The organism is Rheinheimera texasensis (assembly GCF_964031785.1).
GTDB lineage: Bacteria > Pseudomonadota > Gammaproteobacteria > Enterobacterales > Alteromonadaceae > Pararheinheimera > Pararheinheimera texasensis_A.
Genome location: NZ_CAXIRE010000016.1, coordinates 57,672 through 115,342, shown reverse-complemented (window position 1 = coordinate 115,342; position 57,671 = coordinate 57,672). Strand labels below are relative to the sequence as shown.

The 57,671-nt window shown below is 53.8% G+C and carries 50 protein-coding genes and 1 pseudogene (1 of these 51 only partly in view); 26 read left to right on the top strand and 25 right to left on the bottom strand.

Annotated features, from left to right (window positions below):
• From ABNT34_RS06495 to ABNT34_RS06470, 6 genes are all read left to right on the top strand, one after another.
• Positions 1-659, top strand: the 3' portion of a protein-coding gene (locus tag ABNT34_RS06495; protein WP_348729882.1) for an MFS transporter. 595 nt of this gene lie to the left of the window's left edge; 659 of the gene's 1,254 nt are visible here — the last part of the coding sequence; the start codon falls outside the window, past its left edge; the stop codon is at positions 657-659.
• 59 nt (positions 660-718) lie between these two features.
• Positions 719-1,264 carry a GNAT family protein gene (locus ABNT34_RS06490; RefSeq protein WP_348729881.1) on the top strand — a complete coding sequence of 182 codons (546 nt, stop codon included), beginning with the start codon at positions 719-721 and terminating at the stop codon, positions 1,262-1,264.
• A 151-nt stretch (positions 1,265-1,415) separates the two neighbouring features.
• Complete coding sequence (locus ABNT34_RS06485) at positions 1,416-2,303, top strand: helix-turn-helix domain-containing protein (protein WP_348729879.1); 888 nt, start codon at positions 1,416-1,418, stop codon at positions 2,301-2,303.
• Between the two features lie 117 nt (positions 2,304-2,420).
• Positions 2,421-4,484, top strand: a complete 2,064-nt coding sequence (locus ABNT34_RS06480) for a hypothetical protein (protein ID WP_348729877.1) — start codon at positions 2,421-2,423, stop codon at positions 4,482-4,484.
• Positions 4,485-5,058: 574 nt separating this feature from the next.
• The gene (locus ABNT34_RS06475; RefSeq protein ID WP_290621529.1) at positions 5,059-5,451 is read left to right on the top strand and encodes an ankyrin repeat domain-containing protein; all 393 of its coding nucleotides are present in this window, start codon (positions 5,059-5,061) and stop codon (positions 5,449-5,451) included.
• Between the two features lie 92 nt (positions 5,452-5,543).
• A complete protein-coding gene (locus ABNT34_RS06470; RefSeq protein ID WP_348729874.1) occupies positions 5,544-6,053 on the top strand; it encodes a hypothetical protein in 510 nt (169 codons plus the stop codon).
• A 382-nt stretch (positions 6,054-6,435) separates the two neighbouring features.
• On the opposite strand, the gene ABNT34_RS06465 is transcribed toward ABNT34_RS06470, so the two are convergent.
• The 3 genes from ABNT34_RS06465 to galE form a co-directional block, all read right to left on the bottom strand.
• Positions 6,436-8,439 carry a glycoside hydrolase family 97 protein gene (locus ABNT34_RS06465; RefSeq protein ID WP_348729872.1) on the bottom strand — a complete coding sequence of 668 codons (2,004 nt, stop codon included), beginning with the start codon at positions 8,437-8,439 and terminating at the stop codon, positions 6,436-6,438.
• A 100-nt stretch (positions 8,440-8,539) separates the two neighbouring features.
• Positions 8,540-9,661 (bottom strand): UDP-glucose--hexose-1-phosphate uridylyltransferase, encoded by a 1,122-nt coding sequence (locus ABNT34_RS06460; RefSeq protein WP_348729870.1) that lies wholly within the window; start codon positions 9,659-9,661, stop codon positions 8,540-8,542.
• Positions 9,648-10,703, bottom strand: coding sequence for a UDP-glucose 4-epimerase GalE (gene galE / locus ABNT34_RS06455; protein ID WP_348729892.1), 1,056 nt, complete (start codon positions 10,701-10,703; stop codon positions 9,648-9,650). The genes ABNT34_RS06460 and galE overlap by 14 nt, the downstream gene beginning before the upstream one ends.
• A gap of 376 nt (positions 10,704-11,079) precedes the next feature.
• Here galE and ABNT34_RS06450 point away from each other — a divergent pair, with 376 nt between their 5' ends.
• From ABNT34_RS06450 to ABNT34_RS06430, 5 genes are all read left to right on the top strand, one after another.
• Positions 11,080-13,881 carry a TonB-dependent receptor gene (locus ABNT34_RS06450; protein ID WP_348729868.1) on the top strand — a complete coding sequence of 934 codons (2,802 nt, stop codon included), beginning with the start codon at positions 11,080-11,082 and terminating at the stop codon, positions 13,879-13,881.
• A 134-nt stretch (positions 13,882-14,015) separates the two neighbouring features.
• Positions 14,016-15,266, top strand: coding sequence for a cation:proton antiporter (locus ABNT34_RS06445; protein ID WP_348729866.1), 1,251 nt, complete (start codon positions 14,016-14,018; stop codon positions 15,264-15,266).
• An 82-nt stretch (positions 15,267-15,348) separates the two neighbouring features.
• Positions 15,349-17,202, top strand: a complete 1,854-nt coding sequence (locus ABNT34_RS06440; protein WP_348729864.1) for a PAS domain S-box protein — start codon at positions 15,349-15,351, stop codon at positions 17,200-17,202.
• A complete protein-coding gene (locus ABNT34_RS06435; RefSeq protein WP_348729862.1) occupies positions 17,199-19,607 on the top strand; it encodes an EAL domain-containing protein in 2,409 nt (802 codons plus the stop codon). The genes ABNT34_RS06440 and ABNT34_RS06435 overlap by 4 nt, the downstream gene beginning before the upstream one ends.
• A 34-nt stretch (positions 19,608-19,641) precedes the next feature.
• A complete protein-coding gene (locus ABNT34_RS06430) occupies positions 19,642-20,475 on the top strand; it encodes a transporter substrate-binding domain-containing protein (RefSeq protein ID WP_348729860.1) in 834 nt (277 codons plus the stop codon).
• A 46-nt stretch (positions 20,476-20,521) separates the two neighbouring features.
• Here the strand turns inward: ABNT34_RS06430 and ABNT34_RS06425 are convergent, their stop codons facing one another.
• The 9 genes from ABNT34_RS06425 to ABNT34_RS06385 form a co-directional block, all read right to left on the bottom strand.
• Positions 20,522-22,183: a S8 family serine peptidase gene (locus ABNT34_RS06425; RefSeq protein WP_348729858.1), complete on the bottom strand. Its 1,662-nt coding sequence runs from the start codon at positions 22,181-22,183 to the stop codon at positions 20,522-20,524.
• A gap of 406 nt (positions 22,184-22,589) precedes the next feature.
• Positions 22,590-23,423 carry a transporter substrate-binding domain-containing protein gene (locus ABNT34_RS06420; RefSeq protein ID WP_348729856.1) on the bottom strand — a complete coding sequence of 278 codons (834 nt, stop codon included), beginning with the start codon at positions 23,421-23,423 and terminating at the stop codon, positions 22,590-22,592.
• Positions 23,420-24,193 (bottom strand): amino acid ABC transporter ATP-binding protein, encoded by a 774-nt coding sequence (locus tag ABNT34_RS06415; protein ID WP_348729854.1) that lies wholly within the window; start codon positions 24,191-24,193, stop codon positions 23,420-23,422. Before ABNT34_RS06415 ends, ABNT34_RS06420 begins: the two co-directional genes overlap by 4 nt.
• Positions 24,190-24,822: an ABC transporter permease subunit gene (locus ABNT34_RS06410; RefSeq protein ID WP_348729852.1), complete on the bottom strand. Its 633-nt coding sequence runs from the start codon at positions 24,820-24,822 to the stop codon at positions 24,190-24,192. The genes ABNT34_RS06415 and ABNT34_RS06410 overlap by 4 nt, the downstream gene beginning before the upstream one ends.
• Positions 24,819-25,469, bottom strand: coding sequence for an ABC transporter permease subunit (locus ABNT34_RS06405; protein ID WP_348729850.1), 651 nt, complete (start codon positions 25,467-25,469; stop codon positions 24,819-24,821). Before ABNT34_RS06405 ends, ABNT34_RS06410 begins: the two co-directional genes overlap by 4 nt.
• A gap of 24 nt (positions 25,470-25,493) precedes the next feature.
• Positions 25,494-26,852, bottom strand: a complete 1,359-nt coding sequence (locus ABNT34_RS06400; RefSeq protein ID WP_348729848.1) for a dicarboxylate/amino acid:cation symporter — start codon at positions 26,850-26,852, stop codon at positions 25,494-25,496.
• Between the two features lie 629 nt (positions 26,853-27,481).
• Positions 27,482-28,516, bottom strand: coding sequence for a hypothetical protein (locus ABNT34_RS06395; RefSeq protein WP_348729846.1), 1,035 nt, complete (start codon positions 28,514-28,516; stop codon positions 27,482-27,484).
• Entirely contained in the window at positions 28,513-29,382 is an 870-nt protein-coding gene (locus ABNT34_RS06390) for a hypothetical protein (RefSeq protein WP_348729844.1), read from the bottom strand. The genes ABNT34_RS06395 and ABNT34_RS06390 overlap by 4 nt, the downstream gene beginning before the upstream one ends.
• A complete protein-coding gene (locus ABNT34_RS06385) occupies positions 29,379-29,864 on the bottom strand; it encodes a DUF6152 family protein (RefSeq protein ID WP_348729842.1) in 486 nt (161 codons plus the stop codon). Before ABNT34_RS06385 ends, ABNT34_RS06390 begins: the two co-directional genes overlap by 4 nt.
• A gap of 445 nt (positions 29,865-30,309) precedes the next feature.
• Here ABNT34_RS06385 and ABNT34_RS06380 point away from each other — a divergent pair, with 445 nt between their 5' ends.
• The 3 genes from ABNT34_RS06380 to ABNT34_RS06370 all read left to right on the top strand — a co-directional run bounded on the left by ABNT34_RS06380 (position 30,310) and on the right by ABNT34_RS06370 (position 32,234).
• Entirely contained in the window at positions 30,310-30,834 is a 525-nt protein-coding gene (locus tag ABNT34_RS06380) for a heme-binding protein (RefSeq protein ID WP_348729840.1), read from the top strand.
• 280 nt (positions 30,835-31,114) lie between these two features.
• Positions 31,115-31,720: a tyrosine-type recombinase/integrase gene (locus ABNT34_RS06375; protein ID WP_348729838.1), complete on the top strand. Its 606-nt coding sequence runs from the start codon at positions 31,115-31,117 to the stop codon at positions 31,718-31,720.
• A gap of 10 nt (positions 31,721-31,730) precedes the next feature.
• Positions 31,731-32,234 (top strand): hypothetical protein, encoded by a 504-nt coding sequence (locus tag ABNT34_RS06370; protein ID WP_348729836.1) that lies wholly within the window; start codon positions 31,731-31,733, stop codon positions 32,232-32,234.
• A gap of 233 nt (positions 32,235-32,467) precedes the next feature.
• On the opposite strand, the pseudogene ABNT34_RS06365 reads toward ABNT34_RS06370, so the two are convergent.
• The 3 genes and pseudogenes from ABNT34_RS06365 to ABNT34_RS06355 all read right to left on the bottom strand — a co-directional run.
• Positions 32,468-33,100, bottom strand: a pseudogene (locus tag ABNT34_RS06365) (IS5 family transposase); the annotation flags it as partial.
• 181 nt (positions 33,101-33,281) lie between these two features.
• The gene (locus tag ABNT34_RS06360) at positions 33,282-34,490 is read right to left on the bottom strand and encodes a HAMP domain-containing methyl-accepting chemotaxis protein (RefSeq protein WP_348729834.1); all 1,209 of its coding nucleotides are present in this window, start codon (positions 34,488-34,490) and stop codon (positions 33,282-33,284) included.
• Between the two features lie 13 nt (positions 34,491-34,503).
• The gene (locus ABNT34_RS06355; RefSeq protein ID WP_348729832.1) at positions 34,504-35,241 is read right to left on the bottom strand and encodes a DUF4158 domain-containing protein; all 738 of its coding nucleotides are present in this window, start codon (positions 35,239-35,241) and stop codon (positions 34,504-34,506) included.
• A 520-nt stretch (positions 35,242-35,761) separates the two neighbouring features.
• On the opposite strand from ABNT34_RS06355, the gene cadR reads away from it, so the two are divergent.
• The 8 genes from cadR (at position 35,762) to ABNT34_RS06315 (ending at position 44,330) form a co-directional block, all read left to right on the top strand.
• A complete protein-coding gene (gene cadR, locus ABNT34_RS06350) occupies positions 35,762-36,181 on the top strand; it encodes a Cd(II)/Pb(II)-responsive transcriptional regulator (protein WP_348729830.1) in 420 nt (139 codons plus the stop codon).
• Between the two features lie 176 nt (positions 36,182-36,357).
• Entirely contained in the window at positions 36,358-37,134 is a 777-nt protein-coding gene (locus ABNT34_RS06345; RefSeq protein WP_348729828.1) for a cation transporter, read from the top strand.
• Positions 37,135-37,181: 47 nt separating this feature from the next.
• Positions 37,182-37,496, top strand: coding sequence for a hypothetical protein (locus ABNT34_RS06340; protein ID WP_233080762.1), 315 nt, complete (start codon positions 37,182-37,184; stop codon positions 37,494-37,496).
• Positions 37,497-37,547: 51 nt separating this feature from the next.
• Positions 37,548-38,825, top strand: coding sequence for a TolC family protein (locus tag ABNT34_RS06335; RefSeq protein ID WP_147904819.1), 1,278 nt, complete (start codon positions 37,548-37,550; stop codon positions 38,823-38,825).
• A 4-nt stretch (positions 38,826-38,829) separates the two neighbouring features.
• Positions 38,830-40,074: an efflux RND transporter periplasmic adaptor subunit gene (locus tag ABNT34_RS06330; RefSeq protein ID WP_288739434.1), complete on the top strand. Its 1,245-nt coding sequence runs from the start codon at positions 38,830-38,832 to the stop codon at positions 40,072-40,074.
• Positions 40,075-40,083: 9 nt separating this feature from the next.
• Complete coding sequence (locus ABNT34_RS06325) at positions 40,084-43,200, top strand: CusA/CzcA family heavy metal efflux RND transporter (RefSeq protein ID WP_147904817.1); 3,117 nt, start codon at positions 40,084-40,086, stop codon at positions 43,198-43,200.
• A gap of 47 nt (positions 43,201-43,247) precedes the next feature.
• Positions 43,248-43,601, top strand: a complete 354-nt coding sequence (locus tag ABNT34_RS06320) for a copper resistance protein CopC (RefSeq protein ID WP_348729824.1) — start codon at positions 43,248-43,250, stop codon at positions 43,599-43,601.
• A 114-nt stretch (positions 43,602-43,715) separates the two neighbouring features.
• A complete protein-coding gene (locus ABNT34_RS06315) occupies positions 43,716-44,330 on the top strand; it encodes a recombinase family protein (protein WP_000904941.1) in 615 nt (204 codons plus the stop codon).
• Positions 44,331-44,382: 52 nt separating this feature from the next.
• On the opposite strand, the gene merE is transcribed toward ABNT34_RS06315, so the two are convergent.
• The 6 genes from merE to merT are packed head-to-tail and all read right to left on the bottom strand — an operon-like array spanning position 44,383 to position 47,530.
• Positions 44,383-44,619 (bottom strand): broad-spectrum mercury transporter MerE, encoded by a 237-nt coding sequence (gene merE / locus ABNT34_RS06310; RefSeq protein ID WP_001087809.1) that lies wholly within the window; start codon positions 44,617-44,619, stop codon positions 44,383-44,385.
• On the bottom strand, positions 44,616-44,981 hold the full coding sequence (merD, locus tag ABNT34_RS06305; RefSeq protein WP_348729821.1) for a mercury resistance co-regulator MerD: 366 nt from the start codon (positions 44,979-44,981) through the stop codon (positions 44,616-44,618). Before merD ends, merE begins: the two co-directional genes overlap by 4 nt.
• A gap of 16 nt (positions 44,982-44,997) precedes the next feature.
• Positions 44,998-46,644 (bottom strand): mercury(II) reductase, encoded by a 1,647-nt coding sequence (merA, locus tag ABNT34_RS06300; protein ID WP_000136268.1) that lies wholly within the window; start codon positions 46,642-46,644, stop codon positions 44,998-45,000.
• Positions 46,641-46,886 carry a mercury resistance system transport protein MerF gene (merF, locus tag ABNT34_RS06295; RefSeq protein WP_000654684.1) on the bottom strand — a complete coding sequence of 82 codons (246 nt, stop codon included), beginning with the start codon at positions 46,884-46,886 and terminating at the stop codon, positions 46,641-46,643. Before merF ends, merA begins: the two co-directional genes overlap by 4 nt.
• A gap of 2 nt (positions 46,887-46,888) precedes the next feature.
• A complete protein-coding gene (gene merP / locus ABNT34_RS06290; RefSeq protein WP_000735441.1) occupies positions 46,889-47,164 on the bottom strand; it encodes a mercury resistance system periplasmic binding protein MerP in 276 nt (91 codons plus the stop codon).
• A 15-nt stretch (positions 47,165-47,179) separates the two neighbouring features.
• A complete protein-coding gene (gene merT / locus ABNT34_RS06285; protein WP_001294667.1) occupies positions 47,180-47,530 on the bottom strand; it encodes a mercuric ion transporter MerT in 351 nt (116 codons plus the stop codon).
• A gap of 71 nt (positions 47,531-47,601) precedes the next feature.
• Between merT and merR the strand changes: the two genes are divergently transcribed.
• The 4 genes from merR (at position 47,602) to ABNT34_RS06265 (ending at position 49,780) form a co-directional block, all read left to right on the top strand.
• Positions 47,602-48,036: an Hg(II)-responsive transcriptional regulator gene (gene merR, locus ABNT34_RS06280; protein ID WP_000429838.1), complete on the top strand. Its 435-nt coding sequence runs from the start codon at positions 47,602-47,604 to the stop codon at positions 48,034-48,036.
• 227 nt (positions 48,037-48,263) lie between these two features.
• On the top strand, positions 48,264-48,854 hold the full coding sequence (locus tag ABNT34_RS06275) for a recombinase family protein (RefSeq protein WP_296297451.1): 591 nt from the start codon (positions 48,264-48,266) through the stop codon (positions 48,852-48,854).
• Positions 48,855-48,858: 4 nt separating this feature from the next.
• Positions 48,859-49,518 (top strand): hypothetical protein, encoded by a 660-nt coding sequence (locus ABNT34_RS06270; protein WP_348729815.1) that lies wholly within the window; start codon positions 48,859-48,861, stop codon positions 49,516-49,518.
• Entirely contained in the window at positions 49,505-49,780 is a 276-nt protein-coding gene (locus tag ABNT34_RS06265; protein WP_323755151.1) for a hypothetical protein, read from the top strand. The genes ABNT34_RS06270 and ABNT34_RS06265 overlap by 14 nt, the downstream gene beginning before the upstream one ends.
• Positions 49,781-50,342: 562 nt before the next feature.
• Here ABNT34_RS06265 and ABNT34_RS06260 read toward each other — a convergent pair.
• The 4 genes from ABNT34_RS06260 to ABNT34_RS06245 are packed head-to-tail and all read right to left on the bottom strand — an operon-like array spanning position 50,343 to position 56,656.
• Positions 50,343-50,714 (bottom strand): hypothetical protein, encoded by a 372-nt coding sequence (locus ABNT34_RS06260; RefSeq protein ID WP_348729812.1) that lies wholly within the window; start codon positions 50,712-50,714, stop codon positions 50,343-50,345.
• A gap of 54 nt (positions 50,715-50,768) precedes the next feature.
• Positions 50,769-54,203: an efflux RND transporter permease subunit gene (locus ABNT34_RS06255; RefSeq protein ID WP_348729810.1), complete on the bottom strand. Its 3,435-nt coding sequence runs from the start codon at positions 54,201-54,203 to the stop codon at positions 50,769-50,771.
• Positions 54,204-55,424: an efflux RND transporter periplasmic adaptor subunit gene (locus tag ABNT34_RS06250; protein WP_348729808.1), complete on the bottom strand. Its 1,221-nt coding sequence runs from the start codon at positions 55,422-55,424 to the stop codon at positions 54,204-54,206.
• Positions 55,421-56,656, bottom strand: a complete 1,236-nt coding sequence (locus tag ABNT34_RS06245; RefSeq protein ID WP_348729806.1) for a TolC family protein — start codon at positions 56,654-56,656, stop codon at positions 55,421-55,423. The genes ABNT34_RS06250 and ABNT34_RS06245 overlap by 4 nt, the downstream gene beginning before the upstream one ends.
• Between the last annotated feature and the right edge of the window lie 1,015 nt (positions 56,657-57,671).

Sequence of the window (57,671 nt, the reverse complement as noted above, 5' to 3'; positions counted from 1 at the left end):
TGATTGCCAAATTCACCGGTGGCAACGCCGCACCGGTCAAACATGACAATGACAAAGGTATGCGCCATGCCATCGGCGAAGCGCTTGGCGATCGCAGTTACGCTTTATTAAGTTTTGGTTTTTTTACCTGCGGTTTTCACATCGCTTTTTTGGTGACGCATTTACCCGGTGAAGTCAGTTTATGTGGCCTGCCAGCCGATGTGGCGAGCTGGTCGTTAGCCATTATTGGCCTGGCCAATATTGCCGGCAGCTTATACGCCGGCGCTTGTGTGGCGAAATACCGCAGCAAATCGGTGCTGGCGGCGATGTATGGCAGCCGCGCTTTGTTGATTGCGGTGTATCTGTTGTTGCCCAAAACCGAATGGACCTTCTACATTTTTGCCGCTGGCCTCGGCTTCACCTGGCTCGCGACGGTGCCGCCGACCGCGGCGATAGTTGGCAAGTTATTTGGCACCCGTTATCTTGCCACTTTGTTTGGCATTGCGTTATTTGCTCATCAGATTGGCGGCTTTTTTGGCGCCTGGCTTGGCGGCATCGCGCTGACAGTGCAGGGTGATTACAGCTGGATGTGGTATGCCGACATGGCGCTGGCAGCGCTCGCTGCCGTGGCTAATCTGCCAATTCGCGAAGCGCCGGTGGCAGCACCAGCGCTGCGTTGAGTGTCGTCGCACACTGATAACACAGATCTGAGCTTTTTTTATTTCAACAGGGCCATGTTATGGAGCACTTTCTCGAATTGACCAGTGCCAGATTGCAGCTGCGGACCATGCGTCCCGGCGACTGGCCATTGTTTTTGCAATTACATCAGGATGGATCGGTGCGGCGTTATGTCTGCGATGAACTCAGTGAAGCGCAAATCCGCGCCCGCTTTGACAGCCGCCTGCAGCCCTGGACAGTGCACCGCCCCGACATGATGGCGCTGGTGATAGAAAGGCGGGATAACTCAGACCCGGTTGGCGTGATTGGTCTGCGCAGTGACTGGGCCAACCGGCAGGCCGAAGTAGGCTTTTTACTGTTGCCGGCGCAGCAAGGGCAGGGTTTTGCCGGTGAAGCACTGCAAACCTTGTTGCAGTTTGCGGTGCAAAACTGTGGTTATCACAAGCTCGTCGCCACTGTCACCGCCGGCAATGAACCCAGTTTAAAACTGCTGCAAAAACATGGCTTTGTGCAGGAAGGGCTGCTGCGCGAGCACTATTTCCTTGGCGGCCGTTTTGTTGACGACCTGAAACTGGGCCTGTTGGCGCGTGACTGGTCACCGCTTTAATCGACGGCATCTTCATGCAATAAGCCGGGCTGTTGGTACAGCGGCCCGGACCTTCCCGTTTTCCATCATGATCTTCCGGTTTTCTCACCTTTAGCTTGTGAATATTGTATACAGTATTTAATCTCTGCTGGGTCAACACCGGAGGATAGTCATGCAAGAGTGGCTCAACCGCATCATTTTTGATTACAGCAGCCCGCTGACCCGGCAGGGTAATGAACACAAATTTGGCTTTCGCGTGCATAAACCTGATGTGATGCCGCACAGCCACTGGCACGGCCATATCGAAATTAATTTTCTGTTTAACTGTTCGGCGGTTTATCTGATGAATGGCCGCTCGGTGCAGATCCCGCCGGACCGCATGGTGTTGTTCTGGGCGTCGGTGCCGCATCAGCTGACCAGCAGCAGCGGCGATGGCAATCTGGTCAACATTTATGTTCCGTTGCAGGCGTTTCAGCAGTGGAAGTTGCCAAGCGAATTTATCGGCGCTTTGCTGCGTGGTGAAGTGCTGGTGGCCGACCAGAGCCATGCCTGCGACCAGGTATTAACCCGCTTATGGGAGCAGGACCTGGCGCAGAAAAACGAAGCCTTAACGGCGCAGGTGATCAGCGAGATCCGTGGCCGCATCCGCCGCATGGCGCTGGAGAGTTACCAGTGCCTGGGCACTGCGGCGACAGCCCCGCGCAAAGCGCAGAAAAACCCGGTCACAGGCCTGTCGCATATTGACACCATGCTGCGTTATATCGCCGACCATTATGACCAGAAAGTGACGATTAGCGACGTCGCCACTGCCACAGGTCTGCATCCGAATTATGCGATGAAGCTGTTCCATCGCGTGATGAAAATCTCGATAAAACAATATATTAACCGGCTGCGGTTGCTGCATGCTCAGGCGCTGTTGGTCGACACCGAAAAAGGTGTGTTAACCATTGCGATTGAGGCCGGTTTTGGTTCGATCAGCCGCTTTTACGACATTTTTCAGCAGGAACTGCAGATGACGCCACAACAATATCGCGACAAAACCCTGAAGATCCGTGCCTGAAGCGTTGCAGGTGATTTTTCCGGAAGGGTTTTGCCGTTTGGCATAAGCCAGCGGCCGCTGCCTTGTTGTGCAATCAGCAATCCGGCCGTTCTGGTCTTTTTAATAGGAGTTTCCCTGATGACGCGAATTCCCCTGCTGATTAGTTGTAGTTTAATGCTGCTGGCCTGTACCCGGCAAAACCCGCAGCCAGCACTGACGCATGCAACTGCGCCTGCTTTAGCACCAGCAGCTGAAATCAACAGTCTGGCCAACACGTTGCAGGACCGCTGGCAGCTGCAAGGCGAAGGCATTCGCTGGCAAGTGCGGGATGCACATCAGGACCAGCTGGAATTCAGCGGCGAACAGGTGTCGGCAATCATCACTTATGGCGCCGATTCGTCAGGCCAGCTGTTGCTGCAGCGTAAAGTGGTGTGGCCGGGGCTTCGCACTATTCCTAACGACACTCATGCCAGCCTGATCCACAGTTTTGAGCTGAAAGTGTCACCGCAGATTGAACAGGCCGGCAGCGTATTGCAGGACGAGCGGCCGGAGCTGATTGAGTATGACGGATTGCTGCGCATCCAAAGCCGGCTTGGCGCCGATTTACAGCTGACGCGCACGCTGGCGCCCAGCCCGACCGGTGCTTTTATTATTGAACAATACAGGCTGACCAACCTGAGTAACAAGCCACAGACGCTGCAGATCCAGCCACTGCAATATCAGCAGCGGACCGATGCCGCCAAAGGTGTTGCCGGTAGTTATTTGATCAAAGCGCAGAGTGATTTTGCCGGAGAGTTGACGCTTGCGCCCGGCACCTCAAAAAGCTGGCAGCTCAGTTTCAGCGCTGCGCCGGCGGATGTGGACAATGACATCAGCCCGGAAACCGCCGCCATGACTTTGGTGCAGCGCCAGCAGTATGTGCGCGGTTTGCAGCAAAAATTGCAGCTGGAAACGCCGGACCCGGTGCTGAACCAGATGTTTGCTTTTGCCAAATTGCGCGCGGCGGAAAGTATCTTCCGCACTAAAGGCGGCTTGTTACACGGCCCTGGCGGCGGGCGTTATTATGCGGCGATCTGGGCCAATGACCAGGCCGAATACGTCAATCCGTTTTTCCCGTTTTTGGGCGATGCTAATGGCAACGAGTCGGCCCGCAACAGCTTTGGTCACTTCGCCCGCTTTATCAACGCCGAATTTAAGCCGTTGCCATCGTCGATCATCGCCGAAGGCCTGGATATCTGGAACGGCGCCGGTGACCGCGGTGATTGCGCTATGGTGGCCTATGGTGCCAGCCGTTTTGCATTAGCCAGCGGCGACCCGGCGCAGGCGCGTAGCCTGTTGCCATTGATTAACTGGTGTCTGGCCTATAACCGGCGCCAGCTCACGACCGACGGCGTCATCGCCTCTGACAGTGACGAGCTGGAAAACCGCTTCCCGGCCGGCAAAGTTAACTTAAGCACCAATGTGCTGGCATTTGGCGCGCTGCAGTCTTCGGCACTGCTGTATCAGGCGCTGGGCGATACCGGCCAGGCGAAACTGTTCCAGCAAGAAGCGGCGATTCTACGCGTGGCGATGCTGCGGTATTTTGCCGCCACTGTGGAAGGTTATGACACCTGGCGTTATTACGACGGCAACAGCAAACTGCGCGCCTGGATTGCCTTGCCGTTAGTGATGGGGTTTGACGAGCAAAAAACCGGTACGCTGGCGGCTTTGTTGTCGCCGCAGCTGTGGAGTGAAAACGGCATTTATACCGAATCCGGCGCCAAAACCTTCTGGGATCGTGCCACTTTATACGCCTTTCGCGGCATCTTTAACGCCGGCGAAACCGACACGGCAATGAAATACCTGAAGTACTACAGCCGCAAACGCCTGCTCGGCGAGCACGTGCCTTTTGCCGTCGAAGCCTGGCCGGAAGGCGACCAGCGCCATCTGTCAGCCGAAAGCGGTTTATATGCCCGTGTTATCACCGAAGGTTTGTTTGGCATAGAACCAACCGGCTTTGACCGCTTCCGCGTCGCACCACGCCTGCCCAGCGGCTGGAACAGCATGTGCCTGCGGCAAATCCGCGCCTTCGCCAGCAATTTTGACCTGTGCGTACAACGTGAGGCTGCTGGAGCGGCTTATCAGATTGAGCTAAGTGTCAGCGGCAAGCCGGCACGACAGTTCAGCTGGGATGGTGAGTCAGAGTTGGAGTTGACGCTCTGAGCGCTTTGGATTAAAAGCGAGCATTTGACGCACCGTAGGGGTAGGGCTCGTCCCTACCCGCAGACCCATTTCTGCAATTCACTCACTGCGGACATCCATCGAAGCCGTGTTAGCGGAAGTCCTGCCAGTCTGATTTAAAACCGGCGATAGGCCTGCCAGAAATTCCTTTACCCGCCGTTACGGTGTTTCGGGGTATAGCAGGCCAACATTCGTTCAGTCGGCAGCAAGTCAGATCACTAACTTGCCGGGATCCCGCCTTCACCCTGCCGCAGAGGACAGCTAAGGTTGTCGACCGGCCGTTTTGAAAGTTCATTTGAATCATCACCTATGCCAAAAGCGGTCTTTGACAAATGCACTACATCAGACAACCCGCTGGCAGAATGTAAATTTTGTGTTTCTTAGCAGATCAAGTGCACCGCGCACGCTTTTGCATTTTACAAAGCGTGCAAAAGCGGCAAAGGCTTGAGATATGTATCTTTTTTAGGTAGCGTTAACGGATGTTAAAAAACATCAAAGGCACAGCGCAGGCTTAAAAACGGGCGTTTTGCATTTGATTAATATGTTAGGGCTACTCATGAATATCGACAAAGATGGTCGCTCAGAACTTCATTATGCAGCCTTAGAAGGAAATGCAGAAAAGGTTCGAGCACTAATTCAGTCAGGTGCGCTGGTTAATCTTCAATGCAAACAAGGCTGGGCAGCCTTGCATTGTGCTGCTCAAGCAAATTGCTCTGTAACGGCTTCATTGCTTGTAGAGGCTGGAGCGGATTTAGAATTAAAGGATGTATTTGGTAACACCCCACTTTGGAGGGCAACCATGGCATCCAAGGGTAACGGCAGTGTTATAAAGTTTCTTTTGGGCGCAGGAGCCAACCCAAATGCTGAAAATAAGTCAGGTGTAAGCCCAGTGTCATTGGCTAACACTATTGGCAACTACAACGTGGCTCAGTTTTATGAAAAGCCCTAACAAGGCGCTGTTGTCGCCACTATCGTGGCTGGGACGGCTTACGCTGCGCTCCAGCCGCTCCAAAGCTTTGCGTTATACATCAAGGAATCATCGTGCATAGAACCAAAATTTTTGCGATTGTCTGTACCATATTCATTTCAATTGCAACTAACGCAGAGACCCTGCTTAAACTTGATAATAAAATGATTGATTCTATTAACGATCATATCGCGGATGCTTCAAGTCGGTGTGATTTTAAAGATTCCACAAAATACTATTTTGAAAGAACTAAATTCTTTAATTACAGCGTTGTTGATGGTAAAGAGGTTGTTGAAGAACAAAGTTTCGATGAAGCAATGTCTATTTTTAAGGGTGCAATGGATGCATGCTATGTGACTCTTGCTAAAGAGAAAATAATATCTGAGGAAATTGAAATATCTAAAACTGGGCAAGATGCAGTTTTCACGTCTGAAGCGTTTCATTACTTAAAGTCGACTGATGGAAAGATCTTTGAAAGCCATAATAAAGGTAAAGTGATTTTCAGTGTTGTTGATGGCGAAGTTAAGATAACGGAATCTCATTACTTTGGGTTAGCCTTTCAAGAAATTGAAAAGTTGCCATAGATGTATAACAAGCGCCTTAAACATCGCGGCCTTCGGCCGCTGGACTCGCAACAAGTTGCTCGCCGTTTAGGCGATAGTTAACTTGACCCTCATAGCCTCTTCCCAAACCCAAACAATGCCAGCATCGGCAGCCGCGGAGTGAGCGATCAAGAGTGAGCGCGGGAGGCGCGAACGGGCGAACGCAGTGGTGGCGATGTTGGCTTTGCCGCGATAATCAGCGTAACTCACTCCAGATCCCGAGTTGCACCCGGTATGCGATACCCGGTATGCGATACCCGGTATGCAGCGCTTAGTTTGGCATACTAAGTGTCACACACCGGATGTCGATCACCCTACGGACGTTTATCCGTAGGGTGTGCAGGCAACATATGCTAAAACCAGATTACAACGGCGTCAAAATAGCCGCAAATCCGCCGCCACCAACCATTGGGATCTCCAGGCTTTCGCCGGCTTTGACCAGGCGTTTTTCCAGTTTGTAATCTTCGGCGTGGCGGTCGGCGTTGATGCCGTCTTTCATCAGCTGCAGCTGATATGAACCGGCGCTGAGGAAATCCAGCTTGATTGGCAGCGTGCGGGCCTGTTCGTTGGTCATGCCGCCGATGTACCAGCTGTTACCGCGTTGGCGGGCCAGCACCAGGTATTCGCCGATGCTGGCGTGCAGCACGCGGAAATTGTCCCATACCGTTGGGATTTGGCTGATAAAAGTCGGGATCTCCGGCTCGGCTTCGTAGCTGGTTGGCGTATCGGCCAGCATTTGCAGCGGGCTTTCGTATAACACAAACATCGCCAGCTGATGGGCGCGGGTGCCGAGGCTCATCGGCCGTGAAAACACTGCGTTAAAGTCTTTGCGGTGGGCGTTACGCATCGCGCCCGGCGTGTAATCCATTGGGCCTGCGATCATACGAATAAACGGCAGATGCAGGTTGTGGGTTGGCGTGATGGCGTCCGACCATTTATGGTTTTCCAGGCCTTTGACGCCTTCGCGCGTCAGCACATTGGGGTAAGTGCGGTGAATGCCGGCTGGTTTGTATGAGCCGTGAAAATTCACCATCAGCTGGTATTTGGCGGCCATCGCGGCGGCGCGCCAGTAGAAATTCACCATCGACTGACTGTCGCTGTTCATAAAATCGATTTTTAAACCGGCCACACCCCATTTTTTATACAACGCCATGGCTGCTTCCATGTTTTTATCCAGGCCAGTCCAGGGCACCCACAGCTGCACCGCCACGCCTTTGGCTTTGGCGTGTTTAATCACCGCCTGCACATCAATATTCGGCAGCACTGTTAACACGTCGTCATGCGTCGACCAGCCATCGTCAATCAGGATATTTTCGATACCAAAACGGGCGGCGAAATCGGCGTAATATTGATAAGTGGCAGTGTTAATACCGGCTTTAAAATCAACGCCTTTGAAGTTGTTTTCGTTATACCAGTCCCAGGCGATTTGACCGGGTTTGACCCAATCCGGCTTGCCGATGCGCGACGGTTCAGCCAGCAGATAACTGAGCTGGATGTTGAGTAGCTCTGCGTCGCTGCGCGCCACGCCAATAATGCGCCAGGGGAAAGTGCGCGCACGCTCTACATTGGCAATACTGTTGGTGAACTCGCCGGTTTGTTCCGGGTTTTGCGGGTTCTGTTTGGTCAGATCCAGGTTTTTTGGATGCACACCATAGATGCGGCCATCGCCGTGGCCTTGTAACCACAGCCCCGGATAATCCTGTAAATCGGTTTCTGTCAGTAGCAGATTGACGCCGTTGCTGACAAACAACGCCGGCAGGCTGCCAAGTTCAGCACCATCGATACTTTTGGCCGGCACTGGCGTGAAACTCGGCTGAGTGGCGGTGCGGAAGTTTTTCTCAAAGGGGAAATAACTGTAGGTGCCGGCGCTGAAGTGAAAGCTGGCGGTCTCGCCGGTTAGTTCTGCGCGGCTGGATTTACCGGCAGATTTACGCCCCTCAAAACGCCAGGCGATGCCTTCGTTATAGGCGCGCACTCTGAGCACAAAAGGCTGGTCAAACTCCAGCGCCAGTTCGTTGTACTGGTCACGGATAGTGGCGGTGCGCACCGGCACCTCCGGCCGCACCTGCTGGTTTTCGCTGCGCCGGCTGTGCTTTTGCACTGTACCGGCCGGGCCGTACTGGACGCCGTCGGCAAATTGCAGGCTGATAGGCGAAGGTTCAAGCACGGTTTTGCCGTCGACCTGCAGCTGATATTGCAGCTGCGCGCCGGTTTCCAGGCTTATTGCAATGTGGCCATCCGGCGATTTCAGCTGAAACTGTTCAGCCAGCGCGGCGGGTGAAAGCAGCCAAAGCCAGAGCAGCGCATAACGCGCGCGGCGCTGCTGTGGGCTTTGCGCTGTTGTGATAGGGGTGGAAAGGACAAACATAACCAAAGCTCCGTCGGTGAATTAACAGGATCCAGTGAACCAAGGATTTGCCGCCTCGCGCGCATGCAAATCCGCCAATTTTGTCCTGAAAAATAAGCCTTTAGCTTGTTGCCGGCGCAGTTTGTAAATAATGCACCGCGCTTTGTGCGCGCAGCAGCGCAGCGGCTTGTTCCGGCGTTAAATCACGCTGCGTTTCGGCCAGCATTTCATAACCGACCATAAATTTTTTGATGCTTTGCGAGCGCAGCAGCGGCGGATAAAAATGTGCGTGTAGTTGCCAGTGTGCGCAGTCATCCGCCTCGCCTTTGGCAGGATAGGGCGCACCATGCCAGCCCATCGAATGAGGAAAGGCGCACTGAAACAAGTTGTCGTAGCGAATGGTCAGTTGCTGCAGGATGGCCGCCAACGTGCTTTGTTGCGCCGCCGTCAGCTGCTCCATCCGCTGCACCGGAAATAGCGGCAACAGCAGAGTTTCAAAAGGCCAGGCCGCCCAGTAGGGTACGACCACCAGCCAGTACTCATTTTTTAGCACCACGCGTTCGGCATAATTCTGTTCAGCTTGGGCATAGCGCAGTTCAGCTTGAGCATAATGCAGCAGCAAGTTACGGCCATGTTGCTGAAAATAAGCGCGCTGCATCGCATCAGCTTTGGCCGGCAGGCTGGGGATAAAGTCTGACGCCCAAATCTGGCCATGCGGATGCGGGTTCGAGCAGCCGTTCACCGCGCCTTTATTTTCAAACACCTGCACCCAGCGATACTGCTGCGACAATTCCCGATACTGCGCTATCCAACAGGTAATCACAGCGCCGATCTGCGCCAGAGTAAGCTCTGGCATGGTTTTGCTGTGGTCGGCGGAATAACAAATTACCCGGCTGGTGCCCTGCGCTGCCTGTAACTGAAACAACGCATCGGGTGTCGCAGGCGCGCGCGGTACTGTTGGCATCAAAGCGGCAAAATCATTGGTAAAAACAAAAGGTTGTATGTACTCAGGGTTGCGTTCGCCGCTGATGCGCAAGTTGCCGGCACAGAGATAACAGGCCGGGTCATAAGCTGGTAACTGCGCAGCAGCCACGCTTTCGAGCTGGCCTTGCCAGGGGCGCAATGCGCGTTGTGGCGACACCAGCACCCAGTCGCCGGTCAGCGGATTAAAGCGCCGGTGCGGATGTAAATTGCGGTCGAAGGCGGTAGCAGATTCGCCAACGGGCTGCTCAAACGGCTTCATCTGTTGCCTCCGTGGCTGTTTCGGCTTGCCATTGTTGTTGCCAGCGCCAGGCATCATCGGTCATCTGCTGTAAGTCGCGGCGCGCAACAAAACCAAGCTGGCGGCGCGCTTTATCGACACAAGCGACTGAACTGGTTGCATCGCCGGGCCGCCGACCGGTGATCTGCCGGGCCAGCGTGCGGCCGCAGGAGCGCTGAAACGCCGCAATCACCTGCAGCACTGAATAACCATGGCCACGGCCAAGATTATACAAATGCAGGCCTGGTGTTTGCGCATGGTGCTGCAGCGCCAGCAGATGGCCTTCGGCCAAATCTTCGATATGGATGTAATCACGCACACCGGTGCCATCAGCGGTCGGATAATCAGCGCCAAACACCTGCACGGCGCTGCGCTGACCGCTCGCCACCTGAGCGACAAAAGGCAACAAGTTGTTAGGGATGCCGTTTGGCGCTTCGCCGAGCAGGCCACTGTGATGGGCGCCGGCCGGATTAAAATACCGCAGCAGTACCAGGCTCAGCTGTGGGTGCGCCTGCGCCCAGTCTTGCAGTATTTGCTCCACCATATATTTGCTGCGGCCGTAGGGGTTTTGCGGTGCACAAGGGCTGTGTTCAGTAAAAGGCTGCTCCTGCGCATTAGAAGGCGGCGCCGCATACACAGTGGCGGACGAGCTAAACAGCAGGCAATAAACCTGATATTGCTGCATCAGCCGCAGCAGATGTAGGGTGCCTGCCACATTGGTCTGGTAATACGCCAGCGGCAGCTGCCAGGATTCACCAACGGCTTTTAAGCCGGCACAATGCAGCACCGCATCAAAGCGCTGGCTGGCGAAAACTTCTGTAAGCGCTGCAGCGTCATTCAGATCGGCCAACACAAACTGCAGTTGGTCTGCCTGTAACGGATAAAGCCGGCGCAGTTTAGTCACCACAGCACTGCTGCTGTTACTTAAGTTATCCAGCAGAGTCACCCGGTAGCCAGCCTGTAGTAACAGCGCCGCACAATGCGACCCGACATAACCGGTACCGCCGGTCAGCAAAATATTCATCCCTTTATTCATCAAGAGCCCTCTGCATTTGGCCTGTGAGTCAGGCCGGGATAGTGGTGGCGCAGAAGGTAGCGCCGGCGCTTTTCGGCCGTCAACGCCGGCAAGCGCAAAGGTGAGAAAGCGGGAACATTCAGTCGGAAAACCACAGCGGCTGCGCCCTGCAGCGCTACGACTGCACAATTTCCTGCTGCAGGAACAGCAACCGCCGACATTGTTTCATTGCTTATTTTTCAGGACACAGCCCTTGGAATTAAGGACGCGGCCCGGTGCGCAAAAGGCGGATTAATAGCAGCGTCCCGGCGGACACCGGCAACAGGATCAGGCCGGCTGTGACTCCCGCAGCCGGCCTGAGTTCATAACAAGAAGAGGCATAGTGATGAAACAAACATATCTGGCGGTGCTGATTGGCGCCGTGCTCGCAGGGCCCGCAGCGGCCAACGACACGCCGCAGCAAGAGAATAACGACAACAGTAAAAAAGCCAAAACCGTGGCGAAAAAAAACAAAGCCGCCACCGACAGCGTCGAAGTGATCAAAGTCACCGGCATTCGCAGCAGCTTAAAAGAAAGCCAGGAGATTAAAAAACTGGCGGACAACGTCATCGACGCCATAGTCGCCGAAGATATCGGCAAGTTCCCCGACGAAAACGTTGCCGAAGCGTTGCAGCGTATTCCCGGCGTCAGTGTGACCCGGGTCAATGGTGAAGGCCAGACCGTGACAGTACGGGGCCTGACCGGCGACTACAACATCACGACGCTAAACGGCCGCAAGCTGGCGTCCGACAACCCGTCGCGCGATTTTAACTATGACGTGATTGCCTCGGAACTGATTAGCGCTGTGCAGGTGCATAAAACGCCACAAGGCCATTTGCCGGAAGGTGGTATCGGCGCTGTGGTTAATGTGCAGACGGCGCGGCCTTTGGATATCGGTAAATTTGTCTTGTCCGGCTCGCTGAACAATACCTACAACGAAAGGGCGGAAAGTAACGACCCACGTGGCTCGTTGTTTATCAGCGATGTCAGCAAAGACCAGACTTTTGGTGCGCTGGCGTCTATCACGCATTCTAATTACACCAACCGGCACGACAGTTATCAGGCCTGGTCATTCAGCGAAAGACCGGTGGATATTGGCCGCGACGGCGTGGTCGAACACAAAGCGGTGCGGTTTCCGGGTTATGCCCAGTTGACGTCTTATCAGGATGAGCGTACCCGCACCGGCGGCACCGTGGCGCTGCAATGGCAGCCAAATGACAATATCGATGTTAACTTTGATGCGCTCTACAGCGTCTATGACATTGATTCAAATGGCCGGCAGCTGTCGGTGGTGACGTATTCTGAATCCTGGTTGCCGGCGAAAAACGGTGTGTATACCAGTGTTGATGTTGGCGCAGACGGCTGGGCCAAACAGCTGGCGTGGAAAGGGCCGGCGCTGATGGATGTGGTCGACACCCGGGCACCGCGTCGCAACACCACTTATCAATATGGTCTGAACCTGAACTGGGTGACCGACGCGCTGGTTTACAACTTCGACCTTGCCACATCGGCCGCTGAAAACAAAAATAACGGCGATAACAAATATGTGGTGGCGCGCTCCGGCGTGGAATCGGCCAGCATCAACTGGAATAATGGCCAGGCTATTCCGGATATTGTGTTATCGGAAGAAGTCACGCCCAACAGTGTGTTTGGCGCCTGGTATACCAACACCGACGGCACCGGCGTGAAAGATGCCACCGACAACGCTGCCTTCAGTGGCACCTGGGAAAACGACGGCCTCATCAGCAAAGTGATGTTTGGTGCAGGTTATGACCGGCAGGAAAAAGAACGTATCACGCACCGCTCGAAAAACGCCTCAATTTTTGCCGGCGAAAACCTGGCGAAAATCAACGCGCCTAAATCAGCGCTGGTGAATTTTTATGGTCACGAATGGTGGCGTTTACCAGCCAGTGCGCTCGATGCCGGCAATATCAGTAACTTTATGGGCAGCACCAAAGCCAATATTCCGGCCAACTGGGCGACGGTTAATATGACCAACCTGTATAAGTTCCTCGGTGAGCTGGACCCGGCCGCAGCGGCTTTGCTGCAAACCGAAATTTCCAAGTCGCAGTCCTATATTATCGAAGAAGAAATTTCGCATGCTTTTGTTGAGATGAATCTGGAAGACACCTGGCTCGACATGCCGTATTTACTGAATCTGGGCCTGCGTTATACCCACACCAATGTGGCGTCCAGTGGCCATTCGCAGAATATTCATAACCTGCGGTTTGGTGCCGACGGCAAACCGGTCGACGACAGCTGGAAAGAGGTACAACCGGTCAGCGAAGAATCGGCGTACGACGATGTGCTGCCAAGCCTGAACCTGAAACTGGAACTGACCGACGACTTAGTGCTGCGTCTTGCGGCGTCGCAGGTGATTTCGCGGCCGTCGCTGGCGGAACTGGCGCCTTATACCTATATCGACGTCAAACCGAACGAGCAGGGCGTGCGGTATTACGAGGCGCGCACACCGGGCCTGAAACCTTATACCGCCGACCAGTTTGATACCGCGCTGGAATGGTATTACCACGACAGCGGCACTTTAACGCTGGCGAGCTTTTACAAAGAAGTCGCCAGTTTTATCAAGTGGGATAAAAGCACTGAAACTATCGACGGCCAGCCGTTTGAAGTGTGGAAACCTTATAACGACGCCAGCAAATCGGCGCGCATTCGTGGCTACGAACTGGCCTGGCTGCAAACCTTTGACGAGCTGCTGCCAGCTTATTTAGCCGGTTTTGGTCTGCAGGCCAACTACACCTGGAACGACAGTGTGTCTGGTGAAACCGATGATGCCGGCAAAGCCAAACCGTTTCGTGGTTTGTCAAAAAGCCAGCTGAATCTGGTCGGTTTTTACGAGCACAACAAATTTGAAGCACGGATTGCCTACAACCAACGCTCCGGTTTTTACGCCTGGGACAACTGGTCGACGATTGGCGGCAAATCAGTGGCCGAGCCGTTGATGAACAACAGCACCAGCTGGATGGATGTCAGTGTCAGTTATGACCTGACTGACCAATTAACCTTGCGGGCCGATGTTGCTAACCTGCAGGATAAAATCGATACGCGTTATTTAGGCTCGGCCGAGCATATTCAGTATGCCGCCACTTATGGCCGGCGTTTTACGGTCGGGGTGCGCGCCAGCTTCTAAATGCGGTTTTGCCCGGATCTTTGCTTTGTGTTTGTTCCGGCAGCGGGCCTGTTTCACCACAGGCCCGCTTTTTTCTTTGGCCTGTCACACTGGCATCGCTACAATGCCGTGTCTTTTTTTAGCCGGGGTGTGCTGTGGAACAACTGCCAGCAGGTGTCAGTCTTTTTTTCATTCAGTTATTGGTGATCCTGGCGGTGGCCCGGTTAGTTGGCGCGCTGGCGTTAAAACTTGGCCAGCCGCGGGTGGTCGGCGAGATGATCGCCGGTATTTTGCTGGGGCCAACTTTGTTTGGCGCCTTAGCGCCGCAGCTGCAGGCGCAACTTTTTGCCGCTGATTACCGGCCTGTGCTGAACCTCGGCGCGCAAATTGGCATCGGCCTTTACATGTTTCTGGTCGGGCTCGAATTTGATACCTCAATGTTTAAGGCCAAGGCCCGCAGCGCTGTGGCAATTTCACTGTCCGGCATTCTGATGCCTTTTGTGATGGCCTGTGTGCTGGCGACCTGGCTGGTGGGTCAGGGCGGTCTGTTTGCTGACAATATCAGCTGGAACCAGGCCATGTTGTTTCTTGGCGCTTCGATTGGCATCACGGCATTTCCGATGCTGGCGCGGGTCATTCAGGAGCAGGGGCTGGCCAACAGTAAACTCGGCACGCTGGTGCTGGCGGCCGGCGCTATTGATGATGTCGCTGCCTGGTGTCTGATGGCGTTATTGTTAGCCAGTTTCAGCGGCGACGACAGCCTGTTTATCCGCGCAGTGCTGGGCGCGGTGATTTTCGCCGGCCTGATGCTGACGCTGGTGCGTAAACATGCAACACAGCTGGAACACTGGTATCAGCGCGAAACCCGGCTGACGCCGCGCTTATTGCTGGTGATTTTGCTGCTGTGGGTGTTTGCGGTCACCACCACTGAATGGATTGGCCTGCATGCGGTGTTTGGTGGTTTTGTGCTCGGCGTCGTGATGCCACGTGGTTTGCTGGCCGAACATCTGGTGAAACGGCTGCAGCCGGTGGTGCTGGTGGCGCTGGTGCCGCTGTTTTTCACAGTGTCTGGCCTTAAAACCGATTTGTCGCTGCTGGCCGAGGGTACTTTGTGGCAAGTGGCGCTGGCGGTGATCGCCGCGTCGATTTTCGCCAAAGCGGTGGCCTGTTATCTGGCAGCGCGGCTTTGTGGTGAAAATCATCCGATGGCGTTATCGGTCGGCATCCTGATGAATGCACGTGGCATGATGGAGCTGATTTTGCTGAATATCGCGCTGCAAAACGGCGTGATTAAAGCGGACCTGTTTTCAGTGCTGGTGCTGATGACCATTGTCACCACAATGATGGCAACGCCGCTGTTTAATTTCCTGCAGCGCCGGCCGTCATTTCGCGGCAGATTACAATAAGATGAAGCCAGAGGCCGGAGCTTGCTGAAACAGGGACAGACAACTAACCTTTAGATCCGACAAGTCTGAACGGATAGGGTAGATGGAACAGGATGTCCTGTTAAAGGCGCAGGCCTTTGATTTATTAATGGCGCAGCTGCCGGTCGGACTGGCCGTGCTGGACCAGCAGCAGCGTTATCTGGCGATTAATGACCGCCTGGCGCACTTTCATGGCATCCCCGCCGCTGACCACCTCGGGCATTCGGTCGCGACCATGTTGCCCGAGTTATACCCGTCTATCGCGCCTATGCTGGTGCAGGTGCTGGAATCCGGCCAGCCGCTGCTGAATTTTGATATCAGCAACAATCCCACTATCGACAACCCCGGCTGCGATGCGACTGAACATTGGTTTGGCTCCTATTTGCCGCTCTGTGATGCGGCAGCGCAGGTGCAGGGCGTGCTGGTCATCGCGCTGAACAAGACGATGGAGTGGGGGATGCAGCAACGCAGGCAGCAGGATTTAGACAAACTGCGTCAGGTGCTGGATAACATGTTTGCATTTGTTGGTATTCTGGCTCCGGACGGCACAGTACAGGATGCCAACCGGCCACCGCTGGAAATGGCCGGTCTGACCCTGGCAGATGTACAACATAAAAAATTCTGGGATTGTTTCTGGTGGAGCCATGACCCGGCAGTTGCAGAGCAAATTCGTCATGCGATACATCAGGCGCAACAGGGGTTTACCAGTCGCTTCGATGTTCGCGCCAGGATGCAGCACGGTATTATCGATGTTGATTTTATGCTGGCGCCTATGTATGACGCGGAAGGCAATATCTGCAATCTGATCCCATCCGGCATTGAAATCACCGACCGCAAATCCTCCGAGCAGCAACTGATCGACAGCGAGCTGCGTTTTCGCCGGGTGTTTGACAGCGTGGCAGACGGCCTCATTTCGGTCGACCGACATGGTCATATTTCGCTGGTGAATAAAAGGGCACTGGAGATGTTCGGTTATCAGCAGCATGAAATGATCGGCCAGCCGATTGAAATGCTGGTGCCGCAGGACAAAATCAGCGGGCATCATCATAGCCGGCAGCAATATCTGCAAAACCCCTCGACCCGGCCTATGGCCGAGCTGAAAGAATTATTTGCCAGGCGCCGCGACGGCAGCCTGTTTCCGGTCGAAATTGGCCTGACTTATCTTGAAGGTGACAGCAAAGTGTCGGTGCTGGCGACAGTCACTGATGTCACCGATGCCAAAGCGGTGCAGCGCGACCTGCAGCAAATAGTCCATGACAAATCCACTTTATTGGCTGAACGCACGGCACTGCTGAACGAAGTGCATCACCGGGTGAAAAACAATCTGCAGGTGATGTCGAGTCTGCTCAGCCTGCAATCGCGCAACGCCCCGGCTGAACTGAAACAAGCCTTTGCCGAGAGCCAGATGCGGGTGCGCACTATGGCGCTGACCCACCAGCTGCTGTACGAAAACCGCAATTTCAGTTCAGTGCCGCTGGCGGTTTATCTGGAGCAGTTATGCCGGCTGATTCAGCAAACGCTGGCACCAACCAGCCAAATTCGCTTTAGCTACAGCGGGCTGGATCAGGCGTTATTACTGGAGCTGGAGCTAACTATTCCCTGTGGCCTGTTGGTCAATGAAGTGGTAACCAACAGTCTGAAACATGCTTTTGTGCCGCAAGTCGGCGCAGATGGCAGCATGCAGGTGCGCGGTCAGGTCAGTCTGGCCCTGCAGGCATTGGCGGACGGGCGTTATCAGCTCGAAATCAGCGACGACGGCATCGGCATGCCCGGCACAGTGCAGCTTGGCAGTGGCGCGTCGATGGGGATGCAGCTGATCCCGGCCTTTATCGCCCAGCTTAACGCTGAATTGCAATTGCAACGCCAGCCCGGCACTTGTTACCGCATCAGTTTTTACCCGCAGAAGGAGGCGCGATGAACAGTAGTGTGCTGATAGTGGAAGACGAATTTGTCGTGTCGCTGGATTTAAAAAACATGCTGGAGGACCTCGGTCATCAGGTGGTGGCGACAGTGTCACGCGGCGAAGATGTGGTGCCTACAGCACTGCGGCAAAGACCGGACCTGGTGCTGATGGATATCCGCCTGGCCGGCGTGATGACCGGCACTGAGGCGGCAGTGTTGCTGAAACAGCAGTTGGATGTGCCTATTGTGTTTCTGACCGCCTATTGTGACGAAACTGTGTTGCAAGAAGCGGAGCGCAGTTATCCGCATGGTTATCTGGTCAAACCGTTTGACCGGCGTGAGCTGGCCGCCACACTGCGCATGGCGGCGAATAAACACAAAGCCGAACAGAGTTGCCGTCGCTCTGAGCAACGACTGAAACTGGCGATGGCGGCGGCCCGGCTCAGTTATTTTGAGCTGGATCTTGGCAGTGGTGAGATGGAACTGCATGGCCCGTTAGAAACGATGGCGATGGTGCAGCCGCTGACGCTGCACAGCATGCTGGCGCGCTCTGAACAGGACCGGCTCGACAAACTGCTGCTATCCGGCAAAGCCTTCAGCGGGGTGTTTCAGGCCCGTAGCGGCGACGCACTGCGCTTTGTGCAAATCCATGCCCAGCCGCAAATTCTGACCGACCGCAGCAACCCGGTGTTACTGGGTGTGATGGAAGATGTGTCGCGTCAGCAGCAACATGAATTACAGCTGCGCCAGGCGCAGGCGGTGTTCAGTACCACGGCTGAAGCCATTCTGGTGCTTGATGATCAGGGCGCTGTGGTGCTGGCCAATCCGGCGTTCAGCCGCATCAGTGGCTTTAGCCTCAGCAGTATCCGCGGTCTGTTGCCACAGCAGTTTTTGTATCCGCCTGCCTCGTCTGGGCTGGCTATTCCACAGCTGCATGAACTCAGCGCCACGCACTGGAGTGGTGAAGTGATTTGCCAGCGCCAGGACGGTTCAGTCTTTCCGGCCTGGCAGCACTTATGTAAAGTGCGGGCGCCGATGACCCGTGGCCGGCGTAATCATTATGTGCTGATGTTCTCTGACATCAGCGCGCTGCGCCGGGCCGAGGAGCATCTGGTCACGCTGGTGAATCTGGATCATCTGACCGGGCTTGGCAACAGGCGTAAGCTGGAAACGGTATTAAAAACTGAAATCGAACGCGCCCACCGCGCCGGCACTATGCTGGGTATCCTGTATCTGGACCTGGATGGTTTTAAGCTGGTCAATGATACGCTGGGCCATCATGTCGGCGATTTATTGCTGCAGGAAGTCGCCAGCCGGATTTTGCTCTGTACCAGAGCCGGTGATGTGGCGGTGCGGGTCGGCGGCGATGAATTTGTGCTGATAACCCCGGATATCCGCGGGCCGATGGACTGTTATGCCGTGGCGGAAAAACTGCTGAGCAGCATTTCGGCCGATCTGCAGCTGGGCGATACCCAGGTCAGTATTTCTGCCAGTATCGGTATTGCCTGTTATCCCAACGACGCGCTGGACTATACCGGCTTATTAAAATGTGCCGATCTGGCGATGTTTGCCGCCAAAGATGCCGGTCGCGACCGGTATATGTTTTTTAACCCGTATTTGTCGGAAAAAGCTCACCTGCGGGTGCGGCTGGAGCGGGATTTAAAACTGGCGTTGCAGGCGCCGGCATCACAACCGCAGCTGGCGGTGCATTATCAGCCGATTGTCGATGCCGTCACTTTACAAATTTGCGGCGTCGAAGCGCTGATGCGCTGGCAGCATCCGCAGCTTGGCGCCATAGCGCCGGACCGCTTTATTAAACTGGCGGAGCAATGCAACCTGATTCAGGAATTGTCCGACTGGCTCTGCACGCAGGTATTAAAGGATGTCGCCCTGCTGCAAGAGCTTACCTCACCACAATTTTATCTGGCGCTGAATCTGTCGGTACGTCAGTTTGACGATGGGCTACTAGTGGAACGGCTGCAACGCTTTTTTACACCACAAGGCATGTGGCCGCGCTTGCAATTTGAACTGACCGAAACCGCCTTTATGCAGTCAGAACGGTTGGAAGCTTGCCTGCAGCAGTTACAGAGGCTCGGGTCTTCCATTGCGCTGGATGATTTTGGCACCGGTTATTCGTCATTAAGCCGGTTAAAAGAATTACCGCTGGATTGCCTGAAAATCGACCGGGCTTTTGTCGCGCATATGAACAATGACAGCCGCAGCGCGCAAATTGTTCAGGCCATTTGTGCACTGGCGCATGCGCTGGACCTGGTTCTGGTGGCCGAAGGCGTGGAGACGCGTGAGCAGCTGGCTGCGCTGCAACAAATGGGCTGCCAGCGAATTCAGGGTTATCTGATTGCCAAACCGCTGCCGTTGGACCAGCTACGGATATTGCTGCAGCATGGCGTACAGCTACACTGAACGACCGCGCTGTCTGGCAAATAGGGGGAAACCGATGCGCAACTGGTTCGCCGGTTTTTGTTTGCTGTGTTGTGCTGGCGCACATGCGGCTGAGCTGATGCTGCTGTCTGCAGTGCCGGTCGAATTATTTGAACGTTCCACCCCAGGTTATGCGCCGGTGGCGATGGTGCAGCAAGTGCTGAAGTATTATCCGGCGCCGTATAAAATCGAATCGGTCAGCCTAAACCGGGCTTTTGCTGAATTAAACAGCAGACCCGGCGCCTGCGTGGTCGGAGTGCGCAAAACGCCACAGCGGCAACGTGATTATTTGTTTAGCCTGCCTTATATCATCGCGCCGGATATCCGCTTAATGGTGAAAACCGGTTCGCCCTGGGTCGGGCGCTTAAAAGCCTTGCAGGACAAAGACGGGCGGGTCAGCCTGCAGCAGCTGCTGGCGCTGGCGGAGCCGCCGGTGCTGGTCACTGAGGATGGCCGCAGTTATGGGGCGGCGATGGACCCCGCTCTGGCCGGCTACCGGCAACAGCACCCGGCTTATGTCAAAACTGCCAAAGTGTCGCGTTTTGGCGATACGATTCCAATGCTGCAAAAAGGTTATGCCGATCTGGTGCTGGAATATCCGGCGGCGCTGAATACCACTGAACTGGCGGTGCTGCAAAGTTTCCGGCTCAAAGAGGCCGACCCTTATGCACTGGCTTATTTTGCCTGTAAACGCGACGCAGAGACGGCCGCTCTGCTGCAACAACTGGACAGCGCGATAGCGCAATTTCGCCAGCAACCGGAATTTAAGACGTTGTTGCTGGATATTTATGCCCCGGCCGAGCGAGAGCACGTCTGGCAGGTCTGGCAGCAGCTGAGCAGCCAGGATTAAACGCAGCAACAGGGCCCGGAGGCCCTGCGTCTGTGAACGGTACTAGCTACTGACAGCTGCCGTTATTTTTCCACACATCCCACTGGCCGGATTTTTGTGCCGGATTCTCGCCCTGCGTCCACCACTTCGCCGTGTATTTCACACCCTGATGCGCCACGCTGTTGCCGGCAACATAGATACCGCTGGCGGACCAGGTCGGCAGACCGGTACAGCCGGTATTAGTGCCGCCGGACACTGTCAGCGTCTGACTGCTGCTGTGGCTTAAGCCTTCAGCATCTTTCACCGTCAGCGTCACAGTGTAACTGCCGTCCGCCGCGTAAGTATGGCTTGGTGCAGTGGCCGTAGAGCTGTTGCCATCACCCAAATTCCAGCTGCTGGAAATCACTGCTTTGTCGTCGGTCGACTGGTTGCTCAGTGTCACAGTGCGACCGTTGATTGCGGCGCTGAACTTGGCCACTGGCGCCTGATTCTGACCAGTGCCACCCCCGTCGCAACCGCCGGCCAGATAGTCATAAGCCGCTTTGGCGTTGATAATGCCAAAACCAAAATTGACGTCGCGGCCGGCGCTGCCTTTATCGACCGCAGTTTTATTCAGTGCGTTGCGGATTTGTGCGTTACTGCACTGCGGATAATGGCTCCACACTAGTGCGGCTACACCAGAAACATGCGGGGTCGCCATCGAAGTGCCGCTGATTGATTTATACCCGCCATCGCGCCAGGTCGAATTTACCCCGACGCCAGGCGCGGCAATTTCAACCTGATTGTTATATTGCGAGAAACTGGCTTTGGCACCGCTGCTGTCTACGGCGGCGACAGACACGACCGCGTCATAAGAGGCCGGATACGACAAAGTGCTGTTACCGGCGTTGCCGGCTGCGGCGATATGCAGCATGCCGGCGGCATAACTTTGTTCAAAGGCGCTGCGCTCAGCGGTCGACTGGCCACTGCCACCGAGGCTCATGCTGGTGACGTTGGCGCCCGCCGCTTTACATTGATTGATGGCGGCAATCAGATCTGAGCCATAGGCCCAGTTGCCGGCGTTATTAAACACTTTGACGATATGCAGCTTCAGCTGGCCGTTGCGGTTCACGCCAACCACGCCCTGATTGTTGCCGCCTACTGCAGCAATAGTGCCGGCGACGTGGGTGCCGTGGCCATTGCCGTCTTCGTACCAGTTGCCGGTGTCGTTACTGCCATAACCATCGTCGCCGGTGACGCCACTGTTAATCAGGTCCGGGTGATTCAGCGTGTAACCGGTGTCCAGAATACAGACCTTGCGGTTGCTGACCAGATTGTCCGGCACTTGCAGTGCTTTGACCATGTCGATGCCATAAGGGGTGGATTCGGCCAGCAGATAACGGATAGGGTCCTCTTCGACCAGCGTCACCTGCGGATTGGCTTTGACTTTTTGCAGTTGCTCCGGCGTCAGCTCGACGCTGATAAGGTTTTGCTCCGGCACTGTTTGCAGCGGCTCCAGCTGTAAGGTGCTGGCAAACTGCTGCAACTGTTGTTCTGCCCGCAGATAAGCCTGCTGTGTGGATGCTGCACTCGCATGGGCGCCATCAAGTTTGGCACCGGCTTTGAGTACGACGATATAGCGGTTGGCTGATTCCGCGGCAGTTAAGCCTGAAGCGACAGATAAGGCCAGAGCGCTGAGTGCGAGAGTCCAGCCGCGTTGGCGGGTCTTGTACTGAGATAAAACGTGCATGGTGGTGTTTCCTGTTGTTTTGACATCTTTTATGTTTTGACGTCTTTTATTGTTAACGTCTTCGGATGTGCAACCCGGACAGCCACGCAGAGCTCTGAAATGACAACGCTGTCGGTGCGCTGTTAAAGCAACAAAACTGTCACGCAGCGGCTTGATATCAGTGCGATAAATTCTGGATAAATGCTGGATTTAGTGAGGGGTAAATTAGTGAATTTGCTAAGTTGATGAATGTAATGAGGGTTGCCTGGGTGCGGTCTGATGAGCTCTTGTAGATACAGCAAACGCAGTGTCGCCGTACATAACCTGCCCCCAAGCTCAGGCACCGGCCATCGTGTGACGACCATCGTGTGACGACCATCGTGTGACGACCACAGTGCCCGTAAAGATCATCACAGATGATATGGCGCTACCAGCGGCCGCCTTCAACAATCACGGTTTCCGGCTTAGTGTCTGCCGCAAGGCCTGGCGCCAGATAAGTCTGATACAGCTGATGCAGGAATTTCTCTTCACCAAGCGCCGCCAGTTCGGCATTGACCCAGTTGCGTAGGCTGTCGTTGCCTTTTTGTACCGCTGGCGCTATCGGTGCGTCCGCTTCTAACTTTTCCGGCAGCAGGCGAAAATCCGGATGATCTTTGCGAAAGGTCAGAAGGATGAGGTTGTCCTGCGCATAAGCATCAGCGCGGCCATCCTGTAAGGCCTGCAGCGCTTCAGTGTTTTTCTCAAATTTCAGCAGCTTGGTACTGCGGTAATTGCGGCTTAAGTAAATATCCGCGGTGGTGCCTTTGGTGACGATCACGGTTTTGCCGGCTAAATCCTGAATGCTTTTGACCGGACTGTCGGCTTTGACCAGCACCTGAGTCGCGACCCGCAGGTTCGGGTTGGTGAAATCAACGACGCGGGCGCGCTCTGGCGTGACCGTCATATTGGCCATGATGATGTCGACTTTACCGCTTTGTAAAAACGGCACGCGGCTGGCGGCTTCCACCACGACAAACTCGATTTTGCTGGCGTCGCCGAGTAAATCTTTGGCAAAGCGTTTGGCTAAATCGGTATCAAAACCAACGTATTGGCCTTTGGTATCCACAAAACCAAACGGTGGTTTGTCAGTAAAAATCCCTACTTTGAGCACGCCACGTTGTTTGATTTCATCAAGGCTGGCGGCCTGCGCCACGCCACTCAGGCTCAGCAAGGTGCTTACAGTGATGGCGAGTGCCAACAGTGGTTTGAAAAAACGCTTCATTTGGTTTTCCTTTTCATTTGTTGCAGTTGCTGAAAATGACTTAAAAATTGTTGCGCACGCGCCGTTTGCGGCTGGTGGAAAAACTGGGCTGGCGGCGCACTTTCGACGATGCGGCCGGCGTCCATAAAGATGATGCGATCAGCGATGGCTTCGGCAAAACTCAGTTCATGCGTTACCAGCAGCATGGTCATGCCGTCGTCGGCTAAATCCCGCAGCACCTGCAGCACTTCCAGCACCATCTCAGGGTCGAGTGCGGCGGTGATTTCATCAAATAACATCAATTGCGGCTGCATACACAAAGCGCGGGCGATAGCGACCCGTTGTTGCTGTCCACCCGACAGTTGACGCGGCAAGGCCTGGGCTTTGTCGGCCAGGCCAACTTTGCCCAGTAGTTGCAGGGCACGCGTACTTACGATATCGCGCGCTTCGCCTTTGGCCACTACCGGCGCCAGACAAAGATTTTCCAGCACATTCAAGTGTGGAAACAACTGGTAGTGCTGAAACACCATGCCGATGCTGCGGCGCAGTTCAGTCCACTCACTGCCGGCATGCAGCTGCTGACCGGCAAAAGTCAGGCTGCCAGCTGATAATGGCTCCAGGCCATTGATACAGCGCAGCAAGGTGCTTTTACCGCAGCCGCTTGGGCCCAAAATCACCACCACTTCACCGGTCTGTACTTCAAGGTTGATCTGCTGCAGGATGGCGTGCTGAGCTTTGTGATGGCTAATGGCGTTGAGACTTAATAAAACCGGGGATGTGTGCAGGCTCATGCCAGACTCCAGCGTTGTTCCAGGCGACGGGCCGCCAGGCTTAACGGAAAACAAATGGCAAAATAGCCAAGTAATAACAGGCCGTAGACCAACAGCGCATTGTCTTCGCGCTCAATGATTTGCTGACCGGCTTTGGTGAGCTCGGTGACGCCAATCAATACCGTTAACGAGCTGGTTTTCACCAGCCGCGTTGCGACGTTCATCAACGGCGGCAGCGATAAACGCAGTAACATCGGGCCCAGCAGATAACGCCAGCGTTGACGGTGATTGAGCCCGAGGCTGATACCGGCTTCCACCTGTGCGACAGGAATGGCGCGCCAGGCACCACGGAATACTTCGCCGGCTTCGGTACTGCCCCACAGCACAAAGACTAAAAGCGCACTGCCAAGGCCGCCGAAATCAACGCCGGTCCACAGCGGCAAACCAAAAAACAATAAAAACAGCCAGACCAGCAGCGGAATAGTGCGAAACAGCTCCAGCCAAAAACGCGCCAGCAGACTGAATTTACTTTGCGCCAGCAGCACATAGAAAAACCCACCGGGTAAGCTCAATAACAGACTGAGGCTGGTCAGTAATAATGTCTGGCCGAGGCCGGGCAGCAGTTGCTGCAGAATGTCGACGATGCTCATACGAAACGGGTCTCTAATTTTCGCAGGCCAAAGCTCAGCGGCACAAACAGCAGCAAACAACACAGCGTCATTAGCAGCAGGAATTCATAGGTCAGGTAATACAGCGCAATACCGTTGGTGGTGGTGTACATGATTTCCGCCACGGCAATGGCCGACAGCACTGTGGTTTCGCGCAGTAAAAAGCAACCGGTTGCCGCCGCAGCTGGTAACTGGCGCTGCCAGACCTGTGGCCACAACACCAGGCGCAGCAATTGAAAGTGGGAAAGCCCCAGCGCGCGGGCCGCCTGGCTTTGTTCGGGCGGAATGCCGGCAAAACCGGCGCGATACACTTCAGTAAAATAGGCACCACCTAAAAAGGTCAGCGCCAGCACACCACAGGCTTCGGCGCTTAATAAAATGCCCAGTTTCGGCAAACCAAAATACAGCAGGAATAGTTGAATTAATAACGGTGTGTTGCGGCCGAGCTCAACATAAGCGCCAATCAAATAACGCACCTTTGCCAAAGGACCGCTGGCGAAATGCCATAAAATGGCATTGCCGATGCCGAGCAGCGCACTGAGGATCACGGCCACGCCACCTAAACACGCAGTGGTCAGCAACGCCCGGCCGTATTCGGGTAGCTGCGAGACGATAAAGGTCCAGTCCAAAATATACAGTGCTCCGGTTATATATCACTTACCAAGTCGTGTCGTAGGGATAGCACAAAGATCCTGACCTTGTGCCAAGGCGGCTGCAAATGCGGCGTCGCCGTCAGTGGTGGCAAAAACAGGTGCTGTTTGCGGACTGAGTTGCTGCTTGGTTGTCACTGTGCGGTCAGTTGACTCAATCAGGCCTTCTGACTCAGCCACCACCAAGGCCACCGCCATATCACCGCTGACATTAGTCGTGGTGCGGATCATATCGACAATCCGGTCCACCGCGGCAATAAAGGCGATGCCTTCGAGCGGTAAACCGACCACAGTTAAAGTCACCGTCAGCATCACCAGTGCGGTGCCGGGCACGCCGGCCGTGCCGAGTGACGCCACAGTCGCGGTACCGGCGATCAACAGATAATCCAGTGCGTCGAGGTCAATACCATACAGTTTGGCAATAAAAATTGCTGCGATGGCAGGATAGATACCGCCACAACCATCCATGTTGATGGTCGATCCCAGCGGCAACACAAAGCTGGCGTAAGAGCGCGACACTTTGAGTTTTTCCGTGACCACTTTATAGGTCACCGGCAAAGTGCCGTAACTGCTGGCGGTCGAAAACGCCACCAGCTGCGCCGGCAGAATGGCGCGGAAATAGTCACGCAGGGACATGCGGCTGCCCAGTTTGACCAAAGCGCCATAGATGCCAAAGATATGCAGCAAACAGCCGACATAGACCGCAACGATAAAGCTGCCAAGCGGCAATAATACAGCGAGGCCATACTGGCCGACAGTCGCAGCGATGAGGCCAAACACGCCAACAGGGGTGAATTTTAGCACCAGCTGCGTCAGTGCAAACATCAGGCTGCTACCTGCCGTGACAAACTGACGGATGGGCGCCACAGCCTCACCGGCGTTATTCAGCGCCAGACCGGTCAAAATCGCCAGCACAATAATTTGCAGTACATTGCCGCCAACAAAAGGAGCGAGGAAGTTTGACGGTACCAAATCAACCAGTACCTGGCTAAAAGGCGGGATGACTTTTTCCGCAAGCACGGTTTTACTCAGCGCCGGATTGGCCTCAAAACCAGCCAGTGTGCCGACCAACAAACCCAAGGCGCTGGCAAGCAGGGCGGTGAATAAAAACAATCCCACTGTTTTTGCCGCAAGCCGGCCGAGTTGTTGCTGGCCTTGCAGCGATAAAATGCCGCTGACCAGCGCAAAGAAAATCAGCGGTGCGACCAACAGCTTAATGGCGTTTAAAAAGATGCTGCCAAGAGGTTTAAATAACTGCGCCTGCTCGGCCAGCACAGAACCGGCCAGCGCCCCCAACAGCAACGCCAGCAACACCTGCAGAGACAAATTCTGTTGAATCGATTGAAATATTTGACGTGCCATGTGAGTTTCCTGCCAAAAGTCAGGCTGCCGATTATAGGCACATCAGGACAGGTAACAATTCAGCTTTGGACTTAGATATAGCCAAATCAGAGGTAGGTAGTACGCAGATTTCCCGAAAATATGATATTCCATAAATGAATAGATGATCATGTTGATGTTATTTAATGGAATATATAAAGTAACTCCATCGACTGAAGTTTGCCCTTCAGCCGTGATGTCAAACCCGAGATGGAAATCGTAGTCGTCAGGTTCAGGATGAACCCTCCCAATGACGCATTCCTCGTCCTGTTGTGAATTTGTCTGTTTTGATTCGGCCCTGATGTTTATCAGGGCCTTTTTTTATTCGTAGCATTCAGAATAGGGCGGCATACTGCAAACAGAAGTATTTGAAACCCAGAGCAATTTCCTGTCGATGCCGTAGTCTGCTTTCTTGGTTTTTATCCATAAAAAAACGCCGCAGTATGTTACAACTGCGGCGTTTGTTATTGGGCTCTCAGGATATATACCCAAAATCATTGAAGATTCGGGTAGGTGGCAACTGAGCGGATCCCTAGGAGCATAGTTTCCTATGTGACCAGGGTGAGTGAAGGCAGCCAACACCGCCGAATCTTCAAGGATGACGGGGATAGCTACTTCGGATTGGCTGCACCAATCACAGCGCCACCGCCAAAACCGCCGTTGTTTTCGGCACAGATTTGTTCCAGCGGTTCCAATATCAGTTCAGACCCGGCGTGATTCGCTACGCCCAGCTGATTATTCCAGCCGTCTTCACGGAAGTTTTCCACCCGCCGGGCTGGAATTTCCAGCGTCCAGGGCCGGCTGAATACAGTCGGGTCTTCATAGGTTGCCTGATACAGGTAACGCTGATTGCCGTTTTCGAAAATAAACTTCTCGGTGACCACAGTTTCAGTGCCGGAGAACTCACCGGTGCGGCCAAAACGCGATTTGGAGTTATTGTTTTTCACCACGACATGCAGCGTATTGCCTTCCCAGTGCCCACGCGAGTCGCCATTCCATAAACGGATCTTCGGGTCCAGATGCGGTTTGTCATCGAGATGGATTAACCGTGAACCCGAATCAAATAAAAACAGCACATAACCCGGGAACTGACGGATCTCATAACCATGCCACATAAAGGATTTGGATGGGCCACCCGGTGCACAGCGTGCCAGCGGTTCGACATATTCTGGTTTGACCGGATCAGCAAAGTTGGCGCGGTATTCCTGTTGCAGCTCGCGGGCCCATGGCAGAAATGGCACCTGGCCATCGGCCGGGTCTATCACCCGGCTGGGGGCTCTTTCGCTGCGGGGTTGGTTGTCACTGCGCGAGCGTTCACCCGGCACGCCACCTTGTGGATCTGTCAGGTTAGTGTGGTTGGCAATGGTGTTGGACCATTGGCCCTGCACATCCGGCTGGCCGTCGCTAAGCCGCGGCCCGGTCCATTCGCCGGACGCCACTTTATACACGGTTTTTTCCCGGTCGAATTTTGGTAATTCGCTGCGCTGCGCCTGGTGCTGCTGATATTGTTGCCAGCGCGCCGCGTCGACGCCCGCTGGGGCCGGCGCTATTTCTTGCTGTGGCGCTTGCTTAACTTCTTGTGCCACTGCTTGCAGCGACAAAGCCAGCGTTAGTGCGGATAAGGTGAATAGCTGAAGGCGTTTCATTGCAGGTCTCCTTTGCTGGTTGGGGCTGCTGCCGGTTCAGTCTCGGTTGTGTTGCCAGCTGCCGGGGCGCGTTCTGCCGGGTAGGGGTAGTACTGGCCGTAATCGAGGGTGTAGCGATAGTCCTCTACCAATTGGAAGCCAGGTTCGCGATGGCGGTGCAGGTAGACAGTCAGCGACCAGGGCCGGCTATAGACGTTGATGTCGGACAGCGTGGCTTTGTATTCAATGGTGTTGGCATCCAGCAAGCGCCAGCGTTCTTCCACCTGTAACGCGTCGCTATGAAAATTACCGCTGCTGTCGAGCCAGGTTTCATCGTTAAAATGCTTCACACTGACCACCAGCGTATCGCCATCCCAGCGCGCGCGCGAATCGCCGAGCCACCAGTCATTGGGTTCGAGCGGGTGGTCGGTATTGTTGGTGTGAATAGTGCGTACCGAGTGGCCAAACTGCGGCAACAGGGTGAAATCGCGCTCCCGCTGCAGGATTTGAAAAGGCGCCGGGTAATAAATACCGCGTGGCACACCGAGGGTAAAACCTTTGCGCGCCGGGTCGGCCGTAAAGCGGTTGGCAAAATTCTGCGCGCGTTGTTCAAGCGCCTCAGGCAAATAAGGAATAGCACCGCCTTCGACGACTCCAGGCCCTGGTGGTGCGTCGGCTCTGTGATGATGCGGTTCCAAGTCAGCATCAGCGGCGCTGGTGGTTTGCCAGATGCCGGAAAAATCTGGTTTGCCGTTACTGAGGCGTGGAATATCAGCTGAAGGCTGCTGCAAAGCGAAAGTGGCGCCGACACTGACGGCCGCACCCAACAGCAGACCACCGAGCAACCAGCCGAAGCGGCTGATGGTGGTTTGTTGCGGTTGACTCATGACCGGCCTCCCTGCTCAGCATTAGTTTTTGCCGTGGTGGGCGCTGCCGGTGTGGCCGGACGGGTCGGTGCATCTTGTGCGCCGCCGGTCTGGAATACCCGGCCATCCGGTAATTCGATACTGGTGGAATAGCCAAAATTCTGGCCGTCTTTAGCCAGATAACCTTTGACTTTGACCAGGGTGCCGACCGGCAGTGTCGCTTTGGTCAGGCCTTTTTGCTTGAGCGCAAAAGGCGAGCCGAATTCAAAGCCCCAGTTGGTGATTTTGCCGTCTTTGTCTTTCACATCCAGATAGACCCAGCTGTGTGGGTTGACCCATTTGCCTTTGGTGACAGTTCCGCTTAATTCAAAGGGCTTCTGCGCATCAAATTCGGCGGAAAACGCGTGATGGGCATCACTTCTGGCACTGTGCAGTCCGATGACCACTAGCAGCAATACAGAAGCCAGTTTAAAGACCCGGCGATCCTGATTGATCTCACTCATGTCGACACTCCTTGCAGTTTTTATATATCGTTTTAAACGTTAAATACTGGGTTAACTAAGTTAAACGGAATAAAGCAACAACTGCGCCAGTGCGGGTAACTGTAAATTTATATCGGTGAATAATATTTAATAACTAATAAAAACAGATAGATATGTTCAGTTTCAGCGGGGCGGACCAGATGGGCTGAGCTGAAAACCTTGCCTGTTGCCACGGAGCGCGTCGGCCGAGGTTGCAAAAACAGCATGACTGTTGAAATTGCTACAGCAGATTGTTGTTACAGCAGCAGAGACTGCCGGATGGCTGTTTGGTGAGGGGGGACGTCATCACGTAGTACCCCGCCACGCCCGTATTCTGACTGGGGCAAGCCAGCTAAGCGGTACCGGCATAGCTTTTGCTGAAGCAAGGCCGCCGGCACTCTGGCCGGCGCTTAAAAGGAATCATCTGATGCAAAGCTTTGGTTTTTCTCTGCGCCCGCTGGCGCTTGTTGTGGCCGGTCTGTTGCTCGTCCCTGTGACACAGGCCCAACAAGCCGCGACAACACCGCCAGTGCGCCAACCGGCAGCCCCTGGGCCCGCCACAGATTTGGTGTTAGAAGCGGCACAAATTGCTATCAACGCCTGTAAAGCCGATGGTGGTCAGCGCATTGCAGTTAGTGTGGTCGACAGTAAAGGTGTGCTGAAGCTGTTATTAGCCGCCGATGGTGCCTCGCCACGCGGTGTCAGCTCCAGCACCGCCAAAGCCATTACTGCACTGAAGTATCAGCAGGCGACCCAGCAACTGCATCAGGATAAAAACCTGGCCGCCGAAATCGCCAAAGACAGCAACCTGAATGCCAGACCAGGCGGCGTGTTGCTGCAGGCGAACGGCGAAATCATCGGTGCGCTCGGCATTGGCGGCGGCAAAACCGACCATGCCTGCGCAGAAGCTGGCGTTGCTGCTATTCAGGGCCGGCTGAAAAAAGTGGGGTAGTCGCATTGATCAGTAAGACAGCCAGCGCAAGCTGGCTGATCCGCGACAATTCTAAAGTTTGCGAATATCAACGCTGCGTTTAGGTTTGGGTCGAAGGTGACTTTGTGCCAATTGCTGACATTGCAGTTTTTCACAACGAACGTCCGCTTTCGGATGCAGAGCGGAATTCACTGAAAAAGCCTTCCTCATTTTGTGTGTTTTTTGAGCTTTATTTTCGAGAGCTTTGCATCTATACCAAGTGACTTCACCCTGTGGTTTCTCAAAAAATCGGGAGGTCATCATGGAAAAACGTGTTGCATGGAATAAGGGCCGGATCATCGGTCAGAAGGCTCCATTGAAGCAGCAAGAGATCTGGGCTATTCGAACCAGGCTTGAAATTGCAAAGAACACTCGTGAATTGGCGTTACTGAATTTAGCGATAGATTCCAAGTTACGCGGCTGCGATTTGGTATCGCTCAAAGTGTCTGATGTGATGCGATCAGGGGAGGTCTTGGCCAGAACCAGTATTGTGCAGCACAAGACTGGCACACCAGTCCAGTTCGAGCTCACACCTCAGACACGTAAAACCGTCAAAGCCTGGGTCGAATCGAAGACGTTGAAGTTCGATGATTTTCTATTTCCATCGAGAAAACACAGTATTCCTCACATGACGACTCGTGCTTATGATCGAATAGTCCATAAATGGGTCGAATCGATCGGATTAGATTCAAGTCTCTATGGTACGCATTCCTTGCGAAGAACCAAAGTATCCATCCTCTACAAACGCGATAAAAACATCCGAGCAATTCAGCTGTTGCTTGGTCACAAGAAAATCGAAAGTACGGTCCGGTACTTGGGAATTGACGTTCAGGATGCTCTTGAGGCATCAGAAAACTTAGATATCTGAGGTGATGGCAATGAAACAAACCGAAAAAAAGGAAATTTTGAATTTTATCCAAGCGACACTGGCAGATGGCCACCCGAAGACTGGCACTCAATTAATGGAGTTGTTTGCGGAGCATGCTGGATTACAAGAGTACAATCGTAAAAATCTAAAGCAGGTTTTTCATCGGGTGAGTTTGAGTCTGGCTGATGAAGGCGAGATAGTTGTCACCCGGCAACTTGGCACAGCGCCGTTGCTATTTTCAATCCCTACAGATAATGCCCAGCAGGACCAGCAATCTGCGCCAGAAAGCCCACCATTAACGACTGAACCGAATGCCATCATCACTCAAAAGCTAGAGCAGCTCATTGACCAAGAGGCCATGCTAGCTGGCAGAGAAAATGGCCTGCAAATTTTATTAGAGTTATCGCCTCAGAAGGAAAGCTATATTCGTGAAGAATTGAGGAAGCTACGTTACGAGCGTTTGGCACTTCAATCTTGTAGGCAAGTGCTTAGTGAATTTGGCTTCAGCAATTAGGTAAATTGACAGGTAATTAACGCGGCAAAATTGAATTATTTTGCCGCTTTCAAAAATAATTTAGAACAATCTGGATCTATGCTTTGCCTTATTTGCAGACGTTCGTTTTTTCGTGATCCCAGAGTATTAACTCTTATCAGGTGGCCAAATTCAGTGTGCAACTAAAGACAGGACAAGCACTATAATTTGAAGCGGTGGAGTAAGGCATTCAGTTCTTCAGCCAATCGAGCTAATTCACCGTGCAGCAGTTTTTCGACCTGGCTGATATCCGCCACGTTGGCTGCCGTGCCGACCACGCTGTGTACCAGCCCCGACTCATCATCCACGCCGATGTGCGCCTTCATGCCGAAGTAGTACTGGTTGCCCTTCTTGGTCTGGTGCATCTCCGGGTCGCGCTTGCCGTCCTGTTCTTGGTCGAACTGGGCGCGTGGATCAGCGTGGCATCGACGATAGTGCCCTGGCGCAGCGACAGGCCGCGATCCCCCAGGTAGCCATTGATTACGCCGAGGATGCCGGCTGCCAGCTCATGTTTCTCCAGCAAGCGACGGAAGTTGAGGATGGTGGTTTCGTCAGGAATGCGCTCCAGGCTCAACCCGGCGAACTGGCGCAGGATGGTACGTCTCGTACAGCGCTTCCTCCATTGCCGGATCACTGTAGCCAAACCAGTTCTGCATCAGGTGAATACGCAGCATGGCCAGCAGAGGATAGGCGGGCCGACCACCTTCGCCCTTGGGGTAATGCGGCTCGATCAAGGCAATCAGTCCTTTCCACGGCACCACCTGATCCATCTCGATCAGGAACAGCTCTTTACGGGTCTGTTTGCGCTTGCCGGCGTACTCGGCGTCGGCGAAGGTCATCTGCTTCATGGAAGAACTCGGGGGGCGGGATTACCGGCGTATTTCACCAGATCCGGGAAGTCTTTTTCAGACCTTCCCTAAGGCTATTCTGATAGCCCTGACTTCCTGAAAAGCCATGGCTAAAATTTGTGCGGCTAAAAGGGATAACCGATAGTAAAATAAGTTATCCCTGTCGAGATACTGAAAAGCGTTATCCTCGTTTTTCCCAAAACTGTTTTGCCAGTTCGCTCAGAGCGCTAGTTAACTGAGCGACAGATTTCGCACTTTGCAAATTATTTTGCCCGGTCTGTACATTGGTATCAGCAGCATCGCGTATATTGTTAATACTGCGGTTGATGTCTTCACTTACTGCTCCCTGCTGCTCGACCGCAGTCGCTATTTGCGCGTTCATGTCGGTAATTTCGTTAACACGTTGGCCAATTCCATCAAGAGCTGTAGCTGCTTCCTCTGCGTGAGCTACACTCGTGTGCGCTTGCCGACTACTTTGCTCCATGACTGTAACAGCGGATTGCGCTCGCTCTTGTAGAGCGCTGATCATGCTTTGAATATACGTTGTCGATTGCTGTGTGCGAGCAGCAAGACTGCGAACCTCATCGGCGACAACAGCAAAACCACGCCCCTGCTCACCAGCACGCGCGGCCTCAATTGCTGCGTTGAGTGCCAACAAATTCGTTTGCTCGGCGATCCCTCGTATAACGTCAAGAACTTTTGATATCTCGTTACTTTGACCTTCAAGCTCATGAATAACCTGAGCGGCTTGCCTAATTTCACCTTCAAGGGCAGTGATTGACTGGCTTGTGTGGGCTACCAGACGCTGGCCAGATGCCGTCTCAGTGTCTGCTCTTCCGGCCGCATCTGCAGCATGCTGTGCATTGCTCGCAACCTCTTGAATGCTTGCCGCCATTTGGTTTACTGCCGTTGCTATTTGATCTGTCTCTGCCTGCTGCTCAACTGTAAGTACATTGCTTGACTCAATATCCTTTAGTAGGCCTCGGGTGTGTTCGCTAAGCCGATTTGATGCATCACCTATGCGACCAATTACGGCGCCTGTTTCAGCTTGCATCATTCGTAAAGCAAACTCTATTTGGCCAAACTCATCGGTGCGCCCAGTGTAGAGGGATTGACTTAATGGGTTATTGGAAATATTCCTGGCTCTTTCAACCAGTCTTCCAAGAGGAGAGAGAATAGCCAAAACACTAACAGAGCTTAAGCTTCCTGACATTAAAGTAGCTAACAATAAGCTGCTTATTGATGTATCAGTAAGCATGCCGGCAGCTATTGCGCTTGATATAATACTACCCCATATGAGCAAGAGTACTTTCACGGAAAAGCTAACAGCCCATTTCGGCCTCGCGGCCTTCCCGCTTCTCAATTGAGCATATAATTTTTCCGCAGCCAAAACCTGCTCAGGTTCAGGTTTGTGACTGAAAATATTGCCTCCTGACGACTTCTTGTTTTAGCTCTTTATAGCTAAAGTTTTTAGGCTCCTTTTTCAGACTGGTGATCCGATACATCCTCTCGTCTGCATTTAAGAGTGCATCCAGTTGGTCAATGACCATAGGCGAAGCATTTTGGTTGAGTAGCGACAATACTCGGCTACGTTCTCGGTTGACCGCGCGACCGACGAAATCCTGTAATGACGTATACAGCGGTGCCACAATTCGGTGGGTGGTCATGTAATGCAGCAGCTCTCGTAAGATGAAAACCGGCTGTGTTGACAGCATCGCAATACGCTGCGCTTTGCTCTCTAGCTCCGATCTGACCTCTTTGTCACAAATGCGATAATTCAGTAACTCCAGAATGGTTCTCTGGTGGGAAATCCGAACAGGCCGTGACGGTAGTTTGATCGGATCATTGCGTCCACCAAAATAACGTTCAATCAGATACTGTAAGTCGCCTATAACCATCGGTTGATCAAAGTTGAAAAATTGCCGTTTCGCTTTGAAGTAACCCAATTCCAAAGCCAGATAGACACCGACAGAGAATGTTTTGGTTGCAATGACATTTAGTTCAGTCGTACTGAAATCGAAGAACAACTCTTGCTGTTCCTCCGTGAACCTGGGTAAACCAAATAAGTCGTCTACTTCTTGTTGTGAAAGGATAGCTAGGCGGTGTGAAGAGTTGGTCCCATCAGGCGAAGTTGTTGGCATGTACTACCTGCTCCAGTTAAAGCTGAATGTTTTTTAACCACTTTAACGCTTTAATTTTCCAAGATAAAGGAGCATTCCTATGACTCATCAATGGAGTTCTAAAAATTTGACGGAGCTGAGACCAGTACTTGGTACTTCTTATTTTTTCTCAACCGGCATTAAACTTTATCTAAGTTCTTCCGGAATAGTCATCGGCTTAAAGGCACTGACGTTCGAACGCCCCGTATTGCCAGATGGCAGGCGCTCAAAGATATGTCCAAAAGGTGTTTACAACAACCGATAGTTTTGCCCGGCCATTTCGCGCCAGTCTGCCGTGCGAAGGGCCTACCAGAGCATCTTCAAGTAACTCCACATGACAGCTGACCGAGAATATGGGCAAACTCCGTATATGCAAAACGTCTCTCATAGGCAAGCAAGACCTTTGGTTCCATCACTATCCCTGATCAATTAAAATGCAGTTTCAGCTGTCTGCATTATGATACATTACTGGTTAAAGTAACTTTAGAGTTGGTGAAAGGCAATGAAAATTGGTGAACTGGCGGCGCTGGCCGGATGTGAAACAGAAACCATCCGATTTTATGAAAAGCAAGGATTGTTAGCCGCTCCTGCAAGGACCGCCTCCGGATATCGGACCTATCAGCAGCGCCATCTCGAAGATTTGCAGTTTATCCGGCATTGCCGGGCCTTTGATATGAGTCTGTCGTTGGTCCGGCAACTCCTGAAGTTTCGTGAAGCTCCCAGCCAACCTTGTGGGCAGGTCAATACGCTGATCGATGAGCAATTGAGGCATTTAGACACGCAATTAACCCAACTTCATCAATTAAAAGCGGATTTGCAGGCGTTACGGACGCTCTGCCAGAATGACCATCAGGTCAAAGACTGTGAGATCCTGAAAAATCTGGTGCATCCATGTACCAGTGATTGTGTACAACATCGGTGAAAAAACTGTTGACCTTAAAGTGGCTTTATAGTTTTTAATAGAGATATCTTGTTCAAAGTGAGGCCACCATGTCAGATTGCCAATGTAAAGCTCAGGTGCAAGTCTCTGAAAATGCTCAGTTGCCTGAGTGTTCTGCATCAGATTTGCACCACAAAACCCGTTACCACATTCGCAAGATGGACTGTCCCTCAGAAGAAAATCTGATCCGGATGGCGCTTGGCGCGTTGCCACAGGTGCAGCAGTTGCAATTTTTCCTGCAAGACCGGCAGCTTGATGTGGTGCATCAAGGCAGTCCGGACGCCATCACCCAACGTCTGGAAACATTAAATTTAGGTGCTGTACTGCAAAGCTCAGCGCCGTTTCAGGCCGACCCAACTGCGTCAGCTGATAACAGCAAAGCTGATGCTGACGAACGTAAGCTATTACTGCGATTATTGACGATTAATGCCGTGATGTTCGTCACAGAACTTATTGTCGGAGTCTGGGCACAATCCACCGGCCTTATTGCCGACTCGTTAGATATGCTGGCCGATGCCGCCGTCTACAGCGTTGCCTTGTTGGCTGTTGGCCTTAGTGCCACCAAAAAAGTCAGGGCTGCCCATCTTTCAGGTTGGTTGCAGGCGTTGCTTGCAGCCGGTGTGTTGTTCGAAGTAGCACGACGGTTTTGGGCTGGCACTGAACCCATGTCGACGCTGATGATTGTGATGGCGAGTGTGGCACTTATAGCAAACACTTTATGCCTTTATCTCATCTCACAGTCACGCAGTGACGGTGCACACATGAAAGCGACCAAAATATTTTCGACCAATGATGTTCTGGCGAACCTCGGGGTGATTGTTGCCGGTGGCCTAGTCGCCTGGACGGGATCGGGCTATCCGGATTTAGTGATTGGCTGTATCATTGGGATAATTGTCCTTGATGGTGCAAGACGTATATTAGCGCTACGCACTTAACATAAAGGATTGTTGTGTCTAAATATTCCCGATGGATATTGTGGTTTATGTTTACGATTATGCTTAATCATGCTTTTGTAGCCTGTGACAGCATTGTCGTACATTTACCGACAGAACATCATAATCTGATTTCTTTCGGGGATAATGCTGCGCACCAACACAATGAACATCAAACATCTCACGCCAATGAGGCCGTCAATGATGTTGACGACCCACATGAGCCCCATGTGCATGTGATGTGTTTTGTCGCTTATATGACAAGCGCAGCGGCAGAGTCCGTTGTTCAGACCATAGTTCCGTTTTCCCGTGCTGAAGCCTTCAGCATGACGTACGCTCCTGCTGTGCCCCCGCCAAATGCCTGAGATCATCGTTTTTAGTTAACAACGTGATTTTACATTTGACGGAGAATTTCTATGTCCCGCCCTTATTGCAAAGGCGCTGTTGCCTTGGCATTGCTGTGTGTCGCATCTTTTTCGGTGACGGCGCAAGAGCTTGCGATCACTACAGCGTTAGAAAGAACTTTAACGAGCAGTCCACAACTGCAACTTTATCCTTATCAGCTTCGGATTGATGAAGCTAAAACCCTACAAGCTGGTCTTAAACCAAACCCTGAGCTTGGTGTTTCTGTGGAGAACGTCCTTGGAAATGGCAGCCTCAGCGGCGTTAAAAGCGCAGAGCTTACGCTGACACTGAGTCAGCTCATTGAACTTGGCGACAAGCGTCAGCGCCGTCTGGAGAGCGCAAGTGCAGGGAAAGCACTGACACAGGCCCAATACGAACTCGACCGGGTGGATGTTCTGGCCAAAACCATGACCGACTATCTGGATGTGTTGGAATTGCAGACGGTGCGCAGCTGGACCGCTGAACGCCTGGTGATGGAGCAAAACGCACTGCAGGTCGCGACAGAGCGGTCACGGGCAGGACTAGTCACTGACGCGGATGTATTGCGGCTGAAAAGTCGGGTGCTCAAAAGCCAGATGGATTTAAAAGCGCTCAAAGCCGAACTGCAGGTTGCAGTACGCCAGTTAGCCGCCAATTGGTCCAATGAACCGGATTTCGATACGGTGCAGGGGCAGTTGGCGGTGTTGCCGATGCTGCCATCGCTCAATGAGATGCTGGCAGCGCTTGATAGCTCGCCACAACTTGGGTTCTATCTGACACAGGAGCGTTTGGCGGGCACGCTGCAAAACCTGGCGATCGCCAATGGCCAAACCGACCTTACAGTCGGGGCTGGGGTGCGCCGTAACGAGCAGCTGAATGAGAATGCGTTTGTGCTCAGTGTCAGCATGCCTCTGGCACTTTCAAACCCCAATGCCGGTGAGATTGAAGCAGCGAGGGTGACTTCAGAGCGTTCAGCGCATCAGTTAAAGCTCAGTCGTCAGCAATTGCAGCTCTCTACGGGCCGGTTATATCAGCAATTAACCCTGCTTTCAGAGCAAATCCATGATCAGCAACAGGCCATTCTTCCGGCGGCGGAGTCGGTCGTGCAAAGCACACTTAAAGGGTATGAGACCGGCATCTTTGATATGACGGATTTGCTCTCTGCCCATGAAGATTTGCTAAGCGCCAAACGCAACATGATTGACGCTCAGGCCCAGTTTCACCGTCAGTTAGTCGAACTCGAACGTCTGGTGGGAATGCCTTTAGTGGTCAACGGACCTGCTGCATTACCATCCCGCATGAAGGAATAACAATATGATGAATTACATCCGTTTTATATCAACGGCTTTACTGCTAACGGCATTCACAGGGTTTTGTGGCCCGTTACAAGCCAGCGAAGAGCATGACCATGCTGACGAACACGCACAAACCGAAGAGAGAAAAGGCCCCAATGGCGGGCATTTACTGGAAAAAGGCTCGCTGACACTGGAAGTTGTGCTCAGTGAAAACGGCGGCAAACCAGAGTTTCGTTTATTTGCATCTGATAATGGAGAGCCTCTGGCCCCCGGGACTTATCAGGCCGGACTGACACTGGAGCGTCTGGGAGGTCGTCGGGATGTGCTGACTTTGCGCCCACGTGGTGACATGCTGGTCAGTCAGGAGCCGGTCGCAGAGCCGCATTCATTTGAAGTGGAAGTTGCACTCAGTGCCAAAGGTCAAAATCATACCTGGCACTTTGAGTCCTACGAGGGACGCACCGAACTTGAAGCGGATGTGGCAAAAGAGTCCGGTTTAATCAGCGAGCCTGTGACTTCAGGTCGTATTCGCACTCAGGCGCATTTGTTTGGTGTGGTATCGGTGATCCCAGAGCAGCAAAGCAGGCTCAGTGCGGTCTATCCGGGCGTCGTGCAAAGTGTGGCGGTGCGGATTGGCGACAAGGTCAAAGCGGGTCAGGTTGTGGCCACGGTACAAAACGCAGCGACATTAAAAAATTACAGCATTAAGGCGTTGTCGGACGGTGAAGTTACTAACCGGTTTGTGAATCCCGGAGAAAAGGTATCGGACCAGGCGTTAGTGGAGATCAGTGATTTATCCACCGTGTATGTCGAAATGTCGGCCTTTCCGGGGGATACCGCCAAAATGGCGCGGGGCAATCCGGTGGTCGTGCGTGATGTTCATGGCGAAGAGCAAACGTCCAGCCAGATTGAATATATTGCGCCACAAATGACCGGTGGCCATATCGCCAGAGCCCGTGCCGTTGTGCGTAATGACAACGGGTACTGGCGTCCGGGTATGCACGTGAAAGCCGATGTGGAAGTGGCCTCGGTGGAAGCGCGCCAAATCGTGAAGAAATCAGCCCTGCAGGAATTTAACGGTGAGACCGTTGTGTTCATCCGGGTAGGCGATATTTATGAAGTGCGAATGCCGGAATTTGGTGCCAGTGACGATAGCTTTATCGAGGTGTTGTCAGGTCTGGAAGAACACGTTGAGGTGGTCACCCAGAATAGTTTTTTAATCAAAGCCGACATCCTGAAGTCTGGCGCCAGCCATGAACACTAGGAGCCAGCCATGATCCAGAATATATTGCGACTATCGCTCAGTCGCCCGTGGATGATGATGGTCTTCGGACTGCTGATCCTCGGCGTGGGCGTCTGGCAGACATTACGACTGCCGGTTGATGCGGTTCCCGACATTACCAATGTGCAGATCCAAATCAATACGGCTGCGCCTGGTTATTCCCCGCTTGAATCTGAGCAGCGCATCACCTATCCGGTCGAAACCGCGATGGCGGGTCTGCCACAGCTGGAGTACACCCGCTCATTATCCCGCTATGGTTTGTCTCAGGTGACCGTCGTCTTTGAAGAAGGCACCGATATTTATTGGGCCAGACAGCAAGTGGCAGAGCGGTTACAGATGGCCCGTCAGGATATTCCACCAGGCATTGAGCCGGAAATGGGGCCTATTGTCTCGGGGCTTGGCGAGATTTTTTCCTATACCGTCAAAGCCACCGGCGAGGCACTGAACGCAGATGGCAAGCCTTATACCGCTGAAGATCTGCGGACCATTCAGGATTGGGTGATCAAACCCCAGTTGCTGAAAGTCAAAGGCGTGACGGAAATCAATACCATTGGTGGTTTTGTCCGCGAATATCAGGTTGCCCCTGATCTGGTCAAATTGCTGGCGTTTAAGCTGACGCTGGATGATCTTGCCGATGCCTTAGAGCGCAACAATGCCAATATCGGTGCAGGCTACATTGAACGCAATGGGGAACAATGGTTGATCCGCTCACCAGGTCAGCTGAAGTCAATTACCGAGATTGAAGAGCTGGTCGTGACAAAACGCGATGATGCCCCGGTCCGGGTCAAAGACGTCGCGCAGGTGGCTATCGGCAAACAGCTTCGCACCGGCGCAGCGACGCAGGACGGACAGGAAGTGGTCCTTGGCACTGTGATGATGTTGCTTGGCCAAAACAGCCGAACCGTGTCACAGGATGTTGCCCTGAAGCTTGCAGATATTAATCAGCGGTTACCCAAAGGCGTGCAAACGGAAATCAGCTACAACCGGGAAGTGTTGGTTGATAAAACCATTGATACAGTGAAACGAAATCTGTTTGAAGGCGCGGTGCTGGTGATTGTCGTGCTGTTTCTATTTTTGGGTAACATCCGCGCCGCCATTATCACGGCCCTGGTGATCCCGTTGAGTATGCTGTTTGCTATCTCCGGCATGGCAGCCAATAAAATGAGCGGCAATCTGATGAGCCTTGGCGCGATTGACTTTGGCCTGATTGTCGATGGTGCGGTGATCGTGGTTGAAAACTGTCTGCGCCGCTTAGGCATGGCTCAGCACCATCATGGCCGGTTGCTGACGCTGTCTGAACGGCTGGAGATTGTCTATCACGCCACAAAAGAGGTGATCACGCCTGCAATGTTTGGTGTCTTTATCATCATGCTGGTATATCTGCCGATTTTTGCGCTCAGTGGGGTCGAGGGCAAAATGTTCGAGCCGATGGCTTTCACGGTGATTGCTGCATTATTGGGCGCCATGATCCTGGCCCTGACCTTTGTGCCAGCGGCCATTGGGTTGTTTGTCAGTGGTCCTATCTCTGAGAAAGAAAACCGTCTGATGGCATCAGTCCGTCGCACGTACCATCCGATGCTGAAATTTGCCCTTGGCCAACCTTTGCTTGTCGCTATTGCTGCCCTGTTGTTAGTCGGCAGCTCTGTGTGGCAGGCATCCAGAATGGGCAGCGAGTTTTTACCTCAGCTCGATGAAGGGGATATTGCGATGCATGCCATGCGTATTCCCGGCACCGGCCTTGCCCAATCCGTTCAGATGCAATTGGCGCTGGAAGCTAAAATTGCACAGGTGCCTGAAGTGGAACGGGTCTTCTCAAAAATTGGCACTCCGGAGATAGCAACCGACCCGATGCCACCGAATGTCGCAGATACCTTCATCATGCTCAAAGAGCGCAGCCAGTGGCCAGAGCCTTCGGATACGAAAGCAGATGTAGAGCGGCGTATTAGGGCTATCGTGGAAAAAGTCCCCGGCAACAATTACGAGTTCACGCAGCCGATCGAGATGCGCTTTAACGAGTTGATTGCGGGTGTCAGAGCGGATGTAGCTATTCGGATTTACGGTGATGATCTGGATGCACTGAATGCCGTCGGCGCGAAAGTAGCTGCTGTGTTGGCTGACGTGCCGGGAGCTGTGGATACCCGGATGGAGCAAGCCGACGGGCTACCAATGATTTCGATTGAGCCGGAGCGCGACCACCTGGCATTGGTGGGGATGGATGTCGCGATGATGCAGCAGGTGATCCAAACTGCCATTGGCGGTCGGGAACTGGGCTTGATGTATGAAGGCGACAGGCGCTTTAAGTTATTGATGCGCTTACCGGAGTCACTGCGGGAAGATCCATCGGCACTGGCGCAAATCCCCGTGGCCTTGCCGGTCGATGATTCAGCAGAGCTGCGTTATGTACCACTCGGTGAAATTGCCCGCATCAATGAAATTGTGGGTCCCAACCAAATCAACCGGGAAAGTGGCAAACGTAATGTGGTGGTCACCGCCAACGTTGATGGCCGGGATATCAGCAGTTTTATCCAGGATGTGCAAAAGGTGATGGCCGATGTTGCCCTGCCTGATGGCTATTGGGTGGATTATGGCGGCACCTTCAAGCAACTGCAGTCTGCATCGGAACGACTATCCATTGTTGTGCCGTTGACGCTGCTGTTGATATTCGCCTTGCTCTATAGCGCGTTAAATTCCTGGCGGGATTCATTGGTGGTGTTCAGTGGTGTGCCACTGGCACTGACCGGTGGTGTTTTTGCCTTAGTGCTGCGTGACATGCCGATGTCTATTTCTGCGGCTGTTGGCTTTATTGCGCTATCAGGGATCGCTGTGCTGAACGGCATCGTGCTGGTGAGCTTTGTTAAGCAATTGCAGGAAGAAGGTCAGCGATGGCGTCAGGCGATTGAAAATGGCGCTTTATCCCGTTTAAGACCGGTACTGATGACGGCGTTGGTGGCAAGTCTTGGTTTTGTGCCCATGGCATTTAACACCGGGACCGGCGCGGAAATTCAGCGGCCACTGGCAACAGTGGTGATTGGCGGCATTATTTCGTCAACCTTGCTAACCCTGGTGGTATTGCCCGCGTTGTGCCGGCTTATCCGGTCAAACAAATAACCTAATGAACGCAGCGAAAGCTGCGTTTTATCCTCAAAGGAGGATGTATGCGTCTTATCAAACTGCTGTTGATAGTTACCACGGCTTTAGTGTTGTGGCCAAACATGGCCGAAGCGCACCCCATCACCCGGAAAGTCTCTCCTGCTGATGGCGACGTGTTTCCAACATGCCCAGATACGTTCTATGTCCGATTCACGCAAAAGCATAAGCTCAAGCAGTTCATGCTCTCTGATGCGAAAGGGACACTTATTGACGTCGGGTTTCAGCCAAGGACCACTACGAATTGGGAGCATCGTGTTCAGCTGCCTTGTTTACCGGCAGGCCAATATACGATTAGTTATATGGTAAAGGGGCGGGATTTACACGAGATAACCAATACAGTTGGCTTCACTGTGAAATGACGTTGTTTAAGAGCCCTCGATACATTATTACAAACCGGGGGCTCTACTGTTGAACCCTTCAAGCTAACCAAGTAACAAGTCCAATCAAACGAACGTATATGTGACAGGTACGACATGCTGATAGGCTACATGCGGGTATCGAAGGCGGACGGCTCCCAGGCTACCGATTTGCAGCGCGACGCGCTGATTGCCGCCGGGGTCGATCCAGTACATCTTTACGAGGACCAGGCATCCGGCATGCGCGAGGATCGGCCCGGCTTGACGAGCTGCCTGAAGGCGTTGCGAACTGGCGACACACTGGTCGTGTGGAAACTGGATCGGCTCGGACGCGACCTGCGACATCTCATCAACACCGTGCACGACCTGACTGGGCGCGGCATCGGCTTGAAGGTATTAACCGGGCACGGCGCGGCCATCGACACCACGACCGCCGCCGGCAAGCTGGTCTTTGGCATCTTCGCCGCCCTGGCCGAGTTCGAGCGCGAGTTGATCGCGGAGCGCACGATTGCCGGCCTAGCCTCGGCCCGCGCGCGCGGGCGGAAAGGCGGCCGGCCGTTCAAGATGACCGCCGCCAAGCTGCGGCTGGCGATGGCGGCAATGGGTCAGCCAGAGACCAAGGTCGGCGACCTGTGCCAGGAACTTGGCGTCACGCGGCAGACCCTGTATCGGCATGTTTCACCCAAGGGTGAGCTACGTCCAGATGGCGAGAAGCTACTCAGCCGAATTTGATGCCGGCATGAGGCAACGTTGCGACAGCGTGGTTTGTCTCAATGGGAAGCGCTCATGATCGATCTTTGAAGGCCCGCAGCAGTCGTGTCACAGACAGGACGAACAAACCGGTCAGCGTGAGGGCTGCGATACCCCAGTACTCTCCGATGAACGCGCCGGCCGTCGTGCCGGCCAGCACAATGGCGAGAATCGGCAAATGGCAGGGACAGGTGAGCACGGCCAGCGCGCCCCACAGGTAGCCGGTGATCGGTTTGTGCGTCTCGGACGGCAAGCGCTCGGGGCTGTTCATGGCAGACTCTCCGCGTGCTGTGCCGGCTCGGTCGGCATGGTGGCCAACTGCACCTCCAGATCGGCCAACGCTTCGCGCCGACGCTCGACGAACTGGCGCAGAACGGCAAGCTGCGCGGCCGCTTCATCGCCGTCCGCAGAATCCAGCGCCCGGCACAGCCGCGCCAGCGCGTCCAGGCCGATGCCCGCCTCGAAGGCCGCCCGCACGAAGCACAGCCGTTGCAAGGCGGCATCATCGAACAGGCCATAGCCGCCCGGGGTGCACGCCACCGGACGCAGCAATCCGCGCAGCAGGTAGTCGTGCACGATATGCACGCTCACCCCGGCATCAAGGGCCAGCCGGGACACGGTGTAGGCGCTCATTGAAAACCTCCTTTTTTTATCCAGCGCAGCAGGAAAGCTGCTTCACGTCCTTGTTGAAGGTCTGCGCCGCAAGCTTCAACCCCTCGACCATTGTCAGGTAGGGGAACAACTGGTCGGCCAGTTCCTGCACCGTCATGCGGTTGCGGATGGCGAGCACCGCCGTCTGGATCAGTTCGCCCGCTTCCGGGGCCACCGCCTGCACGCCGATGAGCCGTCCGCTACCTTCCTCGATGACCAGCTTGATGAAGCCGCGTGTGTCGAAGTTGGCAAGCGCTCGCGGAACGTTGTCGAGTGTCAGCGTGCGACTGTCGGTCTCGATGCCATCGTGGTGCGCTTCCGCCTCGCTGTAGCCCACGGTGGCGACTTGCGGGTCGGTGAACACCACTGCCGGCATCGCGGTCAGATTGAGGGCTGCGTCGCCGCCGGTCATGTTGATCGCGGCACGGGTGCCGGCGGCCGCTGCCACGTAGACGAACTGCGGCTGGTCGGTGCAGTCGCCGGCCGCGTAGATGTTCGGGTTGCTCGTGCGCATGCCTTGGTCGATAACGATGGCCCCTTGCGCATTGACAGTGACCCCCGCCGCGTCCAGCGCGAGGCTGCGCGTATTCGGTGCCCGACCGGTGGCAACCAGCAACTTGTCAGCGCGCAATTCACCGTGTCCGGTGGTCAGCACGAATTCGCCGTTCACATGGGCGACCTGGCTGGCTTGCGTGTGCTCCAGCACCTCGATGCCCTCGGCGCGGAAAGCGGCTGTCACGGCCTCGCCGATGGCCGGGTCTTCCCGGAAGAACAAGGTGCTGCGTGCCAGGATCGTGACCTGGCTGCCGAGCCGGGCAAAGGCTTGCGCCAGTTCCAACGCCACCACCGACGAACCGATCACGGCCAGGCGTGCGGGAATGGTGTCGCTGACAAGCGCTTCGGTGGAAGTCCAGTAGGGTGACTCTTTCAGGCCCGGAATCGGCGGCACGGCCGGACTGGCACCGGTGGCGACCAGGCAGCGGTCGAACGTTACCTCGCGCTCGCCACCCTCGTTCAAACGGACGACCAGGCTCTGGTCGTCCTTGAAACGCGCTTCACCGTGCAAAACGGTGATGGCTGGATTGCCGTCCAGGATGCCTTCGTATTTGGCGTGCCGCAGTTCATCGACACGGGCCTGCTGCTGGGCCAGCAGTTTGCTGCGGTCAATCGCAGGCACAGTTGCCGCAATACCGCCGTCGAACGGACTTTCCCGGCGCAGATGGGCAATATGGGCAGCGCGGATCATGATCTTGGACGGCACACAGCCGATATTGACGCAGGTGCCGCCGATGGTGCCGCGTTCGATCAGCGTGACCGTCGCGCCTTGCTCGACGGCCTTCAGCGCCGCCGCCATCGCGGCCCCGCCGCTGCCAATGATGGCGATATGCAAACCGGCGCCCTCAAGTGCATCACGGATTTTTGGTTCATCTTTGAAATCACCAACCCGGATCGAGCCTTGATAACCCAATGCGGCGATGGCGGCCAGCAGTTGGTTGTGGCTCACGGCGGTGTCTGCCATGACTTGCGCGCGGCTTTCTGGATAGGACACCACAGCGGCATTCACGCCGGGAATCTTTTCCAAAGCATCTTTGACATGGGTGGCGCAGGATGTGCAGGTCATGCCATTCACGGTGATTTCGGTCATTTTTTTACTCCATTGAATTTCGGGGTGCAGCAGGCATCGGCTTGGCGTTTTCGTTGGATGGCGTAGATGGTCAAGCCGATGAAAATCGCCAGCGCAGGCAGCAGCACATAGTCCAGATAGCCGGTCAGCGCGGACAAGCCGACCACACCGAGCAAAATGACCAGAACAGGGGTGAAGCAACACAGCGCCACGAGGGTTGTGCCAATGATGCTGACCCGCAGCAGTGTCTTCGGGTCTTTCATGATCAGTTCTTGACTGATGATGGGTAGCCCGCATCCTCGGTAGCCTTGGTCAGTTTCTGCACGCTGGTCTTGGCATCATCGAAGGTGACCACCGCTTCGCGCGTCTCGAAGGTCACGTCAACTTTACTGACGCCATCGACCTTGGAAATCGCCTTCTTGACAGTGATCGGACAGGCCGAGCAGGTCATGCCCGGTACGGACAGCGTAACGGTCTGGGTGGCGGCCCACACGGGGGCAACAACGGCAGCGAGGGCAAGGGCGGAAAGCAGCTTTTTCATGGTGAACTCCTGTGATCAATAGAAAAATGGCACGACGTAGGGAAATCCGAGCGCGACCAAAACCAGCACGGCCACGCCCCAGAAAATGAGCTTGTAAGTAGCTCGCACTTGGGGAATCGCGCAAACCTCACCCGGTTTGCAGGCGGCTGACGGCCGGTAGATGCGCCGCCAGGCGAAGAACAACGCCACCAGCGCCACGCCGATAAAGATGGGGCGATAGGGTTCCAACACCGTCAAGTTGCCGATCCAAGCGCCGCTGAACCCCAAGGCGATCAGAACCAGCGGCCCGAGGCAGCAAGCCGAGGCGAGGATGGCGGCCAGCCCGCCAGTGAAGAGCGCGCCGCGCCCGTTTTGAGGTTCAGACATACGTTTGTCCTTTCGAATCTGAATTGGATAGCTTAAGCTTACTTCCGTAGTTATGTACGGAGTCAAGCGATATGGAAAACAATTTGGAGAACCTGACCATTGGCGTTTTCGCCAGGACGGCCGGGGTCAATGTGGAGACCATCCGGTTCTATCAGCGCAAGGGCTTGCTCCCGGAACCGGACAAGCCTTACGGCAGCATTCGCCGCTATGGCGAGACGGATGTAACGCGGGTGCGCTTCGTGAAATCAGCCCAGCGGTTGGGCTTCAGCCTGGATGAGATCGCCGAGCTGCTGCGGCTGGAGGATGGAACCCATTGCGAGGAAGCCAGCAGCCTGGCCGAGCACAAGCTCAAGGACGTGCGCGAGAGGATGGCTGACCTGGCGCGCATGGAGGCCGTGCTGTCTGATTTGGTGTGCGCCTGCCATGCGCGGAAGGGGAACGTTTCCTGCCCGCTGATTGCGTCACTGCAAGGGAAGAAAGAACCGCGCAGTGCGGACGCGGTGTAGCCCGAGGGAACTACGCCTTAGCGTGCTTTATTTTCCGTTTTCTGAGGCGACTCCAACGTCAGAAAAGACCGTGCGGTCGACTTTTGATATTTCGTGCTGTCGCCTTCTGAAAGTGACAGTAACTCTGAACAAAATGCGCCAAAAACCGTCCAGATAACTGGTTGATGAAATCAGCGTTCAGAACCATACTCTTTCACTCCATTAAATGAACGATTCAGGGTTATTTGATGATTTTTGGGTACTGTCGGATCAGCACCAAAGGGCAAAGTTTTGACCTGCAGGAAGACGCACTTAAAAACGCCGGTTGTGAACGTGTTTTTAAAGATGTCGCTTCCGGCGCCAAAACTAAAAGACCAGGCCTTGATGATTTGCTTGGCCAGCTCAGAGCTGGCGACATCATAGTAGTATATAAACTGGACCGGCTCGGACGGTCGTTGCAGCATTTGGTTCATCTAATGAACCAGCTGACCGAACAGCAAATTGGGCTTCGTAGCCTAAACGACCCAGTGGACACCACCACACCACAAGGCCGCCTTATCACGAATGTGTTTGCCTCCATTGCAGAATTTGAACGGGACTTAATCAGGGAGCGTACGAAAGCTGGCTTGGCTTCGGCTCGGGCACGAGGACGTAATGGCGGACGTCCACCTGGACTTAGCAAAGAAGCCCAAAATGTGGCCATTGCGGCTGAAGCGTTGTATAAGCAAGGTAGCCTCAGCGCACAGCAAATTGCGGCACAACTGAGTATTTCCAAGACCACTCTTTATAAGTACTTGCGACTTCAAGGTGTTGGTATTGGCAGTGTTGGATTCAGGTGATGCCATGAACTCAGCGAAGCGCGGCATTGCACAGGAAGTTTTGATTGATCTCTACCATCGATTGGAAGGCTTACCGCCGCGCAGTGCTCAACGACGTGACATCATTGCACAGGCCACAGCCCTCTGCGGCATTTCAGAAAGTTCCTTGTACCGACACTTACGCAATTTGTACCAGCCCAAATCCATCCGCCGCAGTGATGCGGGTAAACCCAGAGCTATTCCTCAGGCTGAACTGGAACAGTATTGTGAAATCATTGCAGCGCTGAAAATTCGCACGATGAATAAAAATGGCCGTCATCTTTCAACGGCCAATGCGATTGCGCTGCTGGAACGCACAGGTGTCGGCTCGGATTATGGGTTCATTAATGATGAAGAGCGAATTGTTAGCAACGACACAGACACCAACTGGCTGATAGGTAAGAAGAACAGACACAAAGGTTCTTTGCATTCAGATATTTGGGTGGGCAGTGCGGCAGAGCTGGCGAGTCGGGGTGTTTTAGCTGTTTATCCTTCTCTTGGTTGGTGGAAAACAAGGCCTGCACTTGAAAGGTACGGTCAGCGGGTAAGGTACTCTCTGATTATTTCTATTCATGCGCCTGATGTAGATGTGGATTTATACACGCCAATTGCGAACATGATTGGTGTGCCAGTTGTTATCGAATAAGCCTTCGGCAAAGTTCCTGCCGCTGCTGATCAATGTCAGGATGCAATGCAGTTCGGCAACTCGGTGGGTATTGTTCGGTGGTCTGATAGTGTTCGGCGCTGTATTTGCAGTCAATTATTCCCAGCACAGCTACCTGATTATCAGCCTCGCCGGACGTGACGGAGTCTCACTGGATGTTGGCTTTTATTACATGGCCAATGCCATGGGCCGTCTTTTCGGCACCGTGCTATCTGGCTGGGTTTATCAAGCCGATGGCTTTTAAGTGTGACTTTGAGTATCGAGTGCATTTTTGCTGCTTACGGTGACCGTCAGCGAGTCTATGAAACGATTGTCGTGGGAGATCTGTTCAGCACAGCAATTGAACAAGTTGCCTGATGTTACGTGCTCTGTTTTTGCAAAAAAACCACTGTAACATAATAAAAGTTTTTTCATTCGGCTACAGTCTGTTGTGACAAAACCTTGGACTGGTGATCCCCATCCCTAAGGGGGGCGTGAAGGACTCTTTTCTAATGGCATAACACTCGTTGCCGGTTTTTTGTTGACTAAGACGCCAAAAGCGACGAAAAACAGCTCAGAATCTACATTTGAAGTATTTTGTGTTGTTTATGATTGGTCAATTCCGCTGTATGCAATTGTTTTATATTGGTTTGAATATTTTCAGCCATGTCATTATGTGCTGATTACCTTTCTAGTCCCCGAAGATTTAGATTGTAAAAATTTTAATTAAAAAAGCCCTGAATATTCAGGGCTTTTTAATTAAAACAACACATTACTCTAAGCCGCTATGACCCGAGGATGCCGCTGTTTTGTTGGTATCAATACCGCTATTTTTTCACGCAGTCCGAGCTCATGATCAGGTGATGGTCTGTCATCATCTGCCCCATCATGTCGCTCATCAGCTGATGGTGTTGTTGGATCCATTCTTCATGTTGTTGCATTGACATTCCGGGCTGTGGTTTCATCTTCTCCATTTTATCCATGTTGCTGCGCATCATCTGCATGTGCTCAGCCACCAGTTTTTGCCGTTCGGCACCTGCCGCAGCTTCTGCCTGTTTTAACTTTTGTTTGGCTTGCTGCAGCTTTCTGATCATTTGTAACTGAAATTCATCCGGACCAGCCAGGGCTAACAAGGGGGTACCGCTGAGGCCGCAGACTACAACAACGGTCAACAGCTGACGCATCACTGATATTTTCATCACAAAACTCCTGAGTTGAATTGACATGTTTTACACCAGAACCAAAGGTAGCCATCAGATCTGGTGTTCATTATGCAATATGGTCTCTGCTGCTGAATTCAGGCGGCCATGTTGCCACTGGTAACGCCGCCATATTGCATAAGCAGCAGGCAGCACTAACAAGGTTAGAAAGAGGCAGGACACCATGCCTCCAATCACCGGGGCTGCAGTGCGGGCCGACAGATCCGCTCCGACACCTCCCTCCCACAATAATGGAGCCAGGCCCAGTACACTGGTGGCGACCGTCATAATCATCGGCCGCACCCCTCTGGTTGCTCCGTCAATCACGGCGATGTCAATATCGGCCAGACTGTGCAGCTGACCACCTGCACGTGCTGCTGCCAGTGCCTGGTCCAGATAAACCACCACCACAATGGTGCTTTGCGCCGCAACACCACCAACGGCAATCAGACCGACCCAGGCCGCCGTTGATAAGTGGTAGTCGATTGCGCTGAATAACCAAAAGCTGCCGATGACAGCAAAAGGTACACTGAGCAGTACCAGTAAAGCCTGAGCAACCCCGGACATCGACAAATACAACAGGCCAAAGATCAGCACCAGAGTCAGTGGAATCATGTATTGCAAGCGCTGTTGCATGTCCGCCATAAATTCGTATTGCCCGGTCCATTCCAACCGGTAGCTGGCGGGCAGCACAAATTCGCTCTGTACCCGCTGTTGCGCGGTGCGCACCCATCCACCTAAATCTGTTTGGCTCAGGTCGATGTCGGCATACAGATAGCCAACCAACATACCATTTTCGTTTTTAATCATCGGTGGCCCAGATACCACACTGACACTGGCCAGTTCTTGCAGTGGCACTGTGGTGCCTGTCTGGTGCCAGGTTTCATTCCAGTCGTCGGGGCTGGCACTATTCATCGGCAGCGCTGTACTCATAACTTTTGCTGTGCTGGCGCTACCGCCCATCGCATCCATGCCACCTGAACTTGTCATGTTGGCTGATACTGGGCCGGACGACGCGCCCTGGCCTGAGGAGCCGGATGCAATTCTGGCCCTGGCAACGGCAGCAGGTACCGGGATTTGCAAAGCGCGCAACGCGGCGACATCCGCACGGAAATCGGCGGCAAACCGCAGATTGACACTGTATCTTGCTCTGCCGTCGATAATGGTCGAAACCGGCATGCCACCGACGGCCATTTCTATTACTTCGTGTACGTCGCGAACCGACAGGCCGTAACGCGCTATGGCATCGCGATCAGGGGTAATGTCGACATATTCACGGCCGGTCTGGCGTTCAGCAAACACACTGCGGGTTGCCGGTACAGCACGCAGCAGAGTTTCCAGCTGTAGGCTCAGTTGTTCAATTTGGTTCAGGTCACTGCCAAATACTTTGATGCCAACCGGAGTGCGCACACCGGTTGTCAGCATGTCAATCCGGGTCCGGATTGGCGGAGCTATTGCCATCTGATAACCAGGTGTCTGCAGGGTCTTGCCAAGATCACGTGACAGCTGATCCAGAGTGCGGCGTTGTTGATCTGGCCAGAATACACGCAACAACGGTTGCAGCCATTCAGGTGCGATACCGCTATACCAGCGGGACACCGGATGCAATGGCCACTGTTCTCTGGGTTTCAGTTGGACAACAGATTCATTCATATCCAGCTGCGCTGGATCTGTTGCAGTTTCGGCCCGGCCGGTTTTGCCGTGCACCGAAGCCACTTCAGGAAAGCTCATCACCAGGCGGTGCTGACGGGTCAGGACCTGGCGGGCTTCTTCAATCGCAATGCCGGGGAAAGTTGTTGGCATCATTAACAGGGCGCCTTCATCCAGTGGCGGCATAAACTCAGAGCCAAGCCGTTGATACACTGGAATGGTTGCCAGTACCAGCAAAACAGACAACACCACGACACTGATGCGCCGCCGTACCGTAAAGGCCGCCACAGGCCGGTACGCGCGGCGTAGAAAGGTTGCCACCGGATTTTGCGCTTCAGAACGGATTTTGCCACGCAGTAGCAATACCATCAGCACCGGCGCCAGCGTCACCGCAAGCACAGCGGCCGAGAACATGGCAAAAGTTTTGGTATACGCCAATGGATCAAACAATCGTCCGGCCTGACCGCCAAGTGCAAACACCGGTAAAAAACTGACGGTCAGCAACAAGGTTGAGAAAAATATCGGCCGTCCCACTTCCTGACAGGCCTTGACGATAACCTCGGTGCGATCGGCATCCGGTTGCTCGGCAATACGGCTGTGAGCATTTTCAATCATAACTATGACGGCATCAGCCAGTTCGACCAGCGCTATCGCGATACCACCCAGCGACATGATATTGGACGTCATGCCCAGATATCGGATCGCAATAAATGCCAGCAGTGCAGCCAGTGGCAGTATCAGCATTGCAACCAGTGCCGAACGCGCATGCATCAAAAACACCAGGCAGACGATTAAGACAATCACGGCCTCTTCCAGCAAGGTAGTGCGCAAGGTCTGTACTGCCCCTTCGATCAGTTCAGAACGATCATAAGTGGGTATCAGCGTGACACCTTCAGGTAACGGCAAAGCGGCGATCTGTTGTTTCAGCGCCTGAATCACCTGTAATGCGTTGGCATTCATCCGCATCACCACAATGCCGCCGACGGTTTCACCGCGGCCATTCCAGTCGGCGGCACCACGGCGTATCTCTGGACCAAACTGCACCGGAGCAATATCACGGAGCCGGATCGGGTTACCATTGTTGTCAACACTGACCACACTTTGCTCCAAATCCTGCCTGCTGCCGACGTAACCCCGGCCACGCAGCACAAACTCACGACCTGAATGTTCCAGCACTCTGGCACCAATTTCGGCGTTGGCGCCCTGAATAGCCCGACTGATGTCGGCTGGAGTCAGACCAAAAGCTGTGAGTTTGAGCGGGTCAAGCAATACCTGATATTGCAGTTCAAAACCGCCCAGCGAAGCCACTTCAGCCACACCCGGCACGGACTGCAGCGCAGTTCTGATGGTGTAATCCTGTAAGGTACGCAGCTCAGCCAGGCTGAGCCGGCCTGTGCTGTCGTGCAACACATATTGGTAAATCCAGCCCACTCCGCTGGCATCCGGCCCCAGTGTCGGGCTGACGCCGGCGGGCAACAATTGTTGTACTCGTCCCAGTTGCTCCTGGATCCTGCTGCGCGCCCAGTAGATATCAGTGTCGTCGGCAAAAATGGCATAGATAAAACTCATGCCAAACATTGAATAACCCCGCACTGTTTTGACTCCGGGTGTGCTTTGCAAAGCACTGACCAGCGGATAGGTAATTTGATCTTCGACTAAATCCGGGCTGCGCCCCATCCAGTCGGTAAATACGATCACCTGCGGGTCGGACAAATCAGGAATGGCATCCAGTGGTGTCTTGCGGACTGAATCAAGTGCCCATCCTGCCAATACCAATGCCAGACCTAACACCAGCCAGCGATAACGGACAGAAAGTTCAATAATGCGCTCTATCATCATTCAGTGCCCCTGATGGGAAGGCTCAGCCGGCTTTGGTTCCGGTGTTTTAGCCTTTTGGTCATGCCCAGCATGGGTGGGGCCGGCGCCACTGCGTAGCCGGCTCTCTGAATCCAGCAGAAAGACGCCGGACGTGACAACCAGTTCGCCAGCCGTCAGCCCGTGCAGAATTTCTGTCCGCCCGGCCATCTGAACCCCGGGAGTGACAACCCGGGGTTCATACTGGCCTTGTGCCGTGGCGACAAACACATGTTGCGTCAGTCCTGTGTCAACAATCGCATCCCGAGGCACTGTAATACCCTGACGGGCCGGACCCTGAAACTCAGCGGTGCCATACATCCCGGGTTTTAAATTGCCTTGTGGATTTGCCAGTTCAAACCTGACCCTGATACTACGACTGCGCTCAGTCAGTGTCGGGTACACAAAATCCACCTTGGCGGGTGTCTGCACCAGTTGTGCCGCCGGGACATCCAATAATACCGGCAAGTCCATCGCAATTTGGGGCAGGTTCAGCTGTGGCACTTCGGCAATAATCCACAGGCCCGATAGATCGGCCAGCGTCAGTAATTCTGTTGACGGGTCTACTGCAGTTCCCGCCGATACGGCCCGGCGCAGTACCACTCCGGATTTGGCTGCGGTCACTGTGACCTGACGCCTGGCCTGGCCACTGTGCTCAATGGCGCGGATTTCAGCTTCCGTCATGCCGGCCTGCAATAACCGGGCTCTGGCTGCTGCCACCACTGCGCTGGGCAGTCCTGTCTTTGCCTGACGCCGCACAGCTAGGTACTCCAGCTGAGAAGCATATAAATCCTGGGAGTAAATGGTCAGCAAAGGCTGTCCTGCCTGAACAGACTCCCCGGTGGTGGCAACAAACTGCTGCTCAATCCAGCCGGCAACTCTGGTATGAATATGAAAAATCCGCCGCTCATCCGGCACTACTGTGGCAACCACCCGGACACTACTGATGATGGGCTCGGTCCGGGCTTCCTCAATTTGCAAACCTGCCAGTTGCTGTTGTTGTTCATTCAGACTGACTGCTACCCGATCAGTCGCGTCGCTGCTGTGGTTGGCTGATGTAGTCTGGTTATGCAAGGTTGTGGTGGTAAAAGGCCAGCTATGTTGCTGATATTGCAGCCACAAAGCCCCAGCCAGCAGTATGGCCATCAACAATGCGCCGGCCAGTGTGGCCGGCTGGACAAATAAAGTTCTGAATGTGAGTTTCATGGAGTACTCCGGGGAGACGCCATGCTGCGCTCCAGTTTTGCCCAGGCCAGCCCCAGCGTGGTGTTGGCCATGACCAGCTCGGTTTCGACATTCCAGAATGCCCGGGTTGTGGTGATGACATCCAGCATGTTGCCCTGACCCGCACTGTAAGCGGATAAGGCTGACCTGACGGCAAGCTCTGCCCGCGGTAACACCTGTTTTTGCAGGGCCTGCTGTTCGGCTTGCGCTGCAATAACCGCAGCTCTTGCCGCTAAGGCTTCACCTTGCAACATCAACTGCATGGCGTCCAAATCAGCTGTTGCCATCGTCAGCATACTGTCTGCTTCGGCCACTCCGGCATCCAGTGAAGATTCCCACAGGGGGATCGAGATACCAATTTTCAGCATGGCGCCGTTGCCATCTGCCATTGATTTGGCAGCGCCAAGTCCGACGGTTAGCATAGGCCGGTACATAGCCCGCATCACCTCAGCTTCGGCTTCGGCTTTGCGAATGGCCGCCTGTCCGGCCTGTAATTCAGGCCTGTGCTGCAACACTCCGGCCATTACCCTTTCGATGGACGGCGGCTGCCCGTCCAGTGACGGTGGCAACAATACAGGTAAAGTGGTTTGGGCACTCAGGCCCAGACTGGCACTGAGCATCACTTCCGCTGCACTGATTTCGGCGGCTGTCGCTGTTAACCTTGCCTGGACACGGGACTGTTCAGTTTCTGCGGTGAATACATCGGCCTGCGTGGTACTGCCGGTGCTGTAACGTGCCGTGGCGGCCTCTACCAGTTTGGTTGCCAGCAGTTGTTGTCGTTGCGTCAGCTGCTGCATGCGGCGGCTTTCCAGCAGCATATAAAAAGCACGTGCTGCCTCGTAACGAATATCCAGAATAGTGCGGTTGGTTGAAAAGTCTTCAATGCTGGCTTGCGCTTCAGCGGCGCGGCGGCGGTGCTGACGAATGTCTGACAGGGAAAAACGTTGTTCGATCATCAGGCTGCGGTCATAACGGGCCTTTGCCATCTCGTCCATCATGCTGTAGGGATAATGATCAACGGACCATTGCAACATCGGATCTTCGGGAGCAGATACCACTTCAGGTCGCTGGTGGGCTGCGGCGGCGCGTGCTCTGGCGGCGGTAATTTCGTTGCGGTTCTGCTCAGCGATTTGCACTGCTGTAGTCAACGATAAAGGTATATCACTTGAAAAGGACACATTGTCGGCGGCGCCGGAAAAACTCAGTATCAGCATAATCAGGCTCAACGCACCTTTTGTGCTCCTGCAGTGGTAGTGCAACTTGCGTTTGTGCTGGTTAATCACAGATCCCCCGGCTGGCTGATTCAGCCTGATATTGCAGCAGGGCTGCATGGCGAAATTGTAAGCATAGCAACAGGGCGACGATTCGGATTGATCCTGATCAAAGTGAACCAGCGCAGTACAGCCAGGTTGCAAATGCATCTACAGTTGAGCGCAGCGGAAACAGCAGAACAGGGCTGAGCATTGGTCAGCTGTTGGCACTTTGCCGTTTTTTGACGAGTAACAGGTTAGTTTGCTTCATTTCAAGTGAAAGCATGAATGTGTAAACGACGGCAGCCGACTCGCAAAAAACCGATGTAACATAATAAAAGTTTTGTCAGTTGCGGCATTTTTATTCATCGGAGGCTTGAATGCTTACAAGCAAGAAGTGATAGGGCGCTGTGTTCCAAAAGTTAGCTTGGATTTCTCTCCCGGACCTAAACAGAGGTCATCATGAAAATAGCTCGGCCTGGCTGGATTTAACATAAAATTAATATATTGGTTTTATGTTGAAAATCAAAATCTTAAGTTTTATTTGTTGTGTTGTTACAATGCATAAAGCCATTTTATAACGTAAAACAGTGTTGAAGCCTGAAAGGTGATACTTTTTATGTTGTAAGCCCTCAAAAGTGCTCAAAACCCAGTATTGCCGGTGGTTCTAACGTTATATTCGTCGGAAAGGTTTGCACTACCGCTCTAGCTTTAACCCATTGATCTATATAGCATTTTAATCATAAAATTAACACAGGTAATCACGAAAATCAACTGATTATCTGTGTTTTTTTTGCGCAAAAAAAATGCCAAAACAGGCGAATAACACGCGTCACGCATAGGTTTCCGTCTTTTGCGAATTTCGGGGTCGTCCGGCCACTCATTTCGGTGTGAACCGGCCAGTCACTTCGGTATCGTCCGGCCATCTATTTCGGTGTGAACCGGCCAGTCGTTTCGGTATCGTCCGGCCACCTGTTTC

Coding starts and splice junctions, on each gene's coding strand:
- ABNT34_RS06490 (WP_348729881.1), top strand. CDS start 719: ATGGAGCACTTTCTCGAATTGACCAGTGCCAGATTGCAGCTGCGGACC.
- ABNT34_RS06485 (WP_348729879.1), top strand. CDS start 1,416: ATGCAAGAGTGGCTCAACCGCATCATTTTTGATTACAGCAGCCCGCTG.
- ABNT34_RS06480 (WP_348729877.1), top strand. CDS start 2,421: ATGACGCGAATTCCCCTGCTGATTAGTTGTAGTTTAATGCTGCTGGCC.
- ABNT34_RS06475 (WP_290621529.1), top strand. CDS start 5,059: ATGAATATCGACAAAGATGGTCGCTCAGAACTTCATTATGCAGCCTTA.
- ABNT34_RS06465 (WP_348729872.1), bottom strand. CDS start 8,439: ATGTTTGTCCTTTCCACCCCTATCACAACAGCGCAAAGCCCACAGCAG.
- ABNT34_RS06460 (WP_348729870.1), bottom strand. CDS start 9,661: ATGAAGCCGTTTGAGCAGCCCGTTGGCGAATCTGCTACCGCCTTCGAC.
- galE (WP_348729892.1), bottom strand. CDS start 10,703: ATGAATATTTTGCTGACCGGCGGTACCGGTTATGTCGGGTCGCATTGT.
- ABNT34_RS06450 (WP_348729868.1), top strand. CDS start 11,080: ATGAAACAAACATATCTGGCGGTGCTGATTGGCGCCGTGCTCGCAGGG.
- ABNT34_RS06440 (WP_348729864.1), top strand. CDS start 15,349: ATGGAACAGGATGTCCTGTTAAAGGCGCAGGCCTTTGATTTATTAATG.
- ABNT34_RS06435 (WP_348729862.1), top strand. CDS start 17,199: ATGAACAGTAGTGTGCTGATAGTGGAAGACGAATTTGTCGTGTCGCTG.
- ABNT34_RS06430 (WP_348729860.1), top strand. CDS start 19,642: ATGCGCAACTGGTTCGCCGGTTTTTGTTTGCTGTGTTGTGCTGGCGCA.
- ABNT34_RS06425 (WP_348729858.1), bottom strand. CDS start 22,183: ATGCACGTTTTATCTCAGTACAAGACCCGCCAACGCGGCTGGACTCTC.
- ABNT34_RS06420 (WP_348729856.1), bottom strand. CDS start 23,423: ATGAAGCGTTTTTTCAAACCACTGTTGGCACTCGCCATCACTGTAAGC.
- ABNT34_RS06415 (WP_348729854.1), bottom strand. CDS start 24,193: ATGAGCCTGCACACATCCCCGGTTTTATTAAGTCTCAACGCCATTAGC.
- ABNT34_RS06410 (WP_348729852.1), bottom strand. CDS start 24,822: ATGAGCATCGTCGACATTCTGCAGCAACTGCTGCCCGGCCTCGGCCAG.
- ABNT34_RS06400 (WP_348729848.1), bottom strand. CDS start 26,852: ATGGCACGTCAAATATTTCAATCGATTCAACAGAATTTGTCTCTGCAG.
- ABNT34_RS06395 (WP_348729846.1), bottom strand. CDS start 28,516: ATGAAACGCCTTCAGCTATTCACCTTATCCGCACTAACGCTGGCTTTG.
- ABNT34_RS06390 (WP_348729844.1), bottom strand. CDS start 29,382: ATGAGTCAACCGCAACAAACCACCATCAGCCGCTTCGGCTGGTTGCTC.
- ABNT34_RS06385 (WP_348729842.1), bottom strand. CDS start 29,864: ATGAGTGAGATCAATCAGGATCGCCGGGTCTTTAAACTGGCTTCTGTA.
- ABNT34_RS06380 (WP_348729840.1), top strand. CDS start 30,310: ATGCAAAGCTTTGGTTTTTCTCTGCGCCCGCTGGCGCTTGTTGTGGCC.
- ABNT34_RS06375 (WP_348729838.1), top strand. CDS start 31,115: ATGGAAAAACGTGTTGCATGGAATAAGGGCCGGATCATCGGTCAGAAG.
- ABNT34_RS06370 (WP_348729836.1), top strand. CDS start 31,731: ATGAAACAAACCGAAAAAAAGGAAATTTTGAATTTTATCCAAGCGACA.
- ABNT34_RS06355 (WP_348729832.1), bottom strand. CDS start 35,241: ATGCCAACAACTTCGCCTGATGGGACCAACTCTTCACACCGCCTAGCT.
- cadR (WP_348729830.1), top strand. CDS start 35,762: ATGAAAATTGGTGAACTGGCGGCGCTGGCCGGATGTGAAACAGAAACC.
- ABNT34_RS06345 (WP_348729828.1), top strand. CDS start 36,358: ATGGACTGTCCCTCAGAAGAAAATCTGATCCGGATGGCGCTTGGCGCG.
- ABNT34_RS06340 (WP_233080762.1), top strand. CDS start 37,182: ATGTTTACGATTATGCTTAATCATGCTTTTGTAGCCTGTGACAGCATT.
- ABNT34_RS06335 (WP_147904819.1), top strand. CDS start 37,548: ATGTCCCGCCCTTATTGCAAAGGCGCTGTTGCCTTGGCATTGCTGTGT.
- ABNT34_RS06330 (WP_288739434.1), top strand. CDS start 38,830: ATGATGAATTACATCCGTTTTATATCAACGGCTTTACTGCTAACGGCA.
- ABNT34_RS06325 (WP_147904817.1), top strand. CDS start 40,084: ATGATCCAGAATATATTGCGACTATCGCTCAGTCGCCCGTGGATGATG.
- ABNT34_RS06320 (WP_348729824.1), top strand. CDS start 43,248: ATGCGTCTTATCAAACTGCTGTTGATAGTTACCACGGCTTTAGTGTTG.
- ABNT34_RS06315 (WP_000904941.1), top strand. CDS start 43,716: ATGCTGATAGGCTACATGCGGGTATCGAAGGCGGACGGCTCCCAGGCT.
- merE (WP_001087809.1), bottom strand. CDS start 44,619: ATGAACAGCCCCGAGCGCTTGCCGTCCGAGACGCACAAACCGATCACC.
- merD (WP_348729821.1), bottom strand. CDS start 44,981: ATGAGCGCCTACACCGTGTCCCGGCTGGCCCTTGATGCCGGGGTGAGC.
- merA (WP_000136268.1), bottom strand. CDS start 46,644: ATGACCGAAATCACCGTGAATGGCATGACCTGCACATCCTGCGCCACC.
- merF (WP_000654684.1), bottom strand. CDS start 46,886: ATGAAAGACCCGAAGACACTGCTGCGGGTCAGCATCATTGGCACAACC.
- merP (WP_000735441.1), bottom strand. CDS start 47,164: ATGAAAAAGCTGCTTTCCGCCCTTGCCCTCGCTGCCGTTGTTGCCCCC.
- merT (WP_001294667.1), bottom strand. CDS start 47,530: ATGTCTGAACCTCAAAACGGGCGCGGCGCGCTCTTCACTGGCGGGCTG.
- merR (WP_000429838.1), top strand. CDS start 47,602: ATGGAAAACAATTTGGAGAACCTGACCATTGGCGTTTTCGCCAGGACG.
- ABNT34_RS06275 (WP_296297451.1), top strand. CDS start 48,264: ATGATTTTTGGGTACTGTCGGATCAGCACCAAAGGGCAAAGTTTTGAC.
- ABNT34_RS06270 (WP_348729815.1), top strand. CDS start 48,859: ATGAACTCAGCGAAGCGCGGCATTGCACAGGAAGTTTTGATTGATCTC.
- ABNT34_RS06260 (WP_348729812.1), bottom strand. CDS start 50,714: ATGAAAATATCAGTGATGCGTCAGCTGTTGACCGTTGTTGTAGTCTGC.
- ABNT34_RS06255 (WP_348729810.1), bottom strand. CDS start 54,203: ATGATGATAGAGCGCATTATTGAACTTTCTGTCCGTTATCGCTGGCTG.
- ABNT34_RS06250 (WP_348729808.1), bottom strand. CDS start 55,424: ATGAAACTCACATTCAGAACTTTATTTGTCCAGCCGGCCACACTGGCC.
- ABNT34_RS06245 (WP_348729806.1), bottom strand. CDS start 56,656: ATGCTGATACTGAGTTTTTCCGGCGCCGCCGACAATGTGTCCTTTTCA.